Origin of the sequence: Agrobacterium sp. El2ro-1b (assembly GCF_048298475.1) — a bacterium.
Classification (GTDB): domain Bacteria; phylum Pseudomonadota; class Alphaproteobacteria; order Rhizobiales; family Rhizobiaceae; genus Agrobacterium; species Agrobacterium fabrum.
Window position 1 is genome coordinate 1,980,233 of record NZ_CP103458.1, and the last position, 57,501, is coordinate 2,037,733.

Genomic DNA, 57,501 nt, shown 5'->3' on the forward strand with positions numbered 1-57,501 from the left:
GCTTCTATTTGCAAACATTGTTTGCTCCCTGTTTTTTCGTTCCCTTGCCATTATCAATATCTTCGGGACACAATCAACTCGCGTGCATTTGCGTGCTTTGGCTCCCCCGTTTGCGACAAAATCGTGAAAATAACCGCCTTTTCGCCGACCCGATTCGTTGAAAAGGCGGGTTGCGGAAATCTGTGTTTTTCCTTCAATGGCACTTTTCAACCCGCTTTTCCGCGGTCAAAAGACGCGGCACGTGGCATCGGCGCAAAACGAGAATCGCTTTCGTGGAACACGACGTGCCGTTTAACAGGTTGAAGCATTGCGAAGCGTCCACGGACGCGAGGCGTTTCGGGAGTGGATAATGGCAAAACTCTATTTCAATTATTCGACGATGAATGCCGGCAAATCGACCATGCTGCTACAGGCATCCTATAATTATCAGGAACGCGGCATGCGCACGCTAATCTTCACGGCTGCCTTTGACGATCGGGCCGGCTTCGGCCGTGTTGCCTCGCGTATCGGCCTGTCCTCCGAAGCCCGGACCTTCGATGAAAATACCGACCTGTTCGCCGAGGTATCGGCATTGCACGGGGAGGCGGCTGTCGCCTGCGTCTTCATCGATGAAGCCAATTTCCTGTCCGAGCATCATGTCTGGCAGCTTGCCAATATTGCCGACCGGCTGAACATTCCGGTCATGACCTATGGCCTGCGGACGGATTTCCAGGGCAAGCTCTTCCCGGCCTCGAAGGAACTGCTCGCCATTGCCGACGAGCTTCGCGAAATCCGCACCATCTGCCATTGCGGCCGCAAGGCGACGATGGTGGCCCGTTTCGACAGCGAAGGAAAGGTCGTGACCGAAGGCGCCCAGATCGAGGTCGGCGGCAACGGAAAATACGTCTCCTTCTGCCGCCGCCACTGGGTGGAAACGTTTAACGGCAGCTGACCCGCTGCGTCCGGTTGCCGCATTTGATTTTTCGCAAAGATGGCTTGCCCGCTCCCGCGCTAAGACGAGGGGGACACATTCGCGTGGATGTGCTTTCTCTCAGGAGCAAAATTATGCAGAACAGAACTACCAAATTCGCCGGCCTCGCCATCGTCGCGGCTCTTTGCGCTTTTCCCGCCTTCTCCGCCGAAATCGAAGTGAAGATGCTCAACAAGGGCAGCGACGGTCAGGCGATGGTCTTTGAACCCGCAACCGTCAAGGCCGCCGTCGGCGACGTCATCACTTTCGTTCCGGTCGACAAGGGCCATGATGCGGCAGCCGTGAAGGATATGATCCCCGAGGGTGTCGCCGAGTTCAAGGGCAAGATGAACGAAGCGGTAAAGGTCACGGTCGAGAAAGAAGGCGCTTATGTCGTCAAATGCACCCCACATCTCGGTATGGGCATGATCGCGCTTGTTGTTGTCGGCGACGCGACACCTGCCAATCTGGATGTCGTCAAGAACGGTAAACTGCCGAAAAAGGCACGCGACCGGCTGAACGAGGAGATCGCCAAGCTCGGCCTCTAATCGCATATCGCCTCTGTTCCGCGCCGACCCCGTTGATCCGGCATCATCGAAATGCCGCAACATCAGGCGCGGACCGCAGGTTGAGAAAAGTTTCGCAATCATGTTGTATCCCGGTTGACCGGGACATATCTGGAAGACAGTAAATGACCGCGGTTGATATGGAGCGCCGAAGAGCCTCCTGTCAAACCGCGGATTTTTCTTCCGGCATCCGGCCCACGGGCAGAGGAGACTATGACGACATGATAGACCGGATCACCGCTTTGATTCAGGCAGGCTTCAGCGCCATCGGCAAGGCCGCCGGTCTTCTCGTCGCATGGCTTTTATGGCCCTTCATGGCCGCGCATGGCTGGTACAGCGGCCGCAACTGGCTCATCAAGGGCCCAATCGCTCTGATCGCCATCCTGCTGGCCGTTTTCTACGGATATTTCGTCTGGCAAACCCAGGTCTGGACGAATTTCGATCCGGATTACATTTCCCGCTACAAACTTGCCGAACGCACCGTGCCGCCCGGACAGGAACTGCCGGCCGTAACCCCCGCTGCTGCTGCCGGCGCAACCGGTGTTGCCGCGAACACCTCCGCACCCGTGTGCCAGCGCTCGGCCATCGTGGATGCCGCCGTCGACCTTACCGACTTCAACGTCAACCAGAACGCATGGATTTCCTCCATGCTGCTCTATCGCCTCGGCCTCTTCGGCATGGACTGGGACAGCACGCCATTTCTCGACAACAAGGCGTCATTCCAGCGCGGCGTGAACCAGGCTGTGCGCCGCACCTCGGTGGAGCTGGTGGATACGCTCGGACGCGTGCGCGGCACCTCCGGCATCAACAACAATCTCCAGGAAGCGCGTGGCAACATGCAGTTCAGCGAATATTCCTGGTATTTTGGCCTCGATCCCTTCGGCCCGAAGACGCCGACCCCCAGCTATTACCGCGCCGCAATCCGCAGCTTCCAGGCCTTCAACGGCGAACTGACAGCCTGCAAGGCCGTCTTCGATACCCGCGCCGACAACCTGATCCAGTTCATCGACCGCATTGCCGGCGATATCGGCTCCACGTCTGCAATTCTGCGAGAACGTTCGGAAAACTATAATGGCGGCTGGTTCGACACGCGTGCCGATGACCGCTTCTGGTTCGCCTATGGCCAGCTTTATGGTTATTACGGCGTGCTTTCCGCCGCCGGATCCGACTTTGCGCAGGTCATCCGCGAGCGCAACCTGACCAACCTCTGGAACGACACGCTGTCGCAGACCCGCGCGGCGCTGCGCATCCAGCCGGCCATCATTTCCAACGGCGAGGAAAGCGGCTGGCTCATGCCGTCGCACCTGGCCACCATGGGATTTTACGTTCTGCGGGTGCGCTCGAACCTCGTCGAGCTTCGCTCGGTTCTCGACCGTTGATAAGGAGGCCGGCCCGCTGTGCGGCCGGCTTACTCTATCAGCCGCAGACGGATGGTCTTCGCCACCAGCTGTGTGCGGTTGACGCAATCGAGCTTGCGCATGGCGTTGTTCATGTAGGTATTGACCGTGTGCTCCGAGATGGAGAGAAGCTCGGCGATCTCCACCGAGGTCTTCCCCTGCGCCGTCCAGCGCACCACATCGAGCTCCCGCTTCGTCAAAGGCGACGGCCCTTTCGAAGCGACGCGGCAAAGGCGGTCATAGGTTTCCAGCGCATGCAGCGCGATCATGCAAAGTTCGTTCAGAGATGCCTGCGGCAGGGTATCGCGGTCGCCTGCGAAATTCATCAGATGCCGGTTTCCGGACATGCCGTTCACCGGCACCATGAGACCGGACGTAATGCCCATGCTGCCCACCGAGTTCACCGCATCCACCAGCGATCCGCAGGCCATCTCCGGGTCTTCCAGCGACCAATATTGCGGCATCATCGATGAGGCGCCACGCTTGATGACGGGACAGTCCCCGAGCGCCCCATCCTTCGTCATCGCATTCACGACCCAGACCGGCAGGCTGCTTTCAACAAGCACCGGCAAGGCAAGACCGTTCGGTCCGCCTGGTAACTTCAATAGGGTGACATGGGCATAACCAAACGCATGCATGACCTCCTGCAGCGCCTCCAGCCATTGGGATTTGTCGGCGGCGGCCGACAGATCCCGGCATAGTCTGGCCTGACGCTCCGTCTTCACCATTCACGCACCGCCGCCATACCGGGCTGGCCGGAGCAAAAAACACGCAAGCGGGTCAAACGGGGGGCGACCTTCATAACAAGCGGACCAACTGACCTAAAGCACCTGTTTTTCAGACTTGTCCTTCGGCTTGGCCATCAGTTTTTCCAGAAAACCGAGCATGACCGCCGAAACGACAAAAGCCAGATGGATGATGGTGAACCACATCAACTGGCTGTCCGTATATTGACTGGCGTTGAGGAATATCTGCAGCAGATGGATCGACGAAATCGCCACGATCGATGACGCGACCTTGATCTTCAGGCTGCCCGAATCGAGCTTGCCCAGAAACGAAACCTCGTCATCCGCCTCATCGAAGCGGCTGACGAAATTCTCGTAGCCGGAGATCATCACCATGACGATCAGGCTGGCCACCAGCGCCGCATCGATCAGACCGAGCATGGCAAGGATCATGTCCGATTCATCGTAGATGAAAACATTCTTCGCAACTTTGAGGAATTTCAGCGCGAAGGAGAAGGCATAAACCGCCAGTGCCGCGACAAGCCCGAGATAAAAGACCACAAGCAGCCAGCGGCTGGAGAGAATGATCCGCTCAACGAGCAGTTCAAGAGACTTCATTTCCGTATCCGATTAATGATCTGTTTTGCATGGGGCATGTTTTTCTTTCGCCATGTAAACTGGCAGCGAATATCCTAGCAAGCATCAATGTCGGGACTTTGACCACACTGCGGCGTTTTCGGCCCCGATCCGCCATTTTGGCCACGGCCTGACAAACGTAATATTTTTGCAACATATCCTTATGCTTTAAAACATGATGCAAAAAGTCATATATAATATGTTGACAGTTATCGTCATGTTTTTTAGTCCTCGCCTATCGGCTTGCCCGTAACACATCAGAACATGTCCAGCCGCGCAGGAGCGCGGCGCGTTTTTGCGCGCCGTGGCTTCTTTGCGCGCATATCCGGGGGTATTTAATGTCCATCTCGCGCACACATTCCGCGCTGCTTTTGTGCACTGCCATGTCTCTTCTTCCCCTTGCCGGGCCTGCGCGAGCGCAGGACGCCGCTTCACAGGAAAACGGCACGACCACGCTCGAAAAGATCGTGGTGAAAGGCAAGCGCGTCAAAAGCGCCAATGCCGCAGCAGATACGCCGCTGGCAAGCCAGACGACCGCGGAAGATATCCGCAAGAAGGACATTGGCAGCATCAAGGATCTCGGAAACACCACCGAACCGGGCGTCGATTATGTGGATTCCAAGCCGGGTCGTCCCGGCGGATTGTTCATTCGAGGCCTCGGCGGCGCCCGTGTCGTGACGCTGATCGACAATATTCCCGTTCCCTTCTTCGAAAACTTTGCCCGCCAGAGCCAGGCCACCACCACCCTGAGCAATACGAATTCGAGCTTTGATTTCTCATCGCTTTCGTCTGTAGACGTGGTGCGCGGCGCCGATTCCAGCCGCATTGGCTCGGGCGCGCTCGGCGGCGCGCTGGTGCTGCGCACGCTTGAGCCGGAAGACCTGATCGGCGAAGGCAGGGATTGGGGTGGCGTCGCCAAAACCAGCTATGACAGCGAAGATAGAAGCGTCGGCGGATCGCTTGCCGTCGCCAAGAAGATCGAGAACACCTCCGTCCTGTTCCAGGGCTCCTACAAGCGCGGCAATGAGACGGACAACAAGGGCACGGCGGATATCTACGGAACGCGCCGCACCAAGCCCAACCCTGCCGACACCTATGAAAGCAACCTGATGTTCAAGATCCGCCAGGATCTGGAAGGTGGCCACCGTATCGGCCTGACGGCCGAGCGTTATTCGCTCAGAAACCGCAGCGACATGAAGACGCTGCAGGGCGTCAGCGTCTCCGGTTCGACCTACCGCATCGGCGACTACCAGGGTTATGAGGATACCGAACGCGACCGTGTATCGCTCGATTACGAATACGAGGCACCCTCGACCGATGGCGTGATCGATGCCGCCAATCTCTCGCTCTATTGGACACGTCTGTCCAAGGAATCCGGCGCCGGCGACCGCCTGACCAACAATTCGCTCTACATCCGCGAAGACAGCATGCGCAACGGCGCATTCGGCATCGTCGGCGGCCTCGAATCCGGTTTCGAGCTTGGCGGCGTGCAGCACACGGTGCGTTTCGGCGGCAACGCCATGACCACCGATTTCAGCCAGGAACTTTTCGCCAACACGGCCGGCGTGACGTCGTCATCGCAGTCGGACATGCCTGACGTGAGCGGCAAGAGCCTCGGCCTGTATCTCGATGACGAGATCGCCTTCGGCAACGGCTTCCGCCTGACCCCCGGTCTGCGCTTCGATTCCTACGATTACGATCCTGACGGTTCCGTCTCCAGCAACAGCGGCTACCGAACCTTCGGCCTGCCGAGCGGCAATAGCGGCTCGCGCTTCTCGCCGAAACTGCTTGCAACCTATGACGTCACGCCGGAACTGCAGTTCTTCGCACAATGGTCGATGGCCTATCGCGCCCCGACGATCAACGAACTGTATCTGAACTTCTCGAACATCAGCTCCGGTTACGCCGTTGTCGGCAACTCCGCCCTCAATCCCGAGACCAGCAATGGTTTCGAAATCGGCGCGAACTATGCATCCGGCGACCTGACGGGCAGCATGACGCTGTTCCACAACAAGTACAAGGACTTCATCGAGCAATATACCACCTCGACGACGCTGTTCCCCGGCTTCGGCGGCAGGGGTAACGGCTCGCTCTTCACCTATCGCAACCGCAACAATGTCGAAATCTCCGGTGTCGAAGCCAAGGTCCGCAAGGAACTGGCGAACGGCTTCTTCGCGCATGCCTCGCTGGCTTATGCCTATGGCAAGGACACCGACACCAACGAGTTTATCCGCACGGTGGCGCCGTTCAAGTCGATCCTCGGCGTCGGCTACGCGCAGGAGGTCTGGGGCACGGAACTGACCGGCGTCTTCTCATCCGGCATGCGGGACGACGGAGTGGCCAGCACTTTCGATGCCCCCGGCTACGGCGTCTTCAACCTGACCGGCTGGTGGGAGCCGGAACAGACCAAGGGACTGCGCATCCAGGCGGGTGTCTACAACCTCTTCGACAGGAAGTACTGGAATGCCGTCGGCGTCCGCGACGTGAACCTCAACGCCGTCAGCACCGTCAACCAGCCGGCCGACTTCTATTCCGAAGCCGGACGCACCTTCAAAATCTCCCTGACCCAGAAATTCTAAAACGGGCCCGGGATCACATCTCCAGTCGGGGCGGCCTTCGGGTCGCCCCTTTTTTTGTCAGCGGCAATAGAGATAGCCGCCTTTTCGCTCCAGCACGTCGAGATGCAGGTGATCCTGATGGGTGGCGTCGCTGCCGGGCGAGAGAACCGTGCGGAAGAACAGGCAGGCGGCGGCGGTGATGGTGCGCTGGAAGGCACCTTCCGGCGTCCCGTCCTCACCGCGCGGCTTCATCACCAGCGGTTCGCCCTTGTCGAAAGCGATCGTGGAAATATCCACCGCATTGCCCTTGGCATGCTCGGAAATCTTGCCCGTTTCGGCACTGTTACGGTTGCGGCAGATATAGGTCGAGGCATTGGCGATGGCCGTCACCTTTCTGTCCGGCATCGCAAGCGCCGCCGCCGGCAGCATCATCTCCTTGGTCCAACGGGAAAGAGCGAGCGCGGTTTCGCAGCGCATGGTGCCCGATGGTTCGAGCTTGATGCCGGGCAGGACCACGGAAAGCTCGATGGGCGCTTCGATGCCACAGCCCTGCTCCTCGTCGCGAATGGGTTCAAGCTTTTTGAACTCCGCGCCAGTCTCCTTCAATGCGCCTAGGCAGGCCTGAAGTGCTGCGGGGTCTTCCGGCTTTACCGGTTCTCGCGGCGTTTCGGGTTTTGCCGCCTCGTCAGCCGGTTTCTGCTGTTCCCCGCCATCCTTGCCCTCGCCTTCCTTTTTAGGATCATCAGACCCTTTCTCAGCGGGTGGCTTTTCAGCATCCGGTTTCTGATCGTCCGGAACCTGGGGCTTCGGAGCTGGTTTCGGCGCTTCCGCTGGATCTTGCGCCTTCTCCTGCGAGGGCTTTTCCGAAGGGGTGGCGGATTGCCCCTCGCCCGGTTTGGGCTGTGGCACCGGCACCTGCGACGGCGGTTCGGAAGCGGAAATCAAGGCGAGGCTGGCTACCAGAAGACACAGGCGATGAAGCATTATACGGGGTACTCCTGACCGTTACAGCAGGAGAGCAACGCCGTAGCGGCAGGTAAGGTTCATTCCCTCACCGAAATCCGCTTGCCAAGGCGGATCGTGCACGCTAACAATTTTCCCATGAATATAGTGTCTAAGAACATTGCTAACTGGTGGTGGAGCAGCTTTTTGCGGCCTTGACCAGTCATGTCTTCAGACAAAGTCCAAGCCGCCCGAATTTTCAGGCGGCTTTTTTGTTATTATGCCGCCTGTCATCGGGCCTGAACAACAGGAAGTACGAAAGAAATGGTAACGATCATTCAGGATGACGGAGCGGAAACCTACGAGACGAAAGGCGGCATCCAGGTCAGCCGAAAGCGCCGCCCCACCGACTATGCCAACGCCATCGATAATTACATCGAAAAGCTTGATTCCCATCGCGGCGCAGTTTTTTCGTCCAACTATGAATATCCGGGCCGTTACACCCGCTGGGATACGGCCATCGTCGATCCGCCGCTCGGCATTTCCTGTTTTGGCCGCAAGATGTGGATCGAAGCCTATAATGGCCGCGGCGAAGTGCTGCTCGATTTCATTACGGAAAAGCTGAAGGCGACACCCGATCTCACCCTCGGCGCTTCCTCGACCCGTCGGCTTGATCTTACCGTCAACGAACCGGACCGTGTCTTCACCGAAGAAGAACGCTCGAAAATCCCGACCGTCTTCACCGCTCTCAGAGCCATCGTCGACCTCTTCTATTCGAGCGCGGATTCGGCCATCGGCCTGTTCGGCGCCTTCGGTTACGATCTCGCCTTCCAGTTCGACGCGATCAAGCTTTCGCTGGCGCGTCCGGAAGACCAGCGTGACATGGTGCTGTTCCTGCCCGATGAAATCCTCGTCGTTGATCACTATTCCGCCAAGGCCTGGATCGACCGTTACGATTTCGAGAAGGACGGCATGACGACGGACGGCAAATCCTCCGACATTACCCCCGATCCCTTCAAGACCACAGATACCATCCCGCCCAAGGGTGATCACCGCCCCGGCGAATATTCCGAACTGGTGGTCAAGGCCAAGGAAAGCTTCCGCCGCGGCGACCTGTTCGAGGTCGTTCCCGGCCAGAAATTCATGGAACGCTGCGAAAGCAATCCGTCGGCGATTTCGCGCCGCCTGAAGGCGATCAACCCGTCGCCCTATTCCTTCTTCATCAATCTCGGCCATCAGGAATATCTGGTCGGTGCCTCGCCAGAAATGTTCGTGCGCGTCTCCGGCCGCCGCATCGAGACCTGCCCGATTTCAGGCACCATCAAGCGCGGCGACGATCCGATTGCCGATAGCGAGCAGATTCTGAAGCTGCTCAACTCGAAGAAAGACGAATCCGAACTCACCATGTGTTCGGATGTAGACCGCAACGACAAGAGCCGCGTCTGCGAGCCGGGTTCGGTGAAGGTCATTGGCCGACGCCAGATCGAGATGTATTCACGCCTCATCCACACGGTTGACCACATCGAAGGCCGTCTGCGCGACGACATGGATGCCTTTGACGGCTTCCTCAGCCACGCCTGGGCCGTCACCGTCACCGGTGCGCCAAAGCTGTGGGCCATGCGCTTCATCGAAGGTCATGAAAAGAGCCCGCGCGCTTGGTATGGCGGTGCGATCGGCATGGTTGGCTTCAACGGCGACATGAATACCGGCCTGACACTGCGCACCATACGCATCAAGGACGGTATTGCCGAAGTGCGCGCCGGCGCGACCCTGCTCAATGATTCCAACCCGCAGGAAGAAGAAGCCGAAACCGAACTGAAGGCCTCCGCCATGATATCAGCCATTCGTGACGCAAAAGGCACCAACTCTGCCGCCACCAAGCGTGATGCCGCCAAGGTCGGCACCGGCGTCAAGATCCTGCTCGTCGACCACGAGGACAGCTTCGTGCACACGTTGGCGAATTATTTCCGCCAGACGGGCGCCACGGTCTCGACCGTCAGATCGCCGGTCGCAGCGGACGTGTTCGATCGCTTCCAGCCGGACCTCGTTGTGCTTTCTCCCGGTCCGGGCAACCCGACGGATTTCGATTGCAAGGCGACGATCAAGGCCGCCCGCGCCCGCGATCTGCCGATCTTCGGAGTCTGCCTCGGTCTTCAGGCATTGGCGGAAGCCTATGGCGGCGAGCTGCGCCAGCTTGCTGTGCCGATGCACGGCAAGCCCTCGCGCATCCGCGTGCTGGAGCCCGGCCTCGTCTTCTCCGGTCTCGGCAAGGAAGTCACGGTCGGTCGTTACCATTCGATCTTCGCCGATCCCGCCACCCTGCCGCGTGATTTCATCATCACCGCGGAAAGCGAGGACGGCACGATCATGGGCATCGAACACGCCAAGGAACCGGTGGCTGCCGTTCAGTTCCACCCGGAATCGATCATGACGCTCGGCCAGGATGCCGGCATGCGGATGATTGAAAATGTCGTGGTGCATCTGACCCGCAAGGCGAAGACGAAAGCCGCGTGATGGCGCTCGATGACACCGTCGCCATCGAGCCTATCCGGGCGGAGCACGTTGAGAGCTTTCATCGTGCTCTCGATGCGGTGTCGCGCGAGCGGAAATATCTGAGCTTTCTGGAGGCGCCACCGCTCGAAGCGGTGCGCGCCTTCGTTCTCGACATGATCGAAAACGACCATCCGCAATTCGTGGCGATTGCGGATGGCGACGTGATCGGCTGGTGCGACATTCGCCGCCAGGACAGAGCGATCCGCGCCCATTGCGGCACGCTCGGAATGGGTATCCTGCCAGCCTATCGTGACAAGGGACTGGGCGCGCGGCTGATGCGGCGGACGCTCGATGCCGCCCGCGAATTCGGGCTGCATCGTGTTGAATTGAGCGTGCATGCCGACAACGCCAGAGCCATTGCGCTTTATGAAAAGATCGGCTTTGTGCATGAGGGCCGGGCCCGCGATGCCGTTTCAATCGACGGGCGCTATATTGACAGCCTGAATATGGCGATCATCTTTAGCAACTAAACCCTCGGCAGCGACGCCGAGATGCACAGCGCGAATTTCTTCAGAAGCTGTATGTCGAAATGTCCGTCCCGACGCAGCATCCAGGTCAGCGCATCATTCGCGGTCCATGGCTTCTTGTAGGGCCTGACCGAGGTAACGGCATCGTAGACATCACAAATCGCGGCAATACGCGCATGAAGGCTGATCTCGCCGCCGGCACGACCGCTGGGATAACCGCCGCCATCGATCCGCTCGTGATGATTGAAGCAGACATCGAGGACCATGTCGGGCATCTGCCCGTCACGCGACAGGATATCGCGCCCGAATGCGGGGTGGAGATTGATGATTTCCCGCTCCTCGATGGAAAGCCCCTCCGTCTTGTTCAGAATTGATGACGGTATTTCGACCTTGCCGATATCGTGGAGCAATCCGCTGACGCCGAGCAAATTCACCGTTTCCTTGTTCAGCCCGAGATAATTGCCGAAGAGGATCATCAGGCCGCTGACGGAAACCGAATGCACGAAGGTCGTTTCATCCTTCGACTTCAGGCGGGTGACGCCGATGAACACGGCCGGGTTGGCCTGAATGGCGTCGGAAATCTTTCCCGCCGCCGCCGTCATGCCCTCGAAGGACACACAACCACCGCCCTCGGCAACCGAAAATGTCTCTGCGATCGTATCCGCGGCCGAGCGCACCACCTGAGTGACGGCTGCGACCATCGATGGAGACGGATTCGTCTGCGATACGTCGGCACTGCCCGGGCCCTGGCTGGCGCCGACATCGCAGCCCTTGGCAGTATTGATCACGATGCTCTCAGCCCCGCTTTTTTTCAGCTGCTGCACAAGCTCCTCGCGCTGCAAAAGAAAACGGTACTTCTGTGTAATTTTATGGTTCGAAAACGTCCCCTCGACCGCTTCGATAAACATGCCCACAGCCAATTGCTGGGTTGAAATTCGTTTCAGCATCAGACTCTTTTATTTTCCTTCCCGGGAATGTTACGGTTGAACCGAAATTTGCAACAATTCGGCGCATCCGCTCCCCCTCGAAGCATAAAGTTCACGCCCTCCCGGCGATGCTTCAATATGCGGCAATATAAGTAAGGTAGTACGAATATGAAAATTTTTTACTATCACTATATTTAAAAACCATAAAAAGATGGGGGAAAAGCCAAAAAGCGGCCTGAGAATGTAAATGAAAGAAAATATCGCATGCAGATAGAACCAACAGTCGAGCAAAAGCCCATGAATTCCCAGCTTGAATCAAGAATTGATCAGGGTACCGGCCGTGAACCGGCAGATATGGTTCTGAAAGGCGGGCGTTTTTTCGACCTTGTCACAGGGGAACTCGTCGCCTCGGACATTGCTATTTGCGGCGATACTGTCGTTGGTACATGTGGAGACTACAAGGGCTGCCGGGAAATCGACATTTCCGGAAAAATCGTCGTTCCGGGTTTCATTGATACGCATCTCCATATCGAATCCTCGCTCGTCACGCCGCATGAATTCGACCGCTGCGTTCTGCCCTATGGCGTCACCACCGCTATCTGTGACCCGCATGAGATTGCCAATGTGCTGGGCGCGGAAGGGCTTCAGTTCTTCCTCGACAGCGCCATGGAAACCATTATGGACATCCGCGTGCAGCTCTCCTCCTGCGTGCCCGCCACCCATCTGGAAACATCAGGCGCCGATCTGCCGATCGAAAAGCTGCTGCCGTTCCGAAATCACCCGAAGGTCATCGGGCTTGCCGAGTTCATGAATTTCCCCGGCGTCATCCATAAGGACCCGGTGTGCATGGCAAAGCTGGAGGCCTTTCAGGGCCAGCATATCGATGGTCACGCACCGCTTCTGTCCGGAACGGCGCTCAACGGTTATCTCGCCGCCGGCATCCGTACCGAACATGAATGCACGAGCGCCACTGAGGCGCTGGAGAAAATCCGCAAGGGCATGCATATTCTGGTGCGCGAAGGTTCGGTCTCGAAGGACCTGCATGCGCTGATGCCCATCATCACCGAGCGCCTGTCACCCTATCTGGCGCTCTGCACCGATGATCGCAACCCGCTCGATATCGCCGAACAGGGCCATCTCGACTATATGATCCGCACGGCGATCGCCAGCGGCGTGGAACCGCTCGCCATCTATCGTGCCGCCTCTATTTCCGCTGCGAAAGCCTTTGGCCTGCGTGATCGCGGTCTTGTTGCGCCCGGCTGGCGCGCCGATCTCGTGGTCATCGACACCCTGCAAAACTGTAAGGCGAGCATGGTGTTTTCCGGGGGCCGTATCGTCGATGACGCGCTGTTTGCCACCCGCAAACCGGTGGCACCCGTCGGTCTCGACAGCGTCAAGGCCAGACCGGTACTCGCCTCCCATTTCGGTGTGCCGGTCACGGAAGGCGAAACCCCGGTCATGGGCGTGCTTCCCGGCAAGATCATCACCGAACATCGCCGCTACAAGCTGCCAACGGATGGCAACCAGACCACCGTCGATCTCGAAAACGACATCATCAAGGTCGCCGTCATCGAACGCCATGGCAAGAACGGCAATCATGCCAATGGTTTCGTCCAGGGCTTCGGACTGAAGAAGGGCGCCATCGCCTCCACCGTCGGCCATGACAGCCACAATATCTGCGTCGTCGGCGTGAGCGAAGACGACATGGCGCTGGCCGCCAACCGGCTCGGCGACATCAAGGGCGGTTTCGTCGTGGTGGAAGACGGCCGGGTGACCGGCGAAATCGCGCTCCCCGTCGCCGGGCTCATGAGCCTCGAACCCTACGAGACGGTGCGCGATACTTTGCACACCCTGCGCAAGGCCGCCTACGCACTCGGCACCACGCTGGAAGAACCCTTCCTGCAAGTCGCGTTCCTGCCGCTGCCCGTCATTCCGCATTTGAAGATCTCGGATATGGGCATGGTGGATGTGGATCGGTTTGCGCTGATTTAATTGCGCAGCGTATATCGTCGCGCGCGGCGGAGACGTCTAGAGCATTTCGAGGAAAGTGGATCCCGGTCTTCCGTCCGAAAATGCTCCAACCGTCTTCGCAGGCGCGGGGAGCGGCCTCAAGCCTTCGTTTCAGCGGGCCAGGTTACATAGTAATATTTGCCCGCCACCCTGCCGAAATAGGCATTGCCGCCTGTCGCCTTGTCGACATAGCTGCCGTTACCGTCCCGCGAAAGCGCACCGTCGTCGCTGCGTTTCAGCTGGGCATTCAAGAAATCAACCCAGTTGGTCTTGGGGATCTCCGAAGCCACTGTCGCCTTGGCGTTTTTCTGGCCGGGATCCCAGGCCCCGACCGATTTTCCCTGCGTCGGGTCTGAAACCTTCAGACGCCCGCGCTGCAGAGCGTCCATCATGGACCGTGCACGCAGATATTGAGCCGGGTCGTCCCCTGCCGTCGAAAGCTTGGCTTTCAGGTTCTGCATGAAGACAGACGACGTGAGATAATCGCTTGAAGACGTCTTCGACGTCTGTGTCGTGGACGAAACCCGCGCCGACGATTGCCCGGAAAGTAAGACGTCCCTGATCGAAGGGACGGCAGCCTGAGCTTTGCCACGAGAGGTTCCCGAATTGCCAGCGCCGAACTGGCCGAAATTCTTGATTGAAACGGACATGAGACAATCCCTGCTAAGCCCTGAGGGCCGCGAATGAAAAACTCTTAATGCCCCAATGTTTACACAGTAAAACTTGCGCTAAGCTCGCCAAATATCAAATTAAACAAAAAAACAACCGCAACCAATAAATATTAAAAAGAATAATTTAGAAAATTTACATTAATATTTCAAAATATAAGCATATTAATATTTAAATATAGATGGATATAACTCTATATATCACTGTTTCGGCTCGTCATTCAAGCGCAAAACCTTGCGAAAATAAACCACCCGTTCCGTTTCCTCAAATCCAAGCGCCGCATGCATGCGATGGGAATCGGCGTTTGAAATATCGGCATCGGAAGCAAGCTCGCTCACGCCCTGGCCAATTGCCCAGCGGATGACCTCCTCCACCATGAGGGCGGCAACGCCGCGTTTGCGAAACGCCTCCTCGACATAGATTCCCTCCAGAAACGCTACGGGCGACGTATCGCAGCCGTTGACATAGTCCCGCCGCAGGCTGACCTCGGCAAAACCAATGGCCACTCCGGCTGGATCATGGACAATAAATCCAGCCCCGGTTTCGCAGACGTCCTGCAACTCCTCCCTGTGTTCAGCGGGCGTGGTATCCGGCCACAGGCGATGCCGCAAAAGGCACCACGCATCAGGGTAGTCGGCGGCGTTTCCGATGACAAATTGTCCGCTCATGCAACGACCCCGCAAAACACATCCAGCCCCTCGAGCTTCACGATGCCAGCATCATAGAGCGGCGCAAAACCCGGCATCGGCAGGATATCCGTAACACTCATGGCCTTTGGCACGGGAAATTCCACCGGCTCACGGGTCAGGTTGAAAACGAACAGCAGTTTTTTATCACCCCTCTGCCGCGTGAAGGCCAGCACATCGAGATTGGTCTTGATGAAATGCATGTCGCCGTCGCGCAGCGCACCATGGGTTTTACGGAAGGACAGGACGGCCCGATAATGGTTGAGAACCGAATCCGGCTTGCGCTCCTGCGCATCCACGGCCTGCATGGCATGCACATAGGGCACCGGCAGCCAGGGCCTTTCGGCAGTTGAGAACCCGGCATTCGGCTTGCCCGTTTCCCACACCATCGGTGTGCGGCATCCGTCACGCCCCTTGAAGGCGGGCCAGAAGCGGATGCCATACGGATCGCGCAGATCCTCGAAGGCAAGTTCGGCCTCGGTCAGCCCCAGCTCTTCGCCCTGATACAGACATATGGAGCCGCGCAGGCTGGCGAGAACGCAGATGGCGAGCTTCGCAACGCGTGCCTGCTCCTCGGGGCCTTCGGAAAACCGGCTGAGATGGCGCACCACATCATGGTTGGAAAAGGCCCAGCACACCCAGCCATCCGTCACCACCTTGCCGAAAGTTTCGACCGAGCCGCGCAGGTGTTTTGCACTGAAATCCGGTCCCAGCAGATCGAATGTGTAACACATGTTGAGCTTGTCATTGCCGGATGTGTAGGCCGCGACCGTTTTCAGGGAGCGGGCACCGTCCCCGACCTCACCCACCGTGGCGCGGCCCTCATAGTCGTCGAGCAGCACGCGGAAGCGTTTCAGGAAATCCACGTTTTCCGGCCGCGTCTTGTCGTAGAGATGGTCCTGCATGCCGTAGGGATTGACGTCGGAAGCATCGAGGCCAAAGCTCTCATCGTCAACAAGCGGCGGGTTGTCGCGCAACAGCTTGTCATGGAAATAGTGGTTGACGGTATCGAGGCGAAAACCGTCCACGCCACGATCGAGCCAGAAACGCACGGTTTCCAGCAGCGCATCCTGAACCTCGGGATTGTGGAAATTCAGGTCCGGCTGCGAGGCGAGGAAGCTGTGCATGTAATATTGCTTGCGCACGCCATCCCATTCCCAGGCCGGGCCGCCGAACACGGAAAGCCAGTTGGTGGGTGCCGTGCCATCCGGCTTGGGATTGGCCCAGACATACCAGTCCGCCTTGCTGTTGATACGGCTCGCGCGGCTGTCCACGAACCACGGATGCTTGTCAGACGTATGCGAAATCACCTGATCGATGATGACCTTCAGTCCCAGACGATGCGCCTCGGCCATCAGCGCGTCGAAATCGGCGAGCGTGCCGAACATCGGATCGACATTGCAATAATCGGAAACGTCATACCCCATATCGGCCATGGGCGAGGTGAAGAAGGGTGAGAGCCAGATGGCATCGACACCGAGCGAGGCGATATAGGGCAGACGTTTCGTCACCCCGGCCAGATCACCATATCCGTCGCCGGTCGTATCCTGAAACGAGCGCGGATAGACCTGATAGATCACCGCTCCTTTCCACCAGTCCGATTGCGCTTGAGGTTTGTGGACCGGGGCATGGGGTAGCGTCATCGGCGATCTCCTGAGGGTGTCACGCCGGGAGAATATAAAGCCCTTGCGCCCGCGTAAACCGGAACTTCGCACATGCACAAACGAGCCACATCGCCCTTGTCAGCGGCGCGCGCTCGTCGTAAGCCGCATGGCTGGAAAAAAAGGGAGGATGACGGCGTGGGCGGACGGTTTTTATCGATTGGCGAATGCATGGTGGAACTGTCGCAGGCCGGCAACGGGCTGCTGCGCAAGGGTTTTGCCGGAGATACGTTCAATACCGCCTGGTATGCCCGCGCCTGCCTGCCGCAGGGCTGGTCCGTCGATTATTTTACAGCGCTCGGCGATGATCCGCTGTCGGAAGACATGCTGGCCTTCATCACGGAAGCCGGCATCGGGACCGAAAAAATCCGCCGTATCAAGGGCGGCACGCCCGGTCTCTACCTCATCAACCTGAAGGATGGCGAACGCACTTTCAGCTACTGGCGCAATGCCGCCGCCGCAAGACAGCTGGCCACTGATGCGGATCACCTGCGCAGGACGGTCGAAAGCGCCGATGTGGTCTATTTCTCCGGCATCACGCTCGCCATCCTCGCCTCCGCCCATGATGTCGATACGTTCCTGGCCGAACTGCGCCGCGCCCGGGCTGCCGGCAAGCTGGTGGTCTTCGACCCCAACATCCGCCCGCGCCTCTGGGCCGACAGGGACGTCATGCTGGAGACCATCTCCAACGGTGCCCGCGCCGCAACGCTTGTCATGCCGAGCTTCGATGACGAGGCCAGCCATTTCGGCGATGTCTCCGTGGAAGCGACCATCACCCGCTACCGTTCGCTCGGCGTTGAAAACATCGTCGTGAAGGACGGCGCCAAGGGCGCAACACTCGATTTCGGCGGCAGCCGCAGCCACGCCCCGGCGGAAAAAGCCGTGGATGTGGTGGATACGACGAGCGCCGGCGACAGCTTCAACGGTGCCTTCCTTGCCCGTTACGTGACCGGAAGCTCTCCGGAAGAGGCCGCCACCTTCGCCGCAAGGGCGGCGGCAACCGTCATCGGCCATCATGGCGCACTGATCAGCCCCGAGCTGCTTCCGCTTGTCGGATAGCGGCCACGCCCGGCCAGAAAACGAGGTTTCACACCCGTCACAGACCCTGACATGATCCTGTAACAAGCGCGCCGCATATACGGGCAGAAGCCGGGCAATGGGGATTCGCCCGCGCGCAGATGAGCAGGATCAGTGTTTCATGACGAGAATCACGATTGTCACAGATGCCTGGCACCCGCAGGTCAACGGCGTGGTTCGCTCGATCGAAAACACCAATACCGAACTGGCGCGACTAGGCGTGGATGTGCGCATGGTCACGCCGCAGAGTTTTTACAGCATCCCCTGCCCCACCTATCCGGAAATCCGCCTGTCGGTCGCCGGTTATCGCCGCGTGGCGGCGGAGATTGAAAAAAGCCAGCCCTCTTTCGTGCACATCGCCACGGAAGGGCCGCTCGGTTTCATGGCTCGGCGCTGGTGCGTGAAGAACCATATGCGGTTTTCCACCAGCTATCACACCCGCTTTCCCGAATATGTGGCGGCACGTTTCCCCGTCCCGGAAAGCTGGCTTTATGCCTTCGTGCGCTGGTTCCACAATGGCGGCAACACCTGCATGGTGGCCACCCCGAGCCTGGAGACCGAGCTTGAAGCGCGCGGCGTTCGCAACCTCAAGCGCTGGAGCCGCGGCATCGACGCCGAGCTTTTCCATCCCCGCACGAAAACAAAGCTGCCCTTCGACCTGCCGAGGCCGATCTTCATGACGGTGGGCCGGGTGGCGGTGGAAAAGAACCTGCCGGAATTCCTGGACCTCGATCTGCCGGGATCGAAGATCGTCATCGGTGACGGCCCCGCCCGCCATGAATTGCAGGAAAAATACCCCGATGTTCTGTTCACCGGCATCAAGACCGGTGAGGAGCTGGCCGATGCCTATGCGCAGGCCGATGTCTTCGTTTTCCCATCCAAGACCGACACATTCGGCAACACCATTCTGGAAGCGCTGGCCAGCGGCGTGCCCGTGGCCGCCTTCCCCGTCACCGGGCCTATCGACATTCTCGGCGGCAACACCGCCGCCGGTGCACTGGACAATAATCTGCGCGATGCCTGTCTGGCGGCGCTTCATTGCTCACCACAGGCAGCGCTTGCGCTTTCCAAAAGCTACAGCTGGGAAAAGGCCTCGCGGCAATTCCTTGACAATGTCATCCACGCAGCCGGAAAATCACTGCCGCTTCTGTCGCGCTCGCGGCTTGCATGAGCAATCCCCGAGATTTGTGCTGGAATGAGTAGACGAAAGGGTGCGGGAGTGTCAAAAGGCAATCAGGACGCGACTGCCGTTATCTTTAGAACGGGGTCGGGCTGCTGATTGACGTCAGGCGGCTGCCGCGAGATTACGCTGGCCGTCCTTTTATCGGATCGACCCTCACCAGTTACCAATGAGAGACTGGCCCGTCAGCGGCACGGTCCGCGCCTTGCCGTCCCGGTCGGTCACCGACAGTGATGCCGCCATCTGCTTGGGGGATTTGCGGAACCAGTTGGCGGCAACGCTCGCCATATCGCCGATCATTGCCTGTTTGTGCCAGTCGGCAAAACGTCTGGCCGTGGCTTCCGGCTCGGAACGGTAGAAGAAATCGCCGGATTGGCCGAGATCATTGATGGACGCTGCCATGGCCGACAGCGGACGCTGAAACATCTTTGCCGGCACCGCAAGCGCATCGGTGCCTTCAGAAAAGGCGGGCGCCATGAAATCGATAGCCCATCCGTCGGCCTCGACCCAGCAATGGAAATTCTCACCCGCACCCGTCACATAACCGTCTTCGCGATGATCTGCGAACAAGAGAACCGTTCCGCCGAGATTATAGGCGGCAAGCCCACCCTTCGGCACCGCCTTCACCTTGTAGTGCTGCTGCAGGATGAAGGCGCCGAAGGTGCTGAAATACATGGAGGCCGAGGCGGGATCGGCGTTCTGGCTGATGAGCAGGCTGTTGATGACGCGGTAAATCCTGAAATAGTCGGTCTGCTTGATCAACATGGTCTTTTACTCTTCAAAAACAAGTCGTTGGGCGAGCGTCCGCCGCTTGTTTCTTCTGCCCGAGGGGGAAAAGTCCGCGGCAACAGGATGAGGGGGCGACGGTTAAGATATACGGAGAGGTTGCCCTCTCATCTGACCCTTCGCGCCATCTTCTCCCCGCCGGGGAGAAGAAAATGCCGCATCGCCGTGCCTCAAAACCGCAGGCCGATCACCGCCGCTTCTTCGCCTTGCTCTCGAACGGATTGTCCGAGCCACGATAATGCACGCGGATCGGTACGCCCGGCATGTCGAAATCTTTGCGCAGGCCGTTGACCAGATAACGCGTATAGCTCTCCGGAATGGCTTCCGGACGGGTGCAGGAAATCATGAAGGCCGGCGGGCGGGCCTTGACCTGCGTCATGTATTTCAGCTTCAGGCGGCGGCCGGAAACGGCCGGCGGCGGATGCTGCGTGGTCTGCGCATCCAGCCAGCGGTTGAGCTTGGCCGTCGAGATGCGGCGGTTCCAGGTCTTGTCCGTATCGATGATGCTCTGCATCAGCCGGTCGAGGCCATAACCCGTCTGGCCGGACATTGGCACGGCGCGGATGCCACGCGCCTGCGGCAAGAGGCGCTCGGTCTTCTCGCGCAGATCGGCCAGATAGGCCTGCGGGTCTTCCACCAGATCCCACTTGTTGAAGGCGAGCACGGCGGCGCGGCCTTCGCGGATAACGAGATCGACCAGCTGCAGATCCTGTTTTTCGAACGGGATGGTGCTGTCGAACACGATGACAACGGTTTCCGCAAAACGGATGGAGCGCAGCGAATCCGCAACCGAGAGCTTTTCCAGCTTTTCCGTCACCTTGGCCTTGCGGCGCATGCCGGCCGTGTCGAACATCTTGATGGTGCGGCCGCGCCAGTCCCATTCGACCGAAATACTGTCGCGGGTAATGCCGGCTTCCGGGCCGGTCAGCAGGCGGTCTTCGCCGAGAAAGCGGTTGATGAGCGTCGACTTGCCCGCATTCGGCCGGCCGATGATGGCGACGCGCAGCGGCTTGGTCTCGTCATAGACGGGCTCTTCGTCTTCTTCTTCCTCGCTGCCCGGCTCACTGCGCGGAAGCACGATATCCGTCTCCGCCTCGTCCACGTCAGGTGGGAACGCGGCGTCTTCGCCGATCGCCGCAACGATGGCGTCGCGCAGGTCGATCATGCCCTGACCGTGTTCGGCTGAGATCGGGCAAGGCTCGCCAAGACCGAGCGTGAAGGCATCGTAGAAACCGGCGTCAGAGCCGCGCGCTTCGGACTTGTTGGCCACCAGCACCACAGGCTTGCCGCGACGGCGCAGCATTTCGCCCAGCGTCTCGTCGGCGGGCGTCAGCCCGGCCTTGGCGTCAACCACGAACAGCGTGACATCCGCTTCATCGATCGCCGCTTCCGTCTGCGCCCACATGCGGCCCTGAAGCGTTTCCGGCCCGGATTGCTCCAGACCGGCGGTATCGATGATGGTGAAACGCAGGTCGACGAGCTTCGCGTCGCCGGGGCGGCGGTCGCGGGTCACGCCCGGCGTGTCGTCCACCAGCGCCAGCTTCTTTCCGACCAGACGGTTGAAAAGCGTGGACTTGCCGACATTGGGGCGCCCGACTATGGCGACGGTGAAGCTCATTGTTGTGTGTTCCTTAGAGCAAGTCTGCCCAAAACGTTACCTGTTTTGGGCAAAAGACATGCGTAAAATAATGAGTTGGATCGCTTTGGCAATGCAAAGAAATGCCGGGGCGATCTGGATCGGAGAAGCGGCTTTAAGCAGCTTTGCCCGAAGCGGTGATATTGTCGAGCATGATCTGCGCGCGGTTCGTCACGTTGCGCGGGGCCTGCGTGTCGCTCATGATCTGCTCGAACCATTGTTTGGCCTTGGCGAAATCACCGGCCTTGTAGGCGGCAAGACCCAGCGCCTCGCGGGCCGACGCCCGCATGGTCTGGCCCTCAGCGCTGAGCGGCTCGGCAAGCGCCACGACTTGGTCATAGGTGCCGTTGTCGACCAGCAGCCATGCGGCGCGCACCTTGGCGGTGTCGCGGAAGACCTGCGGTGCGGAGGTGTCGTTGCCAATGGCGGTGAAGGCGGCGATGGCGCCAGCCGCATCACCCTTCTGCGACAGCAGCGTGGCGGAGCGGAACTTCGCAAGCACCGGATAGTTGCCATGACCGGAGGTTTCCAGATCGGCAAGGGCTTTCAGCGCATCATCGGTCTTGTTTTCCGAAGCGAGCTTCAGCGCCGCCAGGAACTGATCGCCCGAATTGGAAGCGCGGCTGGTGTTCCAATATTCGTAGATGCCCGCGCCTGCAGCACCGACAACCACGAGAATGGCGGCGCCCACGACCACGATACCGTACCGGCCCCAGAAGCGCGACAGCTGCTCGGAGCGGATCTGCTCGTTCACTTCGCGGATAAAGGTATCATTTTCGTTTGCCATCAAATTCTCCGTTACCCGCGCGGAGATCGTTGCCGATCCATCCGTCCGCGGACATACCAAGCCGCTTACCCGGTAGGCAAAAGTCAGGCCGACCGGGTCATGGTCGGCCTTCTAGCCTATTTTGCCTGATATGTAAGGGGGAAACGTCGATTTCCTACATCGCGATGGGCTGAACGCCGATCAACCATTCGTGCAGTTTCAGGATGAAAGCGCCCCAGAGAACGATGCCGCCGACAACAGCCACCAGATCATAGCGGCTTGAAACGAAGTCGCGGACCACTTTTTCACCTGCGCGTTCGCGACGCTTCAGCGAGATCCGCATCACCACGCCCCAGGCAAGGAACGATGCAAAGAGCAGGATCGAAGACGTCTCGCCATTGGCCAGAAGATGGGCGAGCGCCCAGATCTTGACCGAAAGAATGAGCGGATGTTTCGTCTTCGTGGCGATGTGGCCAGCCGGGATGAGGCTGGCGATGAGACAGATCATCGCTGGCAGCATGAGGGTGACGGCGATATGGCTCATAAAGACCGGCGGATACCAGAGCATGCCGGTCTCCTGGCGCGCTTCACCGAAGGCATAGATGACAAGGCCGAGCGTAATGAGGCTGACGAGGGAATAAACGCCCTTGAAAGGCCCCTCACCCATCGCCGCGATCATGCGGGCGCGAAATTGCGGTGCGACCACCTTCAAAAGATGGGTCAGCAGGAACAAGGCAAGACAGAGTACGAGAAAAAGCATGGAACACGGTCCCCCGATGGAACGAATGCGGCCCGATCACCGCGGTTAAGAAAAGGAATTAGGCTGAAAGCCATGAAAACGCCAGCCACTTCAAAGCTTCGCCTTATTCCACCCGCAAAAGGCCACGGTGTTTCATATGACGGATAACTGATGTTTCGCCCCTTTACCGCTTTTTCCCTGTCGCTTCTCGCCGCCCTTCCCGCTTTAGCGCAGGAGACGCAGAAGCCGAAGCAGCTGGTCATCGTCTCCTTCGACGGTGCAGGCGACAATACGCTGTGGGAAAGAAGCCGGGCGACGGGCAAGCAGGTTGGCGCGCATTTCACCTATTTTCTCGCCTGCACGCTTGTCATGGACCGCAAGACCAGCGCCAAGACCTATCAGGGACCGGGCCAGAAGGCCGGCCGCTCCAATGTCGGCTTCGGGCAGTCCCCGGAAGAGGTGGAGACGAGGCTTAGAAACATCTGGGCCGCCTATCGTGAAGGCCACGAGATCGGCAACCATACCTGCGGCCATTTCGATGGCGGGCAGTGGACGGCCGAACAATGGGACGGCGAATTAACCACTTTCACCAGCACGCTGGAAAATGCCTGGCAGATGATCGGCAAGAAGGGCGAGGAGCCCGAAGGCTGGCGCGATATGGTCAGGAAGATCAATGGTTTCCGCGCCCCCTATCTGTCGCAGGGTCCGGCGCTGACTGCCGCGCAGAAGAAGCACGGCTTCGTTTATGACGCCACCAGCATCACCAAGCGGCCGGAATGGCCGGTGGAGCGCGAAGGCATCCAGCATTTCGGCCTGCCGCTCATTCCAGAGGGACCCGGCAACCGCCCGATCATCGCCATGGACTACAATCTCTTCATCCGCCACTCCATCGGCATCGAAACGCCGGATCGCGCGCAGGAATTCGAGGAGCGCGCCTATACGGCCTTCCGCAATGCATTCGACAGGCAATATAATGGCGAGCGCATTCCCCTGCAGATGGGCTTTCATTTCGTGAAGATGAATGGCGGCGCCTATTGGAATGCTTATGAGCGGCTGCTGCGCGAAGTCTGCCAGAAAGAGGATGTTGCCTGCGTCAGCTATGCCGAGGCGATGCCGATGATCGAGGCGCGCAGGAAGCAGAAAACCGAGGGTTAAGTTCCCCAAGTACAATGCAAAAGGGCGGCCAATCGGCCGCCCTTTTTGTTTTCCGTCAAGGCTTGTTGGCCGCCAGCTCTCCGGCTTCCGCTTCCCGCTGAAGATAGCGCTGGTCGATTTCAGGAAGGGGCTTGTCGTCAATTGCAGCTTCGAAGGCGCGCAGACGTTTGTAGATCGACATCAGCTCCACAATGGTTGTCCATGAGTTGATGAGATACTGAAACGAACCACGGACCTGATCGAAGACGTTGCCGATCTGCGTGAAAACACCAAGCGTCACCTTACCGGCGGCAATGGAAGGGATGAGGACGATGAGGCTGTAGATGTTATCTGCCTGAAGATAGAAAATCCGCGCCACGTTAAAATACATATAGTGGAAATAGAGACGGAAGTAATTCTTGCGAACATTTGCAAACAGCTCCGCCACAGTGGCCGGTTGCGCACGATTTCCGTCGTCCTCACCATAGACGAGTTCTTTTCGATAAGCCGCCTCGACTCGCTGGTTGCGAAATTCGAGACCCGGCAGCTTGATGCCCACGAGGGCCAGAAAGCCGGTGCCGAACAGCGACCACAAAATAGCCGCCCAGACCAGCGCGTGCGGCACCTGACCGATGATCGGCAATTCGTTGATCGTTTCCGAGAAGGTGAACAGAACTGGCAGGAAAGCGATGAGGGTCATGATCGCGCGCACCAGACCGACGCCGAGCCCCTCCACCGTCGAGGAAAACCGCATCGTATCTTCCTGAACGCGCTGGGAAGCACCTTCGATATGGCGCAGACGATCCCAGTTTGCCATGTAGAATTCGTTCATCGCCGTGCGCCAGCGAAAGATATAATGGCTGACGAAGAACAGGTTCAGCACACCGACCGTGATCGCGAAAAACAGAATGCCGCTGACGCCAACGAGGCCCATATAAAGCTGCTCGGCGGTCACCGGCGCGGTCTTTGCCAACGCCTGTTGGATAAGGTCGTAATAAGGCCCATACCAGGCATTGAGCGCGACACTGACCTGCACCGAAAAATAAGTGGCGAAAACGATGAGCGCGGAACCGAGGATCGACCAGTTCTGCCAGCGGTGCGGCCTGTACCAGAACCAGAATCCGGCAAACACCAGCGCGGCCGCAGCATAATACACGTAAAACCACAGGAACGGCGTGGACCAGAAAACCGAGACGCCGATCGCTGGCGCCTGGCCCTCCGGCAACGGCGGCAAGCCGATTGTCGCACCCCAGTTGCGGGCGCCTGCATACCACAGCCCAATCATGGCCATTGTCCAAACGAAGGCAGAGGTAAAGAACAATTTCGGCTTGGGAAAGAAGGAATGAAACACGTTGTTGAACTCACGCGCGTTTGAAATCAGCCATTATTGGCGAAGCACTAGATGGCCCGAACCTAGGGCAGAAATTTGTGCACAGCAACGACGAAGCGCTGACCTTAACAAGATGTAAGGCGAAGTTGGCGAAACGAGCCGCGATGGAACATCGGTAAAAGGCCGAGAAGACGGCCAGAAGCCTAGCGCCGCCCTTCCGTGGCAAGCACCGGCAGCATCAGCAGAATGCTGACGACAAGCACGGCGGAGGCGAGAATGCTGGGCGCGGTGAAACTTCCCGTCACCTCGGCAATCCAGCCGGCGGCAAGCGGCCCGACGATCTGGCCCGTGCCGAAGGCGGCCGTCATCAGCGCAAAGGCGCGACGCGGGCTCGGCCCGGCAAACTCCCGGCCGAGCTGCAGCCCATAGGCGGTGATGACCATAAAGGTCAGCCCCAGCAACAGGCCGCCAGCCAGTACGCCGGCCACCGGCGGCAGCATGACTGAGGCAAAGACGCCCACAGCTTCTACGGCAAGAACGATCGCGAAAGCCCGCTTCAGCCCCTGCGACTTCAACACCGGTTTCCAGAGGAAGAGCGAAACGGCAGCGGCGCAGCCGGTGATGAACCACGCCAGAAATTCCACGAAAGCGCCGGCCGCCGCCATGCGGGCAATCGCCACGATGAAGGTGGCGGTGATGACGTAACCGAAACCGAACAACCCATATGCCAGCGTCGTCAGGAACAGCGGTCGCTTCCAGCTGAGCGGCGGCTCCGCCGCTGAAGACGCATGCCGCGGCGGGCCTGCGGGCAGCACCCGGAAGACGAGAAGAAATGTAACGAAGGAAAAGACGGCACCGGCGATCCACTCCTCCCTCCACGAAGAACCGCCACCGTCAAAAACGACGCCAATCAGATAGACCGCCAGCGAGGAAATCGCGATACCGGCACCGACACCGCCATAATGCAGCGCCTGCACACTGTCCCTGCCGGCTTTTGCGGCATGGCCGATGACGATCTGCGAGGTGAAGATCATGGTCATCGCACTGGCAACGCCCGCCAGAAACCGGATGACGGTGAAAGCCGCAACGGAATTGAAAGCCGCCATGGCAAGCAGCAGCGCGGCGGTGGAAAACAGCCCGCAAAGCGCAACCAGCCGCTCCCGCCCCGCCCCCCAGGAAGAGGCGGCGAGAACCGCGCCTGCGAGATAACCGGCGAAATTTCCGGCCGCGACAATGCCCGCATCCCCCGCCGAAAGCGGCACATCCGCCATCATGCCGGGCAGGATGGGGGTGAAGGAAAAGCGGCCAAAACCCATGGCGGAGGCCATCATGAGGGCGCCTGCGAAACCAAGCGCGGTCAGATGTTTGGCGGAAAGTGGCTTGTCGATGCTCATGCGTGGCTTATCGCAACCGGACGGATAAGCGACAAGCGAGTTATTTTGATCGGCGTCATAAGCGGCTTTTATCGGTCACGCGGCGAGCGGCGATGCGTTCCAAGTGTGCCGCGTATTTCTTCTCCCCGCCGGGGAGAAGGTGGCCCGAAGGGTCGGATGAGGGGGCAACGCTAGCGATATGCGGGGAGCTTGCCCCCTCATCCCGCTGCCGCGACCTTCTCCCCGGCGGGGAGAAGAAACAAGGGGCACGCGCTCGCTCCGACCTTAAATTCGATGGTGACGGAGTCAGGTGTGGCTGTCACTCAACCAGCGTCAACACCAGCGGCCCGTTCTTCGTCGCCACCACCGTATGCTCATATTGCACGGTCGGCGCGCTCGGATCGCTGTAAAGCGTCCAGGGATCATCATCACCATCTTCAGCCCAATAAGCGCCCGTCGAAAGAAACGGCTCGACAGTGAACACCATGCCTTCCTGCATGATGCGGCGCTCATCCTTGTCCGGCCAGGTCGCCAGTTCCTTCGGCTCCTCATGCAGCGAACGGCCGATGCCGTGGCTCGCCAGATTGGTGATCAGCGTATAGCGGTTCTTTTTGGCGAAAGCGCCGATGGCATTGCCGATATCGGCAAAGGGCCGACCGGTTTTCACCTGCTGCAATCCCGTCCACATGGCGCGTTTGCCATCGCGGCACAGGCGTTCGATATCCTTTTTCACCGGCGGCACGGCGAAGGACGAACCCGTGTCACCGAAAAATCCGTTCTTCACCCCCGAGACATCGATATTGACGAGATCGCCTGCCTTGATGATGCGTGGCCCCGGAATGCCGTGGGCCACTTCCTCGTTGACGCTGATGCAGGTCGCGCCGGGAAATTTGTAGCAGAATTCCGGCGCCGATTGCGCGCCGTTATCCTCCAGCACCTTGCGGCCGATCGCATCCAGCTCGGCCGTGGTGATGCCGGGTTCCAGCGCGTCCGCCATGGTCTGCATGGCAACGGCACAAAGACGGCCGATATCCTTCAGCAGATCAAGTTCTTCGTCGGTGGAAATGACCATGTCTCTGTCCGTCGTTCTGTCTGGCGGGTCTGAAAACGCCCGCCTTGGTAATCATCAGGCCGTGGCTTTCACCGGATCGGCGCTCCCCGTCAATTCTTTTCTGACAAGAGGGGCGACTTTCGTACCATAAAGCTCGATGCCGCGCATGATCTGATCATGCGGCATCAGGCCGATGGCCATTTGCAGCAGGAAGCGATCATTCTTGAAGACGCCATGCGCCTTGATGATCTTTTCCGCCACCAGCTCCGGCTCGCCGAGGAAGAGGTTGCCCTCCGGCCCGCGCGCCGCATCAAAATGCGCACGGTTCGTCGGCCCCCAGCCACGCTCGCGGCCAATGCGGTTCATCACCTCCGCCTGCGGGCCGTAAAACTGGTCCGCCGCCTTATTCGTGGTGTCGGCAATGAAGCCATGCACATTGATGCTGGTGCGCAGCTTAGTCTTTTCCTGGCCCGCCCGGCGTGCCGCCTCGTGGTAGAGATCGAACAGCGGCGCGAAACGGCGATATTCGCCGCCGATAATGGCAAGCGCCACCGGCAGGCCCATGGCGCCTGCCCGCGCCACCGATTGCGGTGTGCCGCCGACCGCGATCCACACCGGCAGACGCTCCTGCAACGGACGCGGATAAACGCCGCGCCCGTTGATGGCGGGGTGTTTGGTGCCGGACCAGGTGACGATTTCCTGTTCGCGCAGCGCCAGCAGCAGATCGAGCTTTTCGGCGAAGAGCACGTCGTAATCTTCGAGATCGAAACCGAACAGAGGGTAGGATTCGATGAAGGAACCACGCCCGGCCATGATTTCGGCCCGGCCGTTCGACAGAAGGTCGACCGTGGAGAACTGCTGGAACACGCGCACCGGGTCATCCGAACTCAGCACCGAGACGGCGCTGGTCAGGCGGATGTTCTTCGTCTTCACCGCTGCAGCCGCAAGCACGGTGGAGGGCGAGGAGACGACATAGTCAGGGCGGTGATGTTCCCCCAGCCCGAAAACATCGAGCCCGACCTGATCGGCGAGTTCGATTTCCTCGAGCAATTCCCGCAGCCGGCGCGCGCCTTCAGGCCCGCGGCCATCGGCGGGATTGGGATTGACATCCGCGAATGTGTAAAGACCGAGTTCCATAGATGATACCTCTGTTTGCTTGCCTGAGAGATAGGCACGGAGGGCCCTTCACACAAACGCAAAATCTGGAAGCTTAGCTTCGAAAAAATGGATGGGCGCAGCCGGATTTACCACACCGCCCCCCTTCCCAGAAGTGGCGCCCGAAATCACGATTGCCAGCCCGCCCCCTTTGGGCATAACCTGCTTAAATATGTGCGAAGTAATGCAAAAAGGGGAAAGCATGCATCGGACAGTTATCGTGACAGGCTCCACAAGCGGCATCGGCCTTGGCATTGCGCAAAGATTTGCGCGGGAGGGCGCCAATATCGTGCTGAACGGTTTTGGCGACGACGACGAGATCGAAAAACTCCGCCTCCTGTTGGAAGCAGAAAGCGGCGGGCGCGTGCTTTACCACCCAGCCGATATGACGAAACCGGACGAGATCGCCGATCTCATCCAGTCCTCGCACGAAAAACTCGGCTCGGTGGATGTCCTCATCAACAATGCCGGTATCCAGCACATCGCGCCCATCGAGGAGTTCCCGACGGAAAAATGGGACTGGATCATCGCCATCAATCTGACCAGTTCCTTCCATACCATGCGCGCCGCGATACCGCTGATGAAGAAGGCTGGCAAAGGCCGCATCATCAACATTTCCTCGGCCCATGGCCTCGTCGCCTCGCCGTTCAAATCGGCCTATGTGGCGGCCAAACACGGCATTATGGGCCTGACGAAGACGGCAGCGCTCGAACTTGCCCAGACCGGCGTCACCGTCAACGCCATCTGTCCCGGTTACGTGCTGACACCGCTCGTCGAAAAGCAGATACCGGAGATGGCCAAGGTGCGCGGCATCAGCGAAGAGGCGGTAAAGAACGACGTCATGCTGGAATTGCAGGCGACCAAGCAGTTCGTCACCGTTGATGACGTCGCCGCCGCTGCGATATTTCTGGCAAGCGACGCCGCAAGCAACATCACCGGCACCCATATTTCCGTGGATGGCGGCTGGACGGCGCAATAATTGCCGGATTTTCTTTCCGTTATGGAAACAATGAATTACCAAAACGGAAATCGATATACGCGCAAGGGCGTGCATAGATACACAGAGATAATCACAAGAAACCGGTTCGGCGGCCGGACAAAAAAGCAGGGCATTGCATGAAAGACGCGATCAGCTTCATCCTCAATAGCGAAACCGTTTCGCTGAAGGATTTCGGACCGACGGACACGCTTCTCGATTACCTCCGCATCAGCAAGCGGTTGACCGGGACCAAGGAAGGCTGCGCCGAAGGTGACTGCGGCGCCTGCACGGTGCTGGTCGGGCGGCTGCTTGATGGTTCGCTGCGGTATGAAAGCGTCAATGCCTGCATCCGTTTTTTAGGCTCGCTGCACGGCACCCATATCGTCACGGTGGAACATCTGGCCGCCCACGATGGCACGCTGCATCCCGTGCAGCAGGCCATGGTGGATTTCCACGGTTCGCAATGCGGTTTCTGCACGCCGGGCTTCATCATGTCGCTATACGGCCTGTGGCTATCAAGCGAAAACCCCGGCCGCGCCGATATCGAGAAGGCGCTGCAAGGCAATCTCTGTCGATGCACGGGTTACGAGCCGATCGTGAAGGCCGCCGAAAAAATCGCCGCGGCCCGTCCGAGCGCGCTGTTCGACCCGCTGCAACGGGACCGCACCGATATCATGGCAAGGCTCTGGGCGATCCGCGAAAACGAGACGATCACTGTCGTCAGAGGCGAGGATCGCACCATCATTCCGGCAACGCTTTCCGATTTGACCGAGATTTATGCCGCTGAACCGAAGGCGACCATCGTCGCCGGCTCCACCGATGTCGGCCTGTGGGTGACGAAGCAGATGCGGGCACTGAACCCTGTCATCTTCATCAACAATCTCGGGGATTTGCAGACGATCACCGTGGGTGAAGACGGCATCACGCTGGGCGCCGGCGTCACCTACAGTCAGGCCTTCAAGACCATCGCGGAGCATTTCCCCCCGCTTGCCCGACTGTTCGACCGGCTGGGCGGCGAGCAGGTGCGCAACATGGGAACCATCGGCGGCAACATCGCCAACGGCTCGCCCATCGGCGACACGCCGCCGGCGCTGATCGCGCTGGGCGCGACGCTCACCCTGCGTTCGTCTTCCGGCGGCCGCACCGTGCCGCTGGAAAGCTACTTCATCGACTACGGCAAACAGGACCGGCTGAGCGGCGAATTCGTCGAGAAACTCTTCATTCCGTTCCAGAAGCCGGAAAGCCACTATGCCGTCTACAAGATTTCCAAACGCCGCGACGAGGATATTTCCGCGCTCTGCGCCGCCTTCAATCTGACGTTAGATGCCGGAGGCACCGTCGGTGACATCTGCATCGCCTTCGGCGGCATGGCCGGCACGCCAAAACGGACGGCACATCTGGAGGCCGCACTTCTCGGCAAGGTGTGGTCGCAGGAGACAATCGATGCGGTGCGCGATGTGCTGGACGAAGATTTCACACCTTTGACCGACTGGCGCGCGACTGCCGAATATCGCCAGTTGACGGCCAAGAACCTGCTGACGCGGTTCTTTCTGGAGACATCAGGCGAAAAGCAGGAACTTGCGCGCTTCACGCTGGAGGAAGCGTGATGATGGCGATGGCGAAACCCGCACCCTCCCTCATTCCTGTGCTTGTCACAGGAATCCAGCCGACGCGCGTCTGCGCGACGAAAGACTCTTTTCAGCCCAAAGACTTGGGCTGGCTGGATTCCTGTTACAAGCACAGGAATGAGGGACTGTTATCGCTGTCATATGCCGTAATTCACCAAGAAGGAGCTTGAACCATGGACACCACAAGCTTCGACAAGACCAAGACCGAAATCGACGGCCCGATGCACACCTCGCTCCGGCATGATTCCGCCCACAAGCATGTGACCGGCAGCGCCGAATATATCGATGACATTCCCGAACCCGCCGGCCTTGTCCACGGTGCACTCGGCCTTGCCGACCGTGCCCATGCCGAAATCGTCTCGATGGACCTGTCCGAAGTGGAGGCCACACCGGGCGTGCTGTGGGTGATGGTGGGCAAGGATGTGCCCGGCGAAAACGATGTCTCGTCCGGCGGTCGTCACGACGAGCCGCTGCTGGCCGAAACGAAGGTCGAATTTCACGGCCAGCCGATCTTTGCGGTGTTTGCCGAAACCCGCGATATCGCCAGAAAGGCCGCGCGCAAGGCAAAGATCACCTATAAGGACCTGCCGCATTTCACCGATATCGACACCGCGATCGAAAATGGCGGCGCGCTCGTCATCGATCCGATGACGCTGAAACGCGGCGATGCCAAGATTGAAATGGATGTCGCGCCCCGCCGCCTGACCGGCACGATGCGCATCGGCGGGCAGGAGCATTTTTATCTCGAAAGCCACATCGCCATGGCCGTGCCGGGTGAGGATGACGAGGTGACGCTGTGGAGCTCCACCCAGCATCCGAGCGAAATCCAGCATATCGTCAGCCACATCCTTCAGGTGCCCTCCAACGCCGTCACCGTGCAGGTGCGCCGCATGGGCGGCGGCTTCGGCGGCAAGGAGACGCAGGGCAACCAGTTTGCCGCCCTTTGCGCCATAGCCGCGAAGAAGCTGAACAGGGCGGTAAAAATCCGCCCGGACCGCGACGAAGACATGACGGCGACCGGCAAGCGGCACGATTTCCGCGTCGATTACGAGCTGGGCTTCGATGAAGAAGGCCGCATCCACGCGGTCGATGCTACCTATGCGGCTCGTTGCGGTTTTTCCTCCGATCTCTCGGGTCCGGTGACGGACCGCGCGCTGTTCCATGCCGATTCCAGCTATTTCTACCCGCATGTGCACCTCACCTCCCGGCCGCTGAAAACCCACACAGTCTCTAACACCGCCTTTCGCGGCTTCGGCGGCCCGCAGGGCATGCTGGGGGCGGAACGGTTTATCGAGGAAATCGCCTATGCCGTCGGCAAGGACCCGCTGGATATCCGCAAGCTGAATTTCTACGGCGAGACCGGCTCCGGCCGCACCACGACGCCGTATCATCAGGAAGTTGAAGACAACATCATCGCCCGCGTCGTCGAGGAACTGGAAACCTCCAGCGACTATCGTGCCCGGCGTGAAGCGATCGTCGAGTTCAACAAGACCAGCCCGATCATCCGCAAGGGCATTGCGCTCACCCCGGTCAAATTCGGCATCTCCTTCACCATGACCGCCTTCAACCAGGCGGGCGCGCTGGTACATATCTACAATGACGGATCGATCCACCTGAACCACGGCGGCACCGAAATGGGCCAGGGCCTCTACACCAAGGTGGCGCAAGTGGTGGCCGATGCCTTCCAGGTGGATATCAACAGGGTGAAGATCACCGCCACGACGACTGGCAAGGTGCCGAACACGTCAGCCACCGCCGCCTCCTCCGGCACCGACCTTAACGGCATGGCCGCCTATGACGCCGCCCGTCAGATCCGCGAGCGGCTCATCAAATTCGCCGCCGAGAACTGGAAAGTGCCGGAAGAAGAGGTGGTTTTCCTGCCGAACCGGGTGCGGATCGGCCTTGAGGAAATCGCCTTCAACGACTTCATCAAAAAGGCCTATTTCGCCCGCGTACAGCTTTCCTCCGCCGGTTTTTACAAGACGCCGAAAATCCACTGGGACCGCGCCGCCGGCCGTGGCACGCCGTTCTACTATTTCGCCTATGGCGCGGCCTGCTCGGAAGTGTCGATCGACACGCTGACCGGCGAATATCTGATGGAACGCACTGATATTCTCCACGATGTCGGCAAGTCGCTGAACCCGGCCATCGATATCGGCCAGATCGAAGGCGCCTTCGTGCAGGGCATGGGGTGGCTGACGACAGAGGAACTGTGGTGGGACGGCAAGGGGCGGCTGCGCACCCACGCGCCCTCCACCTACAAGATCCCACTCGCCTCCGACCGGCCGAAGAGCTTCAACGTGCAACTGGCGGAATGGGCGGAAAATGCCGAACCCACCATCGGCCGTTCCAAGGCCGTGGGCGAACCGCCCTTCATGCTGGCGATCTCGGTTCTCGAAGCGCTCTCCATGGCCGTCGCCTCCGTCGCCGATTACAAGGTCTGCCCGCGGCTCGACGCGCCGGCAACGCCCGAGCGGGTTTTGATGGCGGTGGAACGGTTGAAGAAGGTGTGAGGGGAGTACCCATGCGGCCAAGCCCCCTCATCCGGCGCTGCGCGCCACCTTCTCCCCGGCGGGGAGAAGAAACGAGCCGCGCCGCTGCACATTTCCTCAAAGCAAGTGAAGTGAGCGAAACAGCGCCTCCGGGTTTCTTCTCCCCGCCGGGGAGAAGGTGGCGCGCAGCGCCGGATGAGGGGGCCAGCCCCAATGCCTGACACCTCCTTATCCACGTTCCTCGCCCGCCCCGCCCCCGCAATCCTCGTGGAAATCGAAGCCGTCAAAGGCTCGTCCCCGCGTGAAGCCGGCACCTTCATGCTGGTCGCACAGGCTGACTTGTGGGAAACCATCGGTGGCGGACAGTTCGAATATATGGCGATAGACCACGCCCGCGTCATGCTGCGAACAGGTGCTGCCGAAGACCGCATGGATATTCCGCTTGGGCCCGAAATCGGCCAATGCTGCGGCGGTCGCACCCTCATCCGCTTCCGGCTGATAACGGCAGAGATCGCCGCCTCGCTTGAGGCGCGGCTGAAGGGCGAAGCCGAACAGCAGCCCGCCGTCTTCATTTTCGGCGCAGGTCATGTCGGCAAGGCATTGGCAGATGCCCTGTCGCTGCTTCCCCTGAGCCTGACGGTGGTGGAAACCCGTGAAAGCGAGTTGCACGACATTCCATCGGCGGTGGCGTCCATCCTCACGCCCATGCCGGAAGCGTTCGTTCAAAAAATCCCGGCAAACGGCGCGGCCATCATCGTCACCCACGACCATGCGCTCGATTTCCTGATTGCGAAGGAGGCGCTCGCCCGCGACGATCTCGCTTATGTCGGCATGATCGGCTCGAAGACCAAACGCGCCACCTTTTCCCATTGGCTGGAACGGGAAGGAGAGCCCCCTTCCCGGCTTGCGAAGCTCACCCTGCCCATCGGCGGCACAGGCGTCAGGGACAAGCGTCCCGCCGTCATAGCGGCCCTTGTGGCAGCCGAGTTGCTGCAAGCATTTTCCGCTGCCGAAATCCGTCGCAACGAAAATCGACACGCCCATCCTCAAGACCAAGATCACGCCTGAGCCCATCGGGCAGGCTTTCATCCGCCAGATTGTCCGGTGCCAGGCTTTCACGGGTAAATCGTTCCGCGGTTCGCAGACCCGCACGCAGGCGGGACCACGCGCGCAAAAATGCTGTGCGCATGTTCGTCTCCATTCAAAAATGTCAGAAGCTCAGTTGATGAATTGGGATAAAAATGCTCTGGTTTCAGGAGAAAAACCAATGAAACCTTTGGCCCTTGGCATAAAGAGAACTTATCCATGAAGATGTCTCGCCAGTTCCCCCTGAATGCGCTGCGCGTCTTCGATGCCGCCGCCCGGCATCTGAGCTTCACCAAGGCCGGCGAAGAGCTGGGCATGACGCAGACGGCGGTCAGCTATCAGGTGAAGCTGCTGGAGGAGAATATTGGCGAGCCGCTTTTCCTGCGCACGGCGCGGCAGGTATCGCTGACGGAAGCGGGGCAGAAATTGGCGCCGAAGGTTGCGGAAGCCTTCAATATTCTGACGGAGGCCGTCGATAGTGTGCGCGACACGCCCGACGCCACCTTGACCATCCATTCCACCGCCACCTTCGCATCGCGGTGGCTATCGCGACATCTTGGCGCTTTCCAACTCGAGCATCCCTCCATCGCCGTCAGACTGGAAACATCGGGCGCCCTGATCGATTTCAATCAGTCGGACTGCGATGTCGCCATTCGCTGGAGCCGCGACGACGGCAAGGGATTGACCTATCATCGGTTGCTTCGCGGTGTTTACACGCCGATGCTGCACCCCGATCTTGCGCAAAGCATCGATGGTTTGAAGACGCCCGAAGACCTTCTGCGCCTGCGTATCATCGATCCCGGTGATGTGTGGTGGAGCCAATGGTTCCGGGAAGTCGGTATCGAAAATCCTGATCTGGAGCGTTATCCGCGCAGCCGCCTCAACGTGCAGGCTTTCGAAGCCGCAGCGGCGATCGCCGGTCAGGGTGTGGCCATGCTCACCCCTGAACTCTACGCCGATGAAATCGCGCTCGGCCGCCTCTACCAGCCCTTCGAGCATCTCAGCAGCGAAGGCAAGAACTACTGGCTTGTCTATCCCGAAAACCGCAGGAACATTCGCAAGATAAGGCTGTTTCGCGACTGGATATTGAAGCGGATCGAGGAAAGCCGGCCGCAGCAGCCCCATCAATACCCCATGTCAGGCGCATAAAAGCAGCGCGGCGTATCCTCATCCGGAAACAGGCAGAGATGATATTCGCCGTCCTCGGACCGCCTTGCCTCGCTCTGCGACCAGCTGAAGAAATGACGCCGCGTCACCATGCGATGATCGCCGGGGGCGAGCGAAACCTCATAACCATCCGGCGTCACGCGCACACTTCGCGTGGGGATCATCTGGCAATCTCCCGTCTGGGCGTCGCCATTGCAGCAATAGCTCTCATATTTGAACCCCTTGTGGGATTCGTGGGCAAGTGCTGTGGCACTGAACGCCAGCAGCAGAAGGAGGACCGTCAGAATTAGGCGCATCGGCATGGTCTCCGTTGAAAACAACGGCGGCTGCCGGAAGGTCATTGCGTCCCTTCATTCAAATTCCACACATCAACACGCACCCGGACACAACGGCACCGGGAACCGCGACACCTGCCCCTGACCTGCCCCCGCCCCAGGGTTCGCAGCACCCGCCTTCGGGATAACCGCCAGCGAAACATGTCATCGTGAGCTTTAAAGCTCCGCAGCCCTATATTTTATCACATCGCCAGGCTGCCAACAGGATAATAGCTGAGTCGCGTTAGCCAGCTAAGCACAAACTATGCGGCAGGAAGCACGCATTGCCACTCTACCGGGCCTGCCGAAGTGCCTTCGCGGCCCGAACCAGGTTGTGGACACGAGGCCATCGGATTGTGAACAATCACTCCCTGATCGCTGCTTTTCCCTTTCCTAACGGTCAAATTTCTCGCAAGGTGCGATGCACAAGGATCAGGGGAACCGCATGTACGAATACGCCATTGCGTGGGAATGGATGGCCTTTGCCGTCCGCTGGCTCCACGTCATCACCGCCATCGCCTGGATCGGCTCATCCTTTTATTTCATCGCGCTCGATCTCGGGCTGGTCAAACGCCCGGATATGCCGCCTGGCGCCTATGGCGAGGAATGGCAGGTGCATGGCGGCGGCTTTTACCACATCCAGAAATATCTGGTCGCCCCAGCCCGCATGCCCGAGCACCTGACATGGTTCAAATGGGAAAGTTATGTCACCTGGCTTTCCGGCTTCGCCATGCTCTGCATCGTCTATTATGGCGGTGCGGACCTTTTCCTGATCGACCATTCCGTGCTTGATCTCACCCAGTTCCAGGCCGTCTGTCTGTCGCTGGCATCGCTTGCCATCGGCTGGCTGTTTTACGATTTCCTCTGCAAATCGCCGCTCGGCAACAATACCTGGGGCCTGATGATCGTGCTCTATCTCGCGCTGGTGGCGATGGCGTGGGGTTATACGCAGGTCTTCACCGGCCGTGCCGCTTTCCTACATTTGGGTGCGTTTACCGCCACCATCATGTCGGCGAATGTGTTCTTCATCATCATCCCGAACCAGAAGATCGTCGTGGCCGACCTGATCGCCGGGCGCACGCCCGACCCGAAATATGGTCGCATCGCCAAGCAGCGCTCGCTGCATAACAACTACCTGACGCTGCCCGTCATCTTCTTCATGCTGTCTAACCATTATCCGCTGGCCTTTGCCACCCAGTTCAACTGGATCATTGCGGCGCTGGTGTTCCTGATGGGCGTCACCATCCGCCACTGGTTCAACACCACCCATGCCCGCAAAGGCAAGCCGACATGGACCTGGCTTTTGACCGCGCTGATCTTCATCGTCATCATGTGGCTTTCCACCGTACCGAAGGTGCTGACCGGCGAAGAGGAACAGAAGGCCGCCACTCTCTCCCCCATGCAGCAGCAATTCGTCAGCGACGCCCATTTCACCAAGGCCCGTGATGTGGTTCAGGGCCGCTGTTCCATGTGCCATGCCGCCGAACCCGTCTGGGAAGGCGTGCCCTTCACGCCCAAATCCGTGAAGCTGGAAACCGACGAACAGATCGCCGCCCATGCGCGCGAAATCTATTTGCAAGCCGGCCGCAGCCATGCCATGCCTCCCGGCAACATCACCGCCATCACCCCGGATGAGCGCAAGGTGCTGACCGCCTGGTATGAAAGCGCGGTTTCCGGGGCCGGAAAAGCCGAAGGAAAGACTGAATGAGCATGGTTCTGCTGCGTGGCCGCCTGCTGAGCTTCCGCCGCGCGCCACTCTCGATCGACGATACGCAAAGCTATCTCTACATCGAAGATGGCGGACTGCTGATCGAAAACGGCAGGATTGCCGCCATTGGCGAATACGCCGATATTCGCGACACAGCGCCGGAAGACATCGAGGAAAAGGACCACCGCCCGCATCTCATCGTGCCCGGCCTCATCGACATGCACCTGCATTTCCCGCAGATGCAGGTCATCGGCTCCTATGCCGCCAATCTGCTGGAATGGCTGAACACCTATACCTTCCCGGAAGAATGCCGCTTCGTCGAGAGCGCCCATGCTCAACGCATCGCCACGCATTTTTACGACGAGTTGCTGCGCCACGGCACCACCACGGCCGCTGCCTATTGCTCCGTGCACAAAACCTCCGCCGACGCCTTTTTCGCGGAAGCTCTGAAGCGCAACATGCTCATGGTCGGCGGCAAGGTGATGATGGACCGCAACGCCCCGCAGGGCCTGCTGGACACCCCGGAAACCTCCTATGACGAGACGCGGCAGGTCATCGCCGATTGGCACGGCAAGGGCCGCAACCATGTCGCCATAACACCGCGCTTCGCCATCACCTCCACCCCGAAACAGATGGAAGCCGCCCAGGCGCTGGCGCAGGAATTTCCCGATCTCTTCATCCAGACGCATCTGTCCGAAAATCTGGACGAGATCAAATATACCTGCGAGTTGTACCCCGAAGCGACCGATTATACCGATATCTATGTGCGTTACGGCCTGATGGGCCCAAAAACCCTGCTCGGCCACGCCATCCACCTCTCCGATCGCGAGGCGGATGTGCTGTCGGAAACCGGCGCGGTGGCGGTGCATTGCCCCACCTCCAACCTCTTCATCGGCTCCGGCCTGTTCCCGATGAAAAAGCTGCAGCGGCGTGAAAAGCCGGTTCGTATCGCGGTTGCCACCGATATTGGCGGCGGATCGAGCTATTCCATGCTGCGCACCATGGACGAGGCCTACAAGATCCAGCAATTGCTGGGCGAACGTCTCAACCCGCTGGAAAGCTGGTATCTGATGACCCGCGGCAATGCCGAAGCACTTTCCATGGTCGACCGCATCGGCACGCTGGACGCTGGCACCGATGCCGACATCACGGTGCTGAATGCCGCCTCGACACCCGCCATGGCGCTGAAGATGGAAGTGGTGAAAAGCCTGACGGAAGAACTGTTCCTGATGCTAACCATGGGCGACGACCGCACGGTGGTGGAGACCTATGTGGCCGGCAGGGCGATGAAGAGCGTGCTGGCATAGTTCGGCTGGGGCCGAAGCATCCGGTCACGATCTCGCTTAAACCAATATCCATGGAGCGAGCGGATGCCACTTGTTTCTTCTCCCCGCCGGGGAGAAGTCCGCGGCAGCGGGATGAGGGGGCAAGGGCAGTGAGTTGCGGCGACGTAAGCCCCCTCATCCGACCCTTCGGGCCACCTTCTCCCCCTCGGGGAGAAGAAACCCGGCGCAACGCCGAGCTTCATGCGATTGCCGCCGCCGGTCGGCCGAAATGCGAATGACCTCTGGAGTGCTCCCGTGCCGGCTTTAGACACAACCACCATGCTCATGGTTCTCGCGACCTTCATCGTCGCCGGCATCGTCAAGGGCGTGACCGGCATGGGACTACCCACGGTTGCCATGGGCGTGCTCGGCCTCTTCATGCCACCGGTCATTGCCGCCGGCCTGCTCATCCTGCCTTCCTTCATCACCAATATCTGGCAATTGCTGGCCGGACCGGATTTCAGGGCCATCGTGAAACGGCTGTGGCCGATGATGATCGCCATCGCCGTCGGCACCCTCATCGGCATCCGACTGATGACGTCAGGCACCGGCGTCTGGACTACCTCGGCGCTCGGCCTGTGCCTTGCGGCTTACGCGGCCTACAGCCTGTTTGCCAGACCCGTCTCGATTCCGGCAAGGCTGGAACCAAAACTCTCCCCGGTCATGGGGCTGGCAACAGGCCTTCTGACCGGCGGCACCGGAATTTTCGTCGTGCCCGCCGTGCCCTATATCCAGTCGCTCGGTTTCAACCGCGATGAACTGGTACAGTCGCTCGGTCTTTCCTTCACGGTCTCAACCGTCGCGCTCGCCGCCGGCCTTGCCTCCCAGAGTGCCTTTCACGCCGAGCATCTGTCGCTTTCCGCAATCGCCGTTCTGCCTGCGCTTATCGGTATGTGGCTAGGTCAGAAAATCCGCCACATCGTCAGCCCTGCAACGTTTCGGCGCTGGTTTCTTATCTGCCTACTTCTGCTGGGCACAGAACTATTCCTCAGGGCGTTGTACTGACACCGCTCTATCGACGCCCAGAGGCTCGATTATGTCGTAGGCGAGGATCGTCTCGTCTTCGGTGCCCTCATCATAAATCGTCGCGAGTGTGACTTGCAGGTCAGGCGAATAGACAGCCGTCCATTTTTCGTCACTTTTGTCGTTTTTCCAAATCTCAAACGAGACGTAAAAAACCAAATAGTTGCAGAATCTGACCGGAAAGGCCCGCTGTTTCGTAACGGTGAGCTCAAGCGACCACTTATCGTTGAGCTCGCCTCCCTCAAGAGGTAGAAACTCGAAAGACCGACGGACGCCGACTTTCAGCGGCCAAAACACCTCTAGGTCGGATAGGAAATATTGGCTGTAGTTTCCGTCATTTCCTAAACCGGCGAGCCCGATCAATCCTCGGTATAGAAACTGCTTTTGCGACCCGGAACCATTGAAGTCGCTCTCAACCCGGACGATCCGTCCTGTCGATTTGAATTCACTTTTCACCGACTCTCGACGCAGGACAAATCCATCGTTCTGCTCCGCAGTCGAGGGGCATGCGGCAGAAAAACTGGGGTCCGGCAAAGCAAGGGCCAAAGACAGAGCCATAAGTATAAGCTTCATAATATTATTATCCATTAATGCATAGCAACATTAATCAAGACTGCATTTCATAATATAAGTAAAAGTCAGGCGCCGATCAAAATATTTCTGAAAATCAAAAAAGCAATTGCGTATCCATCTTTCTCGTCGCGCAGCGTGCCCGGTCATGATATGTGAAGTCATCATTCAAATGTGAAGGCTTTATCCATGGGCAAAATCCTGACCATCGCCGATCTGAAGCAGCAAGCGCGACGTCGTGTACCAAAAATGTTCTTCGACTATGCGGATAGCGGCGCCTGGACGGAAAGCACATACCGCGCCAACGAAGATGATTTTGGAAAGATAAAGCTGCGCCAGCGTGTGCTGGTGGATATGACCAACCGCTCGCTCACCACCGAAATGGTCGGTGAAAAGGCTGCCATGCCGGTGGCGCTGGCGCCAACGGGCATGACCGGCATGCAGCATGCCGATGGCGAGATGCTGGCCGCCAAGGCAGCGGAAGAGTTCGGCGTGCCTTTCACGCTGTCCACCATGAGCATCTGCTCCATCGAGGATGTTGCCTCGGTCACCTCAAAACCCTTCTGGTTCCAGCTTTACGTGATGAAGGACCGGGATTTCGTCAATAATCTGATCGACCGCGCCAAGGCCGCCGGATGCTCGGCACTGGTGCTGACGCTCGACCTGCAAGTGCTTGGCCAACGCCACAAGGATCTGCGCAACGGCCTGTCCGCACCGCCGAAATTCACGCCGAAGCACATCTGGCAGATGGCAACCCGGCCGAAATGGTGCCTCGACATGGCGCGCACCAAGCGCCGCAGCTTCGGCAATATCGTCGGCCACGCCAAAAACGTGTCCGACCTTTCATCGCTCTCCACCTGGACGGCCGAACAATTCGATCCGCGCCTGTCCTGGCAGGACGTCGAATGGATCAAGCAGCGTTGGGGCGGCAAGCTGATCCTCAAGGGTATTCTTGACGAGGAAGATGCCCGCGCCGCGATCGATACCGGCGCCGATGCCATCATCGTTTCCAACCATGGCGGCCGCCAGCTCGATGGCGCCCATTCCTCCATCGCCATGCTGCCGAAAATCGTCGACGCCGTCGGCGACAAGGTGGAAGTCCATATGGATGGCGGCATCCGCTCCGGCCAAGATGTGTTGAAGGCCGTGGCGCTCGGCGCCAGGGGCACTTATATCGGCCGCCCCTTCCTTTATGGCCTCGGCGCTGATGGCAAACAGGGTGTGACGACGGCGCTCGAGATCATCCGCAAGGAGATGGATATCAGCATGGCGCTTTGCGGCAAAAGGCTGATTACGGATGTGGATCGCAGTATTTTGGCTTAATCGTGACGTGGATTAGATGGACAGGGCCTCAGAGCCGATACACCACAAAGTCCCGCCTGCGCTGCCTCCTTCATCCCTGTGCCTGTCACAGGGATGAGGACGAGAGAGCCTAGTGCCCCACGGTCTTCGAAAACACATTCACGATCACCACCCCGGTTACGATAAACGCGAGACCGATAACGGCGGCAATATCCAGCGTCTGGCGGAACACGAAATATCCAATCCCGGAAATCAGCACGATGCCGAGCCCGCTCCAGATCGCATAGGCAACGCCGACCGGGATCACGCGCAGCGTGAAAGAGAGGAGATAAAAGGCCGCTCCGTAAAACACCGCCATCAGCACTGTCGGCAGCAGCTTAGTGAATTGTTGCGACTGCTGCAGGAAAGAGGTCGCGATAACCTCGCAGATGATGGCTGCGACAAGCGCCCCATAGGTCAAAACAGCCGCATTCATCGTCCCGCGTCCTTCTTTGTCTGCGCGATCATCCGGGCCCTGAGAGCCGCCCTGTCGCCACCCGCCATGCCGTTATCGGCCAGAAGATCGGCAAACCAGATGCCATCAGCCGCAAGCCGCACGAACTCCAGTATCACCTCGTCATCCGTATCTTTATGACGGGCAAGGCGCCCCTCCAGCCAGCCCATCCACATGCGCCGGAGCGACGGTTCGCCGACCATCGAAACCGAGATTGCCGCCCACTGCCTGCCCGAATCCCGGTCTCGATCATCAAAAACCGCATTCACATAGGCCCGCGTGAAGCGTCCGTAAGCTTCACAATCCTGTGAGACGAGCGCGTCTATTTCCGAGTCCAGCGCCGTCAGAAGGTCCGCCATGACCGCTTCCAGCAGTGCCTGCTTGGAGGGGAAATGATGAAACAAACCGCCCTTCGTCACTCCCGCGGCATCCGCCACCGCCTGCACCGAAAGCGCCGCAACACCCTGCTCAGCAGCAAGTTTCGCCGCGCAATCGAGAAGATTGCGGCGCACGATCTCGGGCTGCTTCTTGCGTTCATGAGCGTTTGTCATGAGGTCAAACATACCGGATGGTTGGTTTCTTTTCAAGGAAATAGTGGGGGCAGCCATCGGGTTGAAATTCATACTTAATTAAGCATGAAAGCGATCTCTAAAGTTTTAGCGGTTTTGTTGCCGGAAAGTGTCAGTAAAACTCCGTCCATCGTGGCGGTCGAACAAAAGGGGTGGATTATGTCGGGAATGGTCAAACGGGGAATGGCGGGTGCATGGATCTTCGCACTCACCTTCTTTTGCGCGATCCTCTCATTGCAGGCATCGCCGGCCCAGGCCGGTTACGCCCACTTCATCATGGATGCCAATACCGGCAAGGTGCTGGCCGCCCGCAATGCCGATGTGCTGAACCACCCCGCCTCGCTCACCAAGATGATGACGCTTTACATGACCTTCGAGGCGCTGCATACTGGCCGGCTTCGCTGGGACCAGAAGATAACCATGTCCAAAAACGGTGCATCCGTTATCCCGTCAAAACTTTACGTACGCCAGGGCCAGACCTTCACGGTGCGCGAGGCCGTTTATGGCATGATCGTCAAATCCGCCAATGACATGGCGGAAGGCATGGGGGATCACCTCGGCGGTTCCGAGGCACGGTTTGCGGAAATGATGACCCGCAAGGCCCGCCAGCTCGGCATGTCGAAGACGGTGTTCCGCAATGCCTCCGGCTTGCCCAGCAAATCCCAGGTGACGACGGCGCGCGACATGGCCAGGCTCGGCCTGGCGCTGCAGCGGGACTTTCCCAAAGAATACGGCCTCTTCGCCATGGAATCCTTCAGTTTCCGGGGAAAACGCATCCGCGGCCATAACAATCTGATGTATCGCTATCAGGGCATGGACGGCATCAAGACCGGCTACACCAATGCCTCCGGCTTCAACCTCGTCAGCGCCATCAACCACAATGGCCGCCGTGTCGTCGGCGTCGTGCTGGGTGGCAAGACCGCCCGCAGCCGTGACGCCCAGATGGCCGCCCTTCTGGACAAGGCCGTGCCGCAGGCATCGAGAAGCCGCAACACCGAACAGCTTGTCGCCAGCGCCAATGTCAGCCGCACCTTCGATGTGGCCGCAGCGGTGCCTCCAGCAGCCGTACCACTACCGATGTTCGCCGAACGCCGCGCCGATCCGGTCGCCATGCAGATTGCCACCGCCAATAGCCAGATGGCCGACATGATGCAGGTCTCCGCCATTCCGAGACCTGCTCCCGCCGCCGCTACGACCGGCGAGAGAAGCCGCTGGGAGGTGCAGATCGCCGCGACCGACAGCGAAGCCGCCGCCCGCTCCCTGCTCGCCAATGCCCGCTCCAATATCGGCAGCTATACCGGGATCGCTCCCTATACCGAGGCCGTACAAAGCGGATCGGCAACGCTTTACCGCGCCCGCTTCACCGGCTTCGAAGACCAGTCTTCGGCCGTATCTGCCTGCAAGGAACTGAAGGCGCAGTCCTATGCCTGCGTGGTGATGACCAGCGAGGGGTGATTCAGCGCTTGAGCCAACCGTTTGTCAGGGCGTCTGCGAGATAGGGAATACCGTTGACCCGCGCCATTTCCGACATGGCCAGATTATCGTAGCGGATATTCCGGAAATAGACCTGCCAGCCACGCCCCGTCTCTTCCAGCACGGCATAGGTGGCGAGCGCATGACCGGCCTCGACATAATGGTCGAAAGGTGTGTCGTCCTTCCAGCCGGGGCATCCGACGCTGCCGGGATTGACGATCAGCCGGCCATCGGAAAGCTGCACCGCGCGGGGAATATGGGTATGGCCACACAGCATCAGCGGCTGGGTGATGCCTTGCGCCCTCTCCTCGATTTCGGCGAGCGGCCGCAATTTCAGCACGCCTTCCGGCGACAGCGTTTCCAGCCAGTAGTCGAGATCGCCCACCGGCGAACCATGACAACAATAGGCGACATCCCTGAACACCATGCTGAAGGGTAACGTATGCAGCCAGTCCAGATGCGCTGCGGTGAGCTGCGCATGGGCCGGCTTCTCCCAACTACCCATGTCTTCCGGCGCACGCTCGATCAGTTCCCGGTCATGATTGCCGCGAACGCTCGGTATCCAGTTGCCGACAAGCACATCGCCGGTAAAACCCGCCTCCAGCGGACCGCTGAAACAATCACCGAGGTTGACGATGTCCTTAATGCCTTGTTTCGCAATATCCTCCAGCACGGCTTCCAGTGCGGCGCAGTTTCCGTGAATATCGGCAATCGCGGCAAAGATCATGGCTATCAGCTTCCTCGATAGGTGGAATAGCTATAGGGCGAAAGCAGAAGCGGCACATGATAGTGGCCGCTTTCGTCGGCAATGCCGAAGCGGATGGGGATGATGTCGAGAAAGGCCGGTTCCGCCAATTGAACGCCCCTGCCGCGCAGATACTCACCGGCATGGAAAACCAATTCATACTCACCGGCCTTGAAACTGTCGCCGACAAGCAGCGGCCCACCGTCAACCCGGCCATCGCTATTGGTCTTTACTGTCTTGATCTTCTCGCGGCGATCCCCGGAGAGCCGGTAAAGCTCGATCGTCAGCCCCTCAGCGGGCACCCCATGGGCAGCATCGAGGACATGGGTCGTCAAACCGGTCATAGGCTGGGCTCCGCGATCATAAAGGGCTCGTTGAAAAAATACTCTTCCAGATTGTTACCCGGCCCCTCGCGGTCGGCAACCAGAAAATCAGAAACCGCCTGCAACGGCATCAGCGGATAATGCCAGACATTGCGGCGATAATTCACGCCCTGATCGCTCCGCGCCAGAAACACCTGCGGTCGGGCGGGCCGGCCGCCCTCATCTTCCGCAACGACAACAAGGAAGGGCCGGCCGGAGAGCGGCGAAAAACTCTGGCTGCCGAGCGGATGCCGCTCCATCATCTCGATCCTGTGCGGAAAGACGCGTGGCTGGCCCCGGAAGATATTGAGAATGATGCGCGCCCCCTCGCCCGCAGCCTCTGGCGCTGCAAGCGCATGATGCCGCTCGGTCTGGCCACCATTGATATGCCGCATAGAGGAGGGTGTCGTTTCAATCACATCACCGAAGGGTGTGAACGCCTCTTTGGTGAGAGGCCGTATCTCGAGAAAATCAGTCAAATGTCATTCACCTTGGGCATGCCAATTGTGCAGAAGAGAGAGTTTGTCCAGAAGGTCAGGTATCGCCGTCTGGGTCGTATCCCAGACCGTTTCCAGATTGATGCTCATGTAACCATGTGCGATCCTGTTCCGCATGCCGCGCATCTTAACCCACGGAATATCAGGAAAATCCGCCACGAAAGCCGGGAACTCTTCCATGATCCGAGCTGTCGTCTCGCCAATAATCAGAAGGTTCATCGCCACCGCCCGTTGACGGACGAGATCAGCCAAAAATTCGTCTTTTGTGTTCCGTTGAACAAAGTCAATGGTTTCCGAAGCAACCTGCCGGATGTCCTGAAGATAAACGTTCAGCCGCTCGACGCTCATACAGGCTTCGCTTCCTGCAGCACCTTCACACGGACACGCTCCGGAAAATCGCCCGGCGTCAGCAGGTGAATTTCCGTACCCCGCATAATATCCGTCAATTCCTCCAGCAAACCGCCAAGGTCGAATAATGTCGTGCCCGGCAGGGCATCCACCAATATATCGAGATCGCTGTCCGGCCGGTCTTCGCCACGGGCCACGGAGCCGAACACACGCGGGTTTGCCGCGTTGAAGCGCTTCGTCGCTTCGCGGATCGCCTCCCTGTTCTTTTCCAGCACCTCGGACGGTCGCATGATCTTTATCTCCAGACGGCGCGATCCTAGCAGAACGGCCTGCACTCGCCAATTCAGCCTTCCGGCAGCATCGAGGCAAGACGCAGCCACGCGATCTTTTCCACCTGCGCCGTTGCGGTTGCGAACTCCTGCGCCGCGTCGTTGTCGATGCGGGTCTCGAAGGCGGAGAGAATATCGTGCCGGTTCAGCCCCTTCACCGCGATGATGAAGGGAAAACCGAATTTTTCGGTATAGGCGCTGTTCAGCTGGGTGAACCGTGCATGTTCCTCCGGCGAAAGCCGATCGAGCCCGGCACCGGCTTGTTCGTTTCGGCTGTCGGCGGTCAGTTCGCCCGAGATCGCCAGTTTGCCGGCGAGATCAGGATGCGCCCGCAAAACGCTAAGCCTTTCCGCCTCGGAAGCCACCCGGAACTGCGCGCAAAGGGCCCCGTGCACCGCCTTCGCCGTCAGTTCCAGGCCTGCGCCGCCAGCATCGTAGGCCCGTTCGGCGATGAAGGGCGAATGTTCGAACACGCCGCCGAAACGGGCTACAAATTCCTCACGCGTCACCATCAAAGCGTCTCCGGCTTGTGGTGCTCATGCCAGTGGCGGGCGATCTCGAGGCGCTGCGGAATCCACACCTTCTCATGACCAAGCACATATTCAATGAAACGGCGCAGCGCCGCGGCCCGGCCCGGCCGGCCGACAAGACGGCAATGCAGGCCAACGCTCATCATCTTCGGCGCGCCTTCGACACCCTCCTGGTAAAGCACGTCGAAGGCATCCTTCAGATAGGTGAAGAACTGATCGCCGGAATTGAAACCCTGCGGCGTGGCAAAACGCATGTCGTTGGTATCGAGCGTATAGGGAATGATCAGGAACGGCTCATCGCTCGTCCCCTTCACCCAATAGGGCAGATCGTCGGCATAGGAATCGGATGAATAAAGGAAACCGCCCTCCTCCATGACGAGGCGCAGCGTATTGTCGGATGGCTTGCCCTGATACATGCCGTAGGGACGTTCGCCCGTCAGTTCGGTATGCAGGCGCACCGCCTCGGTTACATGCTTGCGCTCTTCCTCTTCGGAGAAATCCTTGTATTCCAGCCAGCGATAACCGTGGCTGGCGATTTCCCAACCCGCTTCCTTCATGGCCGCAACAGCTTCGGGGTTGCGGGCCATTGCCGCGGTCACACCATAAACGGTGGTGGTGACGCCAAGACTTGTGAACATGCGCCACAGCCGCCAGAAGCCGGCGCGCGAACCATATTCGTAGATCGATTCCATATTCAGGTTGCGTTGACCCGGCCACGGCTGGGCACCAACGATTTCCGACAGCAGCGATTCCGACGCCTTGTCATTGTCGAGAATGCAGCTTTCGCCGCCCTCCTCGTAATTGATGACGAATTGCACGGCGATGCGCGCGCCGCCCGGCCATTTCGGATCAGGAGCGTTGCGGCCATAGCCCACCAGATTGCGGGAGTAATTTTCGGAAATCATTCAGCCACCCCGAACATCTCTCCCAGGGCGAAAGCCGGTTGCGGGAGATAAGATAAACCCCCCGAACCGTGCCGGGCCGGACAGGCAAACGCGGCACGCTTCGGATATGCGATACCGAACGGTAGCATCCGCATCCGGAATGTCGAGACAATCTTGCCGACATTCCGATGCTTTTTTGTATACGATTATGAGCAGGCGTGCTTCAGGCAATCTTGCGGGCTGAAACGCGGCCCATGGGATGCAGCGAATGCACGCGGAAAGGCGCACCCGGCTCATCCTCGATGAAAAGCGCCAGGCTGGAAAATTGCAGCGTCCGGGTCAATAGCGGCTCGAACACCTTGCGCACGGCCCGCTCGATCCTCTGGCTGCTGGAAGGTTCCACACCTCCCGTCAGCGACATCTGGAAACGGAACTCATCCATCACATGCGGGCTGCCCCAGCGATGCAGATTGGTGAGCTGCGAGGCCGATAGCCGGTCGGGATCCGCGCGCTCGATTTCCGCCTCGGAGAGCGGTGCGCGGTAATGGTCGAATTCCTGCACCACGCGGGCGGCAAAGAAATGCAGCACTTCGCAGGGACGCTCCGGAACGAGGCTGAAGACATTCTCCTGCCTTGCCACCACCAGTTGCGGCAGCGTGAAGGGATCCTGCCTGCCGGAAAAATACATCAGGTCGCGCAGCAACGCCGCCTCGGATTGCCCCTCGGCTAGGCGGAAAGGCGCCTTTATGGTGCCATGGAAACCGTAACGGCGCGGCAGGGCCGTATGGTAGGAAATCTCCTGCATGCCGAGATCGATCGTGCCCGGCGGCTCCACCGCATGACCAGAATAGACATCGCGCCCCAGCCACGCGGCGGCAGCCTGCGTCAGCGGGTCATTGGGGGAAGGCGTGAAATGAATGGCGTATCGCATGCGCTGTCACCTCGCCGCAAATGCGGACAAACCGGCCTCTTTGCAGGCCAGCAGATAAGTGATTTGCGTGACAGATTAACGACGTAAGTGGTCTAATCAGAACTTTCTAAAGTCCGGGACGGCAATACTCACGTGTTCTTGAAGAAGAAAGCCCGAGGGGATGACAGGCGTGTGATCGCACACGACTTGCAACGCCGCATCGGCAAGAAAATGCGCGAGCCCGAAGCTCACCTTGAAACCACCGGAGAGCGCAACGAGTTTCGCAGTGCCGGCCACCGCCCCCACCATCGGGTCTCTCCCCACCGCCTTCGGGCGCAGCCCGGCCCAGCGTTCCAGCACCGGCGCGCCGGCAAGCGAAGGCACGACGGCGCAAGCGTCGACAAGCAGTTTTTCGAGCTTCTCATCGGTACTGAACGGCTCGGAAAAACAATCTTCGCTAGTACTGCCGATCGCGACGGTGCCATCCTCATGCGGCACGATATAAAGACCGTTGAGGAAGACGACCGGCATGGCCGGATCAGCGCTAGCGTCAAGAAGCGCCGCCTGCCCCTTTACCGCCTGCCCCAGCGCAACTCCCGCTTCCAGCCCAAGAGCGTCACGGATCAGGGGAAAGGACTCATGACCATTGGCGACCACGACATGGCCGAAGCCTATCTCGTCTCCCGAAGACAATGCCGCCCGCCCTGCATCCGCATCAAGGGAAACGACCCGGCAGCCTTCCGCCACCTGCACATGCCGCGCCTTGCGGAGAAAAGCCGAGAGCAGCGCGATCAAGGCGCGCGGCGAGACCCTTGCCGCCAGCGTGTCGAAGACGAAACCAGCCTCGCCCGCCGCATCATCCACCCAAGCCGCCACCGATGGCCTCTCTCCCACATGCCAATGGAACCGGCGTTCACCCGATTGCCAGTTTTCCGCCGCATCCCGCTCGTGTCGCTCGGCGATGCCGCGCAGATGCGGCTTGGGCAGTGGAATGATCCGGCCGCAGCGGCGATAACCGCCGGAAAGCCCGGTTTCCGCCTCAAGCCCCGCGATCTCCGCTTCCAGCGCGACCAGAGCATCGAATTGAAACTGTTTCTTGTCCGACCAGCGGTCCGGCATATGCGGCATCAAGGCGCCCAGAAGCCCGCCGCTTGCGCCGCCACCAAGACGAGCCGCTTCCACCAGGAGGGTATCGATGCCGAGCCGTTCCGCCTTCACCGCCGCCCACAGGCCCATGATACCGCCGCCGACGATGAGCAGCGGCACGGAACCCGGCAAACTTATTCTTGGTGATTGACCCTGTTCGAAAGCGGGATTATCGGCTTTAGCCATGAAAAATTCCAACGACACACTCAGAGAAACTGGCAGAGAGACGGGCGCCGAGACCGGCTCGGCAACCGGGCAAAACCAGACGGCGCTCGACTGGCGTGACGGGGATATGCCCTATTCGCTGGCCTTTGACGATCATTTTTATTGCCAGACGGATGGCAGGCTGGAATGCGGCCATGTCTTCCTGTCCGGAAACGGGTTGCCGCGACGCTGGCTCGAACGGGACGGTGTTTTCCGCATCGGCGAGCTGGGCTTCGGCACCGGCCTCAATCTCTGCGAGACCTGGCGGCAATGGAAAGAGGTCCGCAACGGCCGCTCCACGCTGCATTTCATTTCCTTCGAACTCTACCCGATGAAAGCGGACGAGATCGACCGGGCGCTTTCCCGCTGGCCGGAAGTGGATGCTGAACGCAAGGCGCTTGTCGCCCGCTGGCCCGCCGAGCCGCAAGGCCGGGTTGAGATCGAACTGGACGATGCAACGCGCCTGACGGTGGTCTGCGGCGAGGCGCTTGCCGGCATTTCCAATAGCGAGGAAAGCTTCGACGCCTGGTTTCTCGATGGCTTCGCGCCCGCGCGCAACCCGGACATGTGGTCGCTGGAGATCATGCAGGCGCTGTTTGCGAAAACGGCAGCGGGGGGCACATTCGCCACTTACGCCGCCGCCGGCTTCGTCCGCCGCAATCTCATCGCCGCCGGTTTTGACCTGGAGCGCAGAAAGGGATTTGCCGGAAAGCGGGAAATGCTCTGCGGCACCAAACCCTCGGCGTGATACAATTCAAAAAATGACGCGGGATATTCACACGCCCGGAGCATCCCGCCGCAGCACGTTCTCGCCCAGCCATTGCGCGATCTTGTCTTCGAGGCTTTCGGGGCTGATCGGCTTCGACAGGTAATCATCCATTCCCGCCTCCAGGCAGCGTTCCCGGTCCGCCTCCTGCGTATGGGCGGTGACGCCGATGATAGGCACATGCCGACCATCGGCCGCAGATTTTTCGGATGCCCGTATGGCCTGTGTCGCCTGGTGTCCGTTCATGACAGGCATGGAAACATCCATCAGAATGAGGGCGGGATTATACTCCTCCCACGCCTGAACGGCCCTCTTGCCATTGCCGACGATCAGGAAGCGCAGGCCTGCCTGCTGCAAGATCTGGCTGAAAACAATCTGGTTGACGTCGTTATCCTCGGCCACCAGCACATCGAGAAGGCACGGGCGGCTGCGTTCGGGAACCGTGGCCGGAGCCTCGGCCCGTTGCTTCTTTTCGGCGGGGCGGCTTTCCGGCCGGGCTTTCTCTCCACTCGTCCCCTGCGCAAGCGAATTCTGGCGGCTGCGCTTCAGCCGCACATCGCGCACCACGTCGAACAGGGTGGAGCGCAGCAGCCGCGCCCGCGCCGGTTTCATCAGATGCGCCTGCACGCTGAGATCGGTAAACAGCGTCTCGTCGCCCACGACATCCATTGAGGTCAGGAAAACAATGGCGATATCGTCAAAGCGCGCATCCGCGCGGACCCGTTCCACCACGTCAAGCCCATTCATCCCAGGCATATGATAATCAAGGATGATGGCGTCGATGGCAAAGCCGAGAGACGCCGCCTCCTGCAACACGGCGATGCCGGCGAGCCCATCCTCCACCGCATGGCCGTCTATGCCCCAGCTTCGAAGCTGCTCGGTCAGGATGCGGCGGTTGACGTCGTTATCGTCGATGACCAGCACCCGGATATCGTCGATCGCCACGGATAGCAGCGGCACGTCCCGCCGTCGCTCCATCACCTGAAACGGAATATCGACCTCGAAGGCCGAACCCCTGCCGACCTCGCTGACAACATTGATCTTGCCATCGAACAGGCCGACAAGACCGACCGTGATCGCAAGGCCCAGCCCCGTTCCCTCGTGCCGCCGTGTCGCCGAACCATCGACCTGGCTGAACTTGTCGAAGATCGTTTCCAGCTTGTCGGCCGGAATGCCGATGCCGCTGTCTTCGACGCGCAGCGAAAAAATGCTTTCCGACGCTTCCGCCGACTGCGCCGAAAGCTCGACCAGCACATGTCCGGTTTCGGTGAACTTGACGGCATTTCCGACGATATTGGTGACGATCTGGCGGAACCGGCCGCCATCGCCGATAACCTTGCCGGACACCGAGGCATCGATGCGGACGATCAGCTCGATGTCCTTTTCCAGCGCCGCCGAGGACAGGAGCGAGACCACATCCTCCACCGCCTCAGCGGGATCGAAAGGCACGCTGCGCAGCTTCATCTGCCCGGCCTCGATCTTGGAGAAATCGAGAATGTCGTTGATGATCGTCAACAGCGCGTTGCCTGACTTGACGATGATGTCGGTAAAGGTCTTCTGGCGCGTGTCGAGCTTGGACTTGGCCAGAAGCTCCGCCATGCCGAGCACGCCGTTCATCGGCGTGCGGATTTCATGGCTCATATTGGCCAGAAATTCCGATTTGGCCCGGTCCGCCGCTTCCGCACGCGAAAGCAGCCGCTGCAACTCCTCCTCGCGCATCTTCATCTCGGTCACATCTGTGACGATGATCAGCCAGTAATTGCCGGAACTGTTGGTGGCCTCCAGATTGAGCCAGCTTTTGCCGGCAACATGGACAAGCCAGGAAAACGGCCTGTTGGCCGCGATATTCTCTCTCCAGATCCGCAGCGTCTCGCCAGCCTCCGCGGCCGTGCCGAAATCGCCGCGCCCGGCGCAATGAGCAAAAAAGCCGGCCCAGTTGCGGCCCTTTTCCAGGAGATGCGGCGGCACCTCGAACATCCGCGCCATTGCCTCATTGGACATGATGATCGTGCCCTGCTCGACCAGCACCAGCCCCTGCGCCATGGCGCGTGTGGCGCCCTGCATATATTCGCCGACGCGTTCCAGTTCCGCCCTGGCCTTGCTGATCTCGGCGTCGCGCATGCGCACATCGGTGACATCGGCATAGGTGCTGAGGATTTTCCCGCCTTCGAGGCGGGTTTTCGAGATAACGGTCACCTTGCCGCTTTTGCTGCGCACCTCGCGGGGGGCGAAGACCGCATCTTCGGCCAGCCGCTGCACCCGCTCGTCATAGACCTCGTTGAAGGACCGGTCGCCATAGTCGTAAAGGCCGCTGTCGAAATTCATTTCCATGAATTCGCGATAGCTCCTGCCGACAAGCGACTTCTCGCCGCCGATCTCACCCCAGACCTGGTAGAAGAACGGATTGACATATTCGATGACGAGATCGGCGTTGAGCAGAAGCACGCCCACCGGCAGGGCGCGGAGAACCGCCTGGAGCTGCCGGTGCAGCGCCTCGGCCTCGGCCTGCGCGGCGATCAGCGCCTTTTCCCGTTCCTGCAGCAGGCTGACGTCGGTGACCGAACCCACCAGATAATATTCATCGTCAGGCGTCGCGACCCGGCCGAGCCGGGTGATGACGGGGACCACACCACCGTCACGCCAGGGCATGTTTCCCGTCCGCTCGAGCGCCTCTCCGGTATCTAAGATCCGTTCGTTTTCCTGCCGGAACCGCGACCCGTTCTGCGGAAACATTTCGGTTTCGGTCTTGCCGATATGGTCGGCAAGATTGCCGCCGAGGAACATGTTATAGGCGGCATTGGCATAGGTCAGCCGCCTGTCCTGATCCCTCAAAAACACCCCGACCGGCAATTGCTCGAGAGCAGCACGCAACAGCCATGTCTCGCGGATCTGTGTGCTTAAAAGCGTCTCATGCGCCTTGAACTCGGTCACATCTATCCTGAGCCCGACAAGCATGCCATTTTCCAGCCGCTTATTGACCATGCGCACCCAGCGGCCATCGGCGAACTGCTCCACCCTTTCGAGATAGGGCAGGGAAAAATCGCGCAGCTGATTCTGCATCCAGTCTTCAAAAGCCGGGCCGTCATTCTCCGCACAACGATATCTGCTCGAAAAATAGAGCGTTTTCATCAATGCTTCGAGGCGGATGCCGGGTTTCAGCTCGATGTCGAGATCGCTGTAAAACTCTGCGAACCGCGCGTTGCAATAGACCAGCTGATTATCCCGGTCATAAACGACGATGCCGGCATCGATGAAATCCATGACGCCGCTGCTGAACAGAATATCCGATGCGCCGCCCACCGCTGCGGACTTGCGCGAAACGGCCGATGGCATCTCCTCGAACACTTCGAACAGGAAAAGGCTGCCGTCATCGCCGATAAAGCGCTCGCAGCGAAGCATATGCGATTGCGCGGAAAGCGCGGCATGGCAGGCGATTGCCTCGTCCGTTGCAAAAACCAGCGACCGTCGCTCGCGATCTTCCCGCTCGGCATCGCGGATATCGCCGGAGAGTGAAAGACTGGTCTGGCCCTCGAATGCCGAGGGCGCGCGCCCCATGACCCGGCCATAGGCCTCGTTGACCACGACATACCGCAGCTCGCCGTCCTTGATGCACGCGGGCAGCTCCAGGGCGGCAACGGCCCTGCATGCTTTTTCCAGCAACCCGCAGCCTTCGGTCAATCGATACTCCACACCTCGGCAGTCCATCCCTGTCGAATCAAATATTTCCGGATGCCGTCGTAAAAAACGTTATGTGAGAAAATCGATCTTTGCTATGTATCCGAAGGTCGCGTTACCCTTTTTTAACCATAATTCTTCGCCTGTGGGGCCGCGTTCCGATGATAGCCGGCAACCGATGCGCATGGCTGCCATGCGCTATCAGGCGGCATCGTTACAAAACTATCGCTTGACTTTGACGCACAAAACGCCCACATCCCGGTCAAGCTTTCACCTTCGGCAGCCGCGTGAGCTGCAGCGTATGAACCAAGACCCCCTTGGACCGCATGTAGGAAAAGCGCAACGAATACAGAAGACGGCATTTGCCGCACTGATGCGCAGAAAGTTATTCCAACCCACAAGTTCCCAATTCACGCGGGGTTCTTGACGCCGAAACCACCGGACAGCAGCCCTGTTCCGGATGAGTTTGTTTTGGCACCCCGAAAGGCAATATATATTGACCAGTTTTAGCGAACTCGGCCTCTCCGAAAAGATTGTGGCCAGCGTTACCCAGCTTGGCTATACGACCCCTACTCCCATTCAGGCGAAAGCCATTCCGCTGCTGCTCGAAGGCCGTGACCTGATCGGCCTCGCACAGACCGGCACCGGCAAGACGGCCGCTTTCGGCCTGCCGATCATCGAAATGCTAATGAAGCAGGCGGATCGTCCGGCAAACCGCACCACCCGCACGCTGATCCTTGCACCGACCCGCGAACTGGTGAACCAGATCGGCGACAACCTGCGTTCTTTCGTGAAGAAGACGCCGTTGCGCATCAACCAGGTTGTTGGCGGCGCGTCGATCAACAAGCAGCAGCTTCAGCTCGAAAAGGGCACGGACATCCTCGTGGCGACTCCTGGCCGCCTGCTGGACCTCATCGCCCGCAACGCCATCTCGCTCTCGAAGGTGACGTATCTCGTTCTCGACGAAGCCGACCAGATGCTCGATCTCGGCTTCATCCATGATCTGCGTAAGATTTCCCGCATGGTTCCGCCCAAGCGCCAGACGCTGCTGTTTTCGGCCACCATGCCGAAGGCCATTTCCGAGCTTGCCAGCAACTTCCTGACCGACCCGATCAAGGTCGAGGTCACGCCTCCGGGCAAGGCTGCCGACAAGGTCGAGCAGTACGTGCATTTCGTCGCCGGCAAGAACGACAAGACCGACCTCCTCAAGAAGTCGCTCAACGAGAACCCGGATGGCCGCTCCATCGTTTTCCTGCGCACCAAGCACGGCGCGGAGAAGCTTTACAAACATCTCGAACATATCGGTTTCAAGGTCGCCTCCATTCACGGCAACAAGAGCCAGGGCCAGCGCGAGCGGGCACTGAAGGGCTTCAAGGATGGTGAGATCAAGGTTCTGGTCGCCACCGACGTCGCTGCCCGCGGCATCGATATCCCGGCCGTAACGCACGTCTTCAACTACGACCTGCCGGAAGTGCCTGACGCCTATGTTCACCGCATCGGCCGTACCGCCCGCGCTGGCCGCGACGGCATCGCCATCGCTTTCTGCGCACCGGACGAAACCCGTCTGCTGCACGACATCGAAAAGCTGATGAAGATCGATATTCCGGTTGCATCTGGCGAACGTCCGGCTGGTCTTGCAAGCCCTACACGCCCCAACAACAACCGTGGCGGTCGCAACAACAATGGCGGCCAGCCGCGCGGCCCGCGTGAAGGCGGCCGTCACAACGGCGAATCCCGCCCGTCCCGCAACCACGCGCCGCGTGACGCGGACAACGATCTGGAAGTAACCTCCGACTTCAAGCGCGTGAAGCAGGCTGAAGGCGACGCAGGCCGCCCGTCCGGCCCGCGCAAGCAGCGCCGCCCGGCTCGCAAGCCCGGCGGCAGCGGCGCCAACCGCCACGCACCTGCTGGCGGCAACGGCCAGGAAAAGCGTGCTTCCGGCAACGGCAATCGCGGCCGTAGCCGCTAAGGCATAATCGATGGGCAGAGAGCGTGCGGCGTTGC

The 57,501-nt window shown here is 59.5% G+C and carries 52 protein-coding genes (1 of these 52 running past the window's edge); 22 read left to right on the forward strand and 30 right to left on the reverse strand.

Features of this window, described 5'->3' with window-relative positions:
* A protein-coding gene (locus tag NYR50_RS09865; RefSeq protein WP_418135801.1) for a choline ABC transporter substrate-binding protein crosses the window boundary here: on the reverse strand, positions 1–18 show its start. 936 nt of this gene lie to the left of the window's left edge; the window shows 18 of its 954 coding nt (coding positions 1–18); the start codon lies at positions 16–18; the stop codon falls past the left edge of the window.
* Between the two features lie 331 nt (positions 19–349).
* Between NYR50_RS09865 and NYR50_RS09870 the strand changes: the two genes are divergently transcribed.
* The 3 genes from NYR50_RS09870 to NYR50_RS09880 all read left to right on the forward strand — a co-directional run bounded on the left by NYR50_RS09870 (position 350) and on the right by NYR50_RS09880 (position 2,894).
* Positions 350–931 carry a thymidine kinase gene (locus NYR50_RS09870; RefSeq protein ID WP_418135802.1) on the forward strand — a complete coding sequence of 194 codons (582 nt, stop codon included), beginning with the start codon at positions 350–352 and terminating at the stop codon, positions 929–931.
* 113 nt (positions 932–1,044) lie between these two features.
* Entirely contained in the window at positions 1,045–1,497 is a 453-nt protein-coding gene (locus tag NYR50_RS09875; protein WP_418135803.1) for a pseudoazurin, read from the forward strand.
* A gap of 239 nt (positions 1,498–1,736) precedes the next feature.
* Positions 1,737–2,894 carry a DUF2333 family protein gene (locus tag NYR50_RS09880; protein WP_121690595.1) on the forward strand — a complete coding sequence of 386 codons (1,158 nt, stop codon included), beginning with the start codon at positions 1,737–1,739 and terminating at the stop codon, positions 2,892–2,894.
* A gap of 29 nt (positions 2,895–2,923) precedes the next feature.
* Here NYR50_RS09880 and NYR50_RS09885 read toward each other — a convergent pair whose 3' ends face one another.
* Together NYR50_RS09885 and NYR50_RS09890 are read right to left on the reverse strand one after the other, a co-directional pair.
* Positions 2,924–3,640 (reverse strand): helix-turn-helix transcriptional regulator, encoded by a 717-nt coding sequence (locus NYR50_RS09885; protein ID WP_092770790.1) that lies wholly within the window; start codon positions 3,638–3,640, stop codon positions 2,924–2,926.
* Positions 3,641–3,733: 93 nt separating this feature from the next.
* Positions 3,734–4,255 carry a TIGR00645 family protein gene (locus tag NYR50_RS09890; protein WP_006314646.1) on the reverse strand — a complete coding sequence of 174 codons (522 nt, stop codon included), beginning with the start codon at positions 4,253–4,255 and terminating at the stop codon, positions 3,734–3,736.
* Positions 4,256–4,611: 356 nt separating this feature from the next.
* Here NYR50_RS09890 and NYR50_RS09895 point away from each other — a divergent pair, with 356 nt between their 5' ends.
* Positions 4,612–6,852, forward strand: a complete 2,241-nt coding sequence (locus tag NYR50_RS09895; protein ID WP_418135804.1) for a TonB-dependent hemoglobin/transferrin/lactoferrin family receptor — start codon at positions 4,612–4,614, stop codon at positions 6,850–6,852.
* 57 nt (positions 6,853–6,909) lie between these two features.
* On the opposite strand, the gene NYR50_RS09900 is transcribed toward NYR50_RS09895, so the two are convergent.
* Positions 6,910–7,815, reverse strand: a complete 906-nt coding sequence (locus NYR50_RS09900; protein ID WP_418135805.1) for an extensin family protein — start codon at positions 7,813–7,815, stop codon at positions 6,910–6,912.
* Between the two features lie 282 nt (positions 7,816–8,097).
* Between NYR50_RS09900 and NYR50_RS09905 the strand changes: the two genes are divergently transcribed.
* Entirely contained in the window at positions 8,098–10,287 is a 2,190-nt protein-coding gene (locus NYR50_RS09905) for an anthranilate synthase (RefSeq protein ID WP_006314650.1), read from the forward strand.
* Positions 10,287–10,796, forward strand: a complete 510-nt coding sequence (locus tag NYR50_RS09910; protein WP_418135806.1) for a GNAT family N-acetyltransferase — start codon at positions 10,287–10,289, stop codon at positions 10,794–10,796. The genes NYR50_RS09905 and NYR50_RS09910 overlap by 1 nt, the downstream gene beginning before the upstream one ends.
* Here the strand turns inward: NYR50_RS09910 and NYR50_RS09915 are convergent.
* Entirely contained in the window at positions 10,793–11,740 is a 948-nt protein-coding gene (locus tag NYR50_RS09915; protein WP_418135807.1) for an HD-GYP domain-containing protein, read from the reverse strand. The genes NYR50_RS09910 and NYR50_RS09915 overlap by 4 nt on opposite strands.
* A gap of 276 nt (positions 11,741–12,016) precedes the next feature.
* On the opposite strand from NYR50_RS09915, the gene ade reads away from it, so the two are divergent.
* The gene (gene ade, locus NYR50_RS09920) at positions 12,017–13,711 is read left to right on the forward strand and encodes an adenine deaminase (RefSeq protein ID WP_418135808.1); all 1,695 of its coding nucleotides are present in this window, start codon (positions 12,017–12,019) and stop codon (positions 13,709–13,711) included.
* Positions 13,712–13,827: 116 nt separating this feature from the next.
* Here ade and NYR50_RS09925 read toward each other — a convergent pair whose 3' ends face one another.
* From NYR50_RS09925 to NYR50_RS09935, 3 genes are all read right to left on the reverse strand, one after another.
* Complete coding sequence (locus tag NYR50_RS09925) at positions 13,828–14,379, reverse strand: hypothetical protein (RefSeq protein ID WP_418135809.1); 552 nt, start codon at positions 14,377–14,379, stop codon at positions 13,828–13,830.
* A gap of 219 nt (positions 14,380–14,598) precedes the next feature.
* A complete protein-coding gene (gene aac(6'), locus NYR50_RS09930) occupies positions 14,599–15,066 on the reverse strand; it encodes an aminoglycoside 6'-N-acetyltransferase (protein ID WP_418135810.1) in 468 nt (155 codons plus the stop codon).
* Complete coding sequence (locus tag NYR50_RS09935; protein ID WP_418135811.1) at positions 15,063–16,727, reverse strand: alpha-glucosidase family protein; 1,665 nt, start codon at positions 16,725–16,727, stop codon at positions 15,063–15,065. Before NYR50_RS09935 ends, aac(6') begins: the two co-directional genes overlap by 4 nt.
* A 156-nt stretch (positions 16,728–16,883) precedes the next feature.
* Here NYR50_RS09935 and NYR50_RS09940 point away from each other — a divergent pair, with 156 nt between their 5' ends.
* Both NYR50_RS09940 and NYR50_RS09945 read left to right on the forward strand, forming a co-directional pair.
* On the forward strand, positions 16,884–17,804 hold the full coding sequence (locus tag NYR50_RS09940) for a sugar kinase (protein ID WP_418137284.1): 921 nt from the start codon (positions 16,884–16,886) through the stop codon (positions 17,802–17,804).
* A 139-nt stretch (positions 17,805–17,943) separates the two neighbouring features.
* Positions 17,944–18,993 carry a bifunctional monoglucosyl/glucuronosyl diacylglycerol synthase gene (locus tag NYR50_RS09945; protein WP_418135812.1) on the forward strand — a complete coding sequence of 350 codons (1,050 nt, stop codon included), beginning with the start codon at positions 17,944–17,946 and terminating at the stop codon, positions 18,991–18,993.
* 165 nt (positions 18,994–19,158) lie between these two features.
* Here the strand turns inward: NYR50_RS09945 and NYR50_RS09950 are convergent, their stop codons facing one another.
* From NYR50_RS09950 to NYR50_RS09965, 4 genes are all read right to left on the reverse strand, one after another.
* Positions 19,159–19,767, reverse strand: a complete 609-nt coding sequence (locus NYR50_RS09950) for a DUF2026 domain-containing protein (RefSeq protein WP_418135813.1) — start codon at positions 19,765–19,767, stop codon at positions 19,159–19,161.
* A 208-nt stretch (positions 19,768–19,975) separates the two neighbouring features.
* Positions 19,976–21,406, reverse strand: a complete 1,431-nt coding sequence (gene der / locus NYR50_RS09955; RefSeq protein ID WP_418135814.1) for a ribosome biogenesis GTPase Der — start codon at positions 21,404–21,406, stop codon at positions 19,976–19,978.
* A 133-nt stretch (positions 21,407–21,539) separates the two neighbouring features.
* On the reverse strand, positions 21,540–22,211 hold the full coding sequence (locus NYR50_RS09960; RefSeq protein WP_418135815.1) for a tetratricopeptide repeat protein: 672 nt from the start codon (positions 22,209–22,211) through the stop codon (positions 21,540–21,542).
* A gap of 154 nt (positions 22,212–22,365) precedes the next feature.
* Positions 22,366–22,950 carry an NnrU family protein gene (locus NYR50_RS09965; RefSeq protein WP_174020661.1) on the reverse strand — a complete coding sequence of 195 codons (585 nt, stop codon included), beginning with the start codon at positions 22,948–22,950 and terminating at the stop codon, positions 22,366–22,368.
* Positions 22,951–23,100: 150 nt separating this feature from the next.
* On the opposite strand from NYR50_RS09965, the gene NYR50_RS09970 reads away from it, so the two are divergent.
* Positions 23,101–24,084: a polysaccharide deacetylase family protein gene (locus NYR50_RS09970; RefSeq protein ID WP_418135816.1), complete on the forward strand. Its 984-nt coding sequence runs from the start codon at positions 23,101–23,103 to the stop codon at positions 24,082–24,084.
* Positions 24,085–24,139: 55 nt separating this feature from the next.
* Here NYR50_RS09970 and sbmA read toward each other — a convergent pair whose 3' ends face one another.
* The 4 genes from sbmA to NYR50_RS09990 all read right to left on the reverse strand — a co-directional run bounded on the left by sbmA (position 24,140) and on the right by NYR50_RS09990 (position 28,954).
* Complete coding sequence (gene sbmA, locus NYR50_RS09975) at positions 24,140–25,414, reverse strand: peptide antibiotic transporter SbmA (protein ID WP_418135817.1); 1,275 nt, start codon at positions 25,412–25,414, stop codon at positions 24,140–24,142.
* Between the two features lie 182 nt (positions 25,415–25,596).
* A complete protein-coding gene (locus NYR50_RS09980; protein ID WP_418135818.1) occupies positions 25,597–26,787 on the reverse strand; it encodes an MFS transporter in 1,191 nt (396 codons plus the stop codon).
* A gap of 298 nt (positions 26,788–27,085) precedes the next feature.
* Positions 27,086–27,838 (reverse strand): type I methionyl aminopeptidase, encoded by a 753-nt coding sequence (gene map, locus NYR50_RS09985; RefSeq protein WP_418135819.1) that lies wholly within the window; start codon positions 27,836–27,838, stop codon positions 27,086–27,088.
* 54 nt (positions 27,839–27,892) lie between these two features.
* Complete coding sequence (locus NYR50_RS09990; protein ID WP_418135820.1) at positions 27,893–28,954, reverse strand: LLM class flavin-dependent oxidoreductase; 1,062 nt, start codon at positions 28,952–28,954, stop codon at positions 27,893–27,895.
* 220 nt (positions 28,955–29,174) lie between these two features.
* On the opposite strand from NYR50_RS09990, the gene NYR50_RS09995 reads away from it, so the two are divergent.
* The 5 genes from NYR50_RS09995 to NYR50_RS10015 all read left to right on the forward strand — a co-directional run bounded on the left by NYR50_RS09995 (position 29,175) and on the right by NYR50_RS10015 (position 36,306).
* Entirely contained in the window at positions 29,175–29,951 is a 777-nt protein-coding gene (locus tag NYR50_RS09995; RefSeq protein WP_080807521.1) for a 3-hydroxybutyrate dehydrogenase, read from the forward strand.
* Between the two features lie 137 nt (positions 29,952–30,088).
* Complete coding sequence (xdhA, locus tag NYR50_RS10000; RefSeq protein ID WP_418135821.1) at positions 30,089–31,558, forward strand: xanthine dehydrogenase small subunit; 1,470 nt, start codon at positions 30,089–30,091, stop codon at positions 31,556–31,558.
* 194 nt (positions 31,559–31,752) lie between these two features.
* Positions 31,753–34,092 carry a xanthine dehydrogenase molybdopterin binding subunit gene (xdhB, locus tag NYR50_RS10005; RefSeq protein ID WP_418135822.1) on the forward strand — a complete coding sequence of 780 codons (2,340 nt, stop codon included), beginning with the start codon at positions 31,753–31,755 and terminating at the stop codon, positions 34,090–34,092.
* 192 nt (positions 34,093–34,284) lie between these two features.
* The gene (gene xdhC, locus NYR50_RS10010; protein WP_418135823.1) at positions 34,285–35,139 is read left to right on the forward strand and encodes a xanthine dehydrogenase accessory protein XdhC; all 855 of its coding nucleotides are present in this window, start codon (positions 34,285–34,287) and stop codon (positions 35,137–35,139) included.
* Positions 35,140–35,376: 237 nt separating this feature from the next.
* Entirely contained in the window at positions 35,377–36,306 is a 930-nt protein-coding gene (locus NYR50_RS10015) for a LysR substrate-binding domain-containing protein (protein ID WP_418135824.1), read from the forward strand.
* Here NYR50_RS10015 and NYR50_RS10020 read toward each other — a convergent pair.
* Positions 36,282–36,620 (reverse strand): hypothetical protein, encoded by a 339-nt coding sequence (locus tag NYR50_RS10020; protein ID WP_174009021.1) that lies wholly within the window; start codon positions 36,618–36,620, stop codon positions 36,282–36,284. The genes NYR50_RS10015 and NYR50_RS10020 overlap by 25 nt on opposite strands.
* Before the next feature lie 463 nt (positions 36,621–37,083).
* Between NYR50_RS10020 and puuD the strand changes: the two genes are divergently transcribed.
* The 3 genes from puuD to NYR50_RS10035 all read left to right on the forward strand — a co-directional run bounded on the left by puuD (position 37,084) and on the right by NYR50_RS10035 (position 40,676).
* Positions 37,084–38,346, forward strand: a complete 1,263-nt coding sequence (puuD, locus tag NYR50_RS10025; RefSeq protein ID WP_418135825.1) for a urate hydroxylase PuuD — start codon at positions 37,084–37,086, stop codon at positions 38,344–38,346.
* Entirely contained in the window at positions 38,343–39,653 is a 1,311-nt protein-coding gene (gene guaD, locus NYR50_RS10030; RefSeq protein ID WP_418135826.1) for a guanine deaminase, read from the forward strand. Before puuD ends, guaD begins: the two co-directional genes overlap by 4 nt.
* Before the next feature lie 303 nt (positions 39,654–39,956).
* Positions 39,957–40,676, forward strand: a complete 720-nt coding sequence (locus NYR50_RS10035; RefSeq protein WP_418137285.1) for a sulfite exporter TauE/SafE family protein — start codon at positions 39,957–39,959, stop codon at positions 40,674–40,676.
* Here the strand turns inward: NYR50_RS10035 and NYR50_RS10040 are convergent.
* Positions 40,653–41,267, reverse strand: a complete 615-nt coding sequence (locus NYR50_RS10040) for a hypothetical protein (RefSeq protein WP_418135827.1) — start codon at positions 41,265–41,267, stop codon at positions 40,653–40,655. The genes NYR50_RS10035 and NYR50_RS10040 overlap by 24 nt on opposite strands.
* Before the next feature lie 186 nt (positions 41,268–41,453).
* On the opposite strand from NYR50_RS10040, the gene NYR50_RS10045 reads away from it, so the two are divergent.
* Entirely contained in the window at positions 41,454–42,587 is a 1,134-nt protein-coding gene (locus NYR50_RS10045; RefSeq protein WP_418135828.1) for an alpha-hydroxy acid oxidase, read from the forward strand.
* Positions 42,588–42,696: 109 nt separating this feature from the next.
* Here NYR50_RS10045 and NYR50_RS10050 read toward each other — a convergent pair whose 3' ends face one another.
* Positions 42,697–43,041: a DMT family transporter gene (locus NYR50_RS10050; RefSeq protein WP_418135829.1), complete on the reverse strand. Its 345-nt coding sequence runs from the start codon at positions 43,039–43,041 to the stop codon at positions 42,697–42,699.
* Positions 43,038–43,622 (reverse strand): TetR/AcrR family transcriptional regulator, encoded by a 585-nt coding sequence (locus NYR50_RS10055; protein ID WP_418135830.1) that lies wholly within the window; start codon positions 43,620–43,622, stop codon positions 43,038–43,040. The genes NYR50_RS10050 and NYR50_RS10055 overlap by 4 nt, the downstream gene beginning before the upstream one ends.
* 189 nt (positions 43,623–43,811) lie before the next feature.
* Between NYR50_RS10055 and NYR50_RS10060 the strand changes: the two genes are divergently transcribed.
* Entirely contained in the window at positions 43,812–45,083 is a 1,272-nt protein-coding gene (locus NYR50_RS10060) for a serine hydrolase (protein WP_418137286.1), read from the forward strand.
* A 1-nt stretch (position 45,084) separates the two neighbouring features.
* On the opposite strand, the gene NYR50_RS10065 is transcribed toward NYR50_RS10060, so the two are convergent.
* The 9 genes from NYR50_RS10065 to NYR50_RS10105 form a co-directional block, all read right to left on the reverse strand.
* Entirely contained in the window at positions 45,085–45,828 is a 744-nt protein-coding gene (locus NYR50_RS10065; protein ID WP_418135831.1) for a metallophosphoesterase family protein, read from the reverse strand.
* Between the two features lie 5 nt (positions 45,829–45,833).
* A complete protein-coding gene (gene uraH, locus NYR50_RS10070; RefSeq protein WP_418135832.1) occupies positions 45,834–46,190 on the reverse strand; it encodes a hydroxyisourate hydrolase in 357 nt (118 codons plus the stop codon).
* Positions 46,187–46,687, reverse strand: a complete 501-nt coding sequence (locus NYR50_RS10075) for an ureidoglycolate lyase (RefSeq protein ID WP_418135833.1) — start codon at positions 46,685–46,687, stop codon at positions 46,187–46,189. The genes uraH and NYR50_RS10075 overlap by 4 nt, the downstream gene beginning before the upstream one ends.
* 3 nt (positions 46,688–46,690) lie before the next feature.
* On the reverse strand, positions 46,691–47,053 hold the full coding sequence (locus tag NYR50_RS10080) for a DUF86 domain-containing protein (protein WP_010972232.1): 363 nt from the start codon (positions 47,051–47,053) through the stop codon (positions 46,691–46,693).
* A complete protein-coding gene (locus NYR50_RS10085; protein ID WP_010972233.1) occupies positions 47,050–47,343 on the reverse strand; it encodes a nucleotidyltransferase family protein in 294 nt (97 codons plus the stop codon). Before NYR50_RS10085 ends, NYR50_RS10080 begins: the two co-directional genes overlap by 4 nt.
* Before the next feature lie 53 nt (positions 47,344–47,396).
* Positions 47,397–47,894, reverse strand: a complete 498-nt coding sequence (gene uraD / locus NYR50_RS10090) for a 2-oxo-4-hydroxy-4-carboxy-5-ureidoimidazoline decarboxylase (protein WP_418135834.1) — start codon at positions 47,892–47,894, stop codon at positions 47,397–47,399.
* Complete coding sequence (puuE, locus tag NYR50_RS10095; protein WP_418135836.1) at positions 47,894–48,817, reverse strand: allantoinase PuuE; 924 nt, start codon at positions 48,815–48,817, stop codon at positions 47,894–47,896. Before puuE ends, uraD begins: the two co-directional genes overlap by 1 nt.
* A 202-nt stretch (positions 48,818–49,019) precedes the next feature.
* Positions 49,020–49,727, reverse strand: coding sequence for a DUF1045 domain-containing protein (locus NYR50_RS10100; protein WP_174009033.1), 708 nt, complete (start codon positions 49,725–49,727; stop codon positions 49,020–49,022).
* A gap of 96 nt (positions 49,728–49,823) precedes the next feature.
* Positions 49,824–51,038 (reverse strand): NAD(P)/FAD-dependent oxidoreductase, encoded by a 1,215-nt coding sequence (locus tag NYR50_RS10105; RefSeq protein WP_418135837.1) that lies wholly within the window; start codon positions 51,036–51,038, stop codon positions 49,824–49,826.
* On the opposite strand from NYR50_RS10105, the gene mnmD reads away from it, so the two are divergent.
* Positions 51,037–51,804 carry a tRNA (5-methylaminomethyl-2-thiouridine)(34)-methyltransferase MnmD gene (mnmD, locus tag NYR50_RS10110; RefSeq protein ID WP_418135838.1) on the forward strand — a complete coding sequence of 256 codons (768 nt, stop codon included), beginning with the start codon at positions 51,037–51,039 and terminating at the stop codon, positions 51,802–51,804. The two genes, NYR50_RS10105 and mnmD, sit on opposite strands and share 2 nt — an antisense overlap.
* Before the next feature lie 27 nt (positions 51,805–51,831).
* Here the strand turns inward: mnmD and NYR50_RS10115 are convergent, their stop codons facing one another.
* Positions 51,832–55,527, reverse strand: a complete 3,696-nt coding sequence (locus NYR50_RS10115; RefSeq protein WP_418135839.1) for a response regulator — start codon at positions 55,525–55,527, stop codon at positions 51,832–51,834.
* Between the two features lie 466 nt (positions 55,528–55,993).
* On the opposite strand from NYR50_RS10115, the gene NYR50_RS10120 reads away from it, so the two are divergent.
* Entirely contained in the window at positions 55,994–57,466 is a 1,473-nt protein-coding gene (locus NYR50_RS10120) for a DEAD/DEAH box helicase (protein WP_418135840.1), read from the forward strand.
* Positions 57,467–57,501 lie beyond the last annotated feature (35 nt).

Excerpts from the sequence above, each read along its gene's own strand:
- NYR50_RS10035 (WP_418137285.1), top strand. The coding sequence starts at position 39,957 with ATGGTTCTCGCGACCTTCATCGTCGCCGGCATCGTCAAGGGCGTGACC.
- ade (WP_418135808.1), top strand. The coding sequence starts at position 12,017 with ATGAATTCCCAGCTTGAATCAAGAATTGATCAGGGTACCGGCCGTGAA.
- NYR50_RS10085 (WP_010972233.1), bottom strand. The coding sequence starts at position 47,343 with ATGCGACCGTCCGAGGTGCTGGAAAAGAACAGGGAGGCGATCCGCGAA.
- xdhA (WP_418135821.1), top strand. The coding sequence starts at position 30,089 with ATGAAAGACGCGATCAGCTTCATCCTCAATAGCGAAACCGTTTCGCTG.
- NYR50_RS09995 (WP_080807521.1), top strand. The coding sequence starts at position 29,175 with ATGCATCGGACAGTTATCGTGACAGGCTCCACAAGCGGCATCGGCCTT.
- NYR50_RS10115 (WP_418135839.1), bottom strand. The coding sequence starts at position 55,527 with ATGGACTGCCGAGGTGTGGAGTATCGATTGACCGAAGGCTGCGGGTTG.
- NYR50_RS09935 (WP_418135811.1), bottom strand. The coding sequence starts at position 16,727 with ATGACGCTACCCCATGCCCCGGTCCACAAACCTCAAGCGCAATCGGAC.
- NYR50_RS09925 (WP_418135809.1), bottom strand. The coding sequence starts at position 14,379 with ATGTCCGTTTCAATCAAGAATTTCGGCCAGTTCGGCGCTGGCAATTCG.
- NYR50_RS09870 (WP_418135802.1), top strand. The coding sequence starts at position 350 with ATGGCAAAACTCTATTTCAATTATTCGACGATGAATGCCGGCAAATCG.
- map (WP_418135819.1), bottom strand. The coding sequence starts at position 27,838 with ATGGTCATTTCCACCGACGAAGAACTTGATCTGCTGAAGGATATCGGC.
- NYR50_RS10060 (WP_418137286.1), top strand. The coding sequence starts at position 43,812 with ATGGCGGGTGCATGGATCTTCGCACTCACCTTCTTTTGCGCGATCCTC.
- NYR50_RS09945 (WP_418135812.1), top strand. The coding sequence starts at position 17,944 with ATGACGAGAATCACGATTGTCACAGATGCCTGGCACCCGCAGGTCAAC.
- uraH (WP_418135832.1), bottom strand. The coding sequence starts at position 46,190 with ATGACCGGTTTGACGACCCATGTCCTCGATGCTGCCCATGGGGTGCCC.
- puuE (WP_418135836.1), bottom strand. The coding sequence starts at position 48,817 with ATGATTTCCGAAAATTACTCCCGCAATCTGGTGGGCTATGGCCGCAAC.
- puuD (WP_418135825.1), top strand. The coding sequence starts at position 37,084 with ATGTACGAATACGCCATTGCGTGGGAATGGATGGCCTTTGCCGTCCGC.
- NYR50_RS09970 (WP_418135816.1), top strand. The coding sequence starts at position 23,101 with ATGTTTCGCCCCTTTACCGCTTTTTCCCTGTCGCTTCTCGCCGCCCTT.
- NYR50_RS09980 (WP_418135818.1), bottom strand. The coding sequence starts at position 26,787 with ATGAGCATCGACAAGCCACTTTCCGCCAAACATCTGACCGCGCTTGGT.
- NYR50_RS09965 (WP_174020661.1), bottom strand. The coding sequence starts at position 22,950 with ATGCTTTTTCTCGTACTCTGTCTTGCCTTGTTCCTGCTGACCCATCTT.
- NYR50_RS09950 (WP_418135813.1), bottom strand. The coding sequence starts at position 19,767 with ATGTTGATCAAGCAGACCGACTATTTCAGGATTTACCGCGTCATCAAC.
- NYR50_RS09885 (WP_092770790.1), bottom strand. The coding sequence starts at position 3,640 with ATGGTGAAGACGGAGCGTCAGGCCAGACTATGCCGGGATCTGTCGGCC.
- NYR50_RS10065 (WP_418135831.1), bottom strand. The coding sequence starts at position 45,828 with ATGATCTTTGCCGCGATTGCCGATATTCACGGAAACTGCGCCGCACTG.
- NYR50_RS09960 (WP_418135815.1), bottom strand. The coding sequence starts at position 22,211 with ATGGCAAACGAAAATGATACCTTTATCCGCGAAGTGAACGAGCAGATC.
- NYR50_RS09875 (WP_418135803.1), top strand. The coding sequence starts at position 1,045 with ATGCAGAACAGAACTACCAAATTCGCCGGCCTCGCCATCGTCGCGGCT.
- guaD (WP_418135826.1), top strand. The coding sequence starts at position 38,343 with ATGAGCATGGTTCTGCTGCGTGGCCGCCTGCTGAGCTTCCGCCGCGCG.
- NYR50_RS10040 (WP_418135827.1), bottom strand. The coding sequence starts at position 41,267 with ATGAAGCTTATACTTATGGCTCTGTCTTTGGCCCTTGCTTTGCCGGAC.
- NYR50_RS09905 (WP_006314650.1), top strand. The coding sequence starts at position 8,098 with ATGGTAACGATCATTCAGGATGACGGAGCGGAAACCTACGAGACGAAA.
- NYR50_RS10105 (WP_418135837.1), bottom strand. The coding sequence starts at position 51,038 with ATGGCTAAAGCCGATAATCCCGCTTTCGAACAGGGTCAATCACCAAGA.
- uraD (WP_418135834.1), bottom strand. The coding sequence starts at position 47,894 with ATGGTGACGCGTGAGGAATTTGTAGCCCGTTTCGGCGGCGTGTTCGAA.
- mnmD (WP_418135838.1), top strand. The coding sequence starts at position 51,037 with ATGAAAAATTCCAACGACACACTCAGAGAAACTGGCAGAGAGACGGGC.
- NYR50_RS09990 (WP_418135820.1), bottom strand. The coding sequence starts at position 28,954 with ATGGAACTCGGTCTTTACACATTCGCGGATGTCAATCCCAATCCCGCC.
- NYR50_RS09910 (WP_418135806.1), top strand. The coding sequence starts at position 10,287 with ATGGCGCTCGATGACACCGTCGCCATCGAGCCTATCCGGGCGGAGCAC.
- NYR50_RS10100 (WP_174009033.1), bottom strand. The coding sequence starts at position 49,727 with ATGCGATACGCCATTCATTTCACGCCTTCCCCCAATGACCCGCTGACG.
- xdhB (WP_418135822.1), top strand. The coding sequence starts at position 31,753 with ATGGACACCACAAGCTTCGACAAGACCAAGACCGAAATCGACGGCCCG.
- NYR50_RS10055 (WP_418135830.1), bottom strand. The coding sequence starts at position 43,622 with ATGTTTGACCTCATGACAAACGCTCATGAACGCAAGAAGCAGCCCGAG.
- der (WP_418135814.1), bottom strand. The coding sequence starts at position 21,406 with ATGAGCTTCACCGTCGCCATAGTCGGGCGCCCCAATGTCGGCAAGTCC.
- NYR50_RS09915 (WP_418135807.1), bottom strand. The coding sequence starts at position 11,740 with ATGCTGAAACGAATTTCAACCCAGCAATTGGCTGTGGGCATGTTTATC.
- NYR50_RS10050 (WP_418135829.1), bottom strand. The coding sequence starts at position 43,041 with ATGAATGCGGCTGTTTTGACCTATGGGGCGCTTGTCGCAGCCATCATC.
- xdhC (WP_418135823.1), top strand. The coding sequence starts at position 34,285 with ATGCCTGACACCTCCTTATCCACGTTCCTCGCCCGCCCCGCCCCCGCA.
- NYR50_RS10020 (WP_174009021.1), bottom strand. The coding sequence starts at position 36,620 with ATGCGCCTAATTCTGACGGTCCTCCTTCTGCTGCTGGCGTTCAGTGCC.
- NYR50_RS09895 (WP_418135804.1), top strand. The coding sequence starts at position 4,612 with ATGTCCATCTCGCGCACACATTCCGCGCTGCTTTTGTGCACTGCCATG.
- NYR50_RS10080 (WP_010972232.1), bottom strand. The coding sequence starts at position 47,053 with ATGAGCGTCGAGCGGCTGAACGTTTATCTTCAGGACATCCGGCAGGTT.
- NYR50_RS09900 (WP_418135805.1), bottom strand. The coding sequence starts at position 7,815 with ATGCTTCATCGCCTGTGTCTTCTGGTAGCCAGCCTCGCCTTGATTTCC.
- NYR50_RS09890 (WP_006314646.1), bottom strand. The coding sequence starts at position 4,255 with ATGAAGTCTCTTGAACTGCTCGTTGAGCGGATCATTCTCTCCAGCCGC.
- NYR50_RS10045 (WP_418135828.1), top strand. The coding sequence starts at position 41,454 with ATGGGCAAAATCCTGACCATCGCCGATCTGAAGCAGCAAGCGCGACGT.
- NYR50_RS09880 (WP_121690595.1), top strand. The coding sequence starts at position 1,737 with ATGATAGACCGGATCACCGCTTTGATTCAGGCAGGCTTCAGCGCCATC.
- NYR50_RS10015 (WP_418135824.1), top strand. The coding sequence starts at position 35,377 with ATGAAGATGTCTCGCCAGTTCCCCCTGAATGCGCTGCGCGTCTTCGAT.